General features: G+C 38.7%; 48 protein-coding genes (1 of these 48 running past the window's edge). 18 read left to right on the top strand and 30 right to left on the bottom strand.

The features are described 5' to 3' along the window. Positions 1-1,281, bottom strand: the 5' portion of a protein-coding gene (gene alaS / locus ACSQ6I_RS17290; protein ID WP_438891531.1) for an alanine--tRNA ligase. Its footprint begins 1,362 nt before the window's first position; the window shows 1,281 of its 2,643 coding nt (coding positions 1-1,281); it begins with the start codon at positions 1,279-1,281; its stop codon lies off the left edge, out of view. A 382-nt stretch (positions 1,282-1,663) separates the two neighbouring features. Between alaS and ACSQ6I_RS17285 the strand changes: the two genes are divergently transcribed. Both ACSQ6I_RS17285 and ACSQ6I_RS17280 read left to right on the top strand, forming a co-directional pair. After that, positions 1,664-1,879 carry a heavy-metal-associated domain-containing protein gene (locus ACSQ6I_RS17285; protein WP_438891530.1) on the top strand — a complete coding sequence of 72 codons (216 nt, stop codon included), beginning with the start codon at positions 1,664-1,666 and terminating at the stop codon, positions 1,877-1,879. Positions 1,880-2,208: 329 nt separating this feature from the next. Further along, positions 2,209-2,448, top strand: coding sequence for a hypothetical protein (locus tag ACSQ6I_RS17280; RefSeq protein ID WP_438891529.1), 240 nt, complete (start codon positions 2,209-2,211; stop codon positions 2,446-2,448). A gap of 24 nt (positions 2,449-2,472) precedes the next feature. Here the strand turns inward: ACSQ6I_RS17280 and ACSQ6I_RS17275 are convergent, their stop codons facing one another. The 3 genes from ACSQ6I_RS17275 to ACSQ6I_RS17265 all read right to left on the bottom strand — a co-directional run bounded on the left by ACSQ6I_RS17275 (position 2,473) and on the right by ACSQ6I_RS17265 (position 5,511). Further along, on the bottom strand, positions 2,473-3,285 hold the full coding sequence (locus tag ACSQ6I_RS17275) for a Uma2 family endonuclease (protein WP_438891528.1): 813 nt from the start codon (positions 3,283-3,285) through the stop codon (positions 2,473-2,475). 133 nt (positions 3,286-3,418) lie between these two features. Beyond that, positions 3,419-4,099 (bottom strand): ATP-dependent Zn protease, encoded by a 681-nt coding sequence (locus ACSQ6I_RS17270; protein ID WP_438891527.1) that lies wholly within the window; start codon positions 4,097-4,099, stop codon positions 3,419-3,421. Between the two features lie 149 nt (positions 4,100-4,248). Next, positions 4,249-5,511: a hypothetical protein gene (locus ACSQ6I_RS17265; protein WP_438891526.1), complete on the bottom strand. Its 1,263-nt coding sequence runs from the start codon at positions 5,509-5,511 to the stop codon at positions 4,249-4,251. A gap of 405 nt (positions 5,512-5,916) precedes the next feature. On the opposite strand from ACSQ6I_RS17265, the gene ACSQ6I_RS17260 reads away from it, so the two are divergent. Next, the gene (locus ACSQ6I_RS17260) at positions 5,917-6,699 is read left to right on the top strand and encodes an SDR family NAD(P)-dependent oxidoreductase (protein ID WP_438891525.1); all 783 of its coding nucleotides are present in this window, start codon (positions 5,917-5,919) and stop codon (positions 6,697-6,699) included. A gap of 78 nt (positions 6,700-6,777) precedes the next feature. On the opposite strand, the gene ACSQ6I_RS17255 is transcribed toward ACSQ6I_RS17260, so the two are convergent. The 7 genes from ACSQ6I_RS17255 to ACSQ6I_RS17225 all read right to left on the bottom strand — a co-directional run bounded on the left by ACSQ6I_RS17255 (position 6,778) and on the right by ACSQ6I_RS17225 (position 13,518). Continuing rightward, positions 6,778-7,557, bottom strand: a complete 780-nt coding sequence (locus tag ACSQ6I_RS17255) for a photosystem II S4 domain protein (RefSeq protein ID WP_438891788.1) — start codon at positions 7,555-7,557, stop codon at positions 6,778-6,780. A gap of 184 nt (positions 7,558-7,741) precedes the next feature. After that, positions 7,742-8,242 (bottom strand): hypothetical protein, encoded by a 501-nt coding sequence (locus tag ACSQ6I_RS17250; protein ID WP_438891524.1) that lies wholly within the window; start codon positions 8,240-8,242, stop codon positions 7,742-7,744. A 61-nt stretch (positions 8,243-8,303) separates the two neighbouring features. Next, the gene (locus ACSQ6I_RS17245) at positions 8,304-8,681 is read right to left on the bottom strand and encodes a hypothetical protein (protein WP_438891523.1); all 378 of its coding nucleotides are present in this window, start codon (positions 8,679-8,681) and stop codon (positions 8,304-8,306) included. A gap of 203 nt (positions 8,682-8,884) precedes the next feature. Continuing rightward, a complete protein-coding gene (locus ACSQ6I_RS17240; RefSeq protein WP_438891522.1) occupies positions 8,885-10,789 on the bottom strand; it encodes a TolC family protein in 1,905 nt (634 codons plus the stop codon). 118 nt (positions 10,790-10,907) lie between these two features. Continuing rightward, on the bottom strand, positions 10,908-12,452 hold the full coding sequence (kaiC, locus tag ACSQ6I_RS17235; protein ID WP_438891520.1) for a circadian clock protein KaiC: 1,545 nt from the start codon (positions 12,450-12,452) through the stop codon (positions 10,908-10,910). A gap of 74 nt (positions 12,453-12,526) precedes the next feature. Next, the gene (gene kaiB, locus ACSQ6I_RS17230; protein WP_323313817.1) at positions 12,527-12,841 is read right to left on the bottom strand and encodes a circadian clock protein KaiB; all 315 of its coding nucleotides are present in this window, start codon (positions 12,839-12,841) and stop codon (positions 12,527-12,529) included. A 92-nt stretch (positions 12,842-12,933) separates the two neighbouring features. Next, positions 12,934-13,518: a KaiA family protein gene (locus ACSQ6I_RS17225; RefSeq protein WP_438891519.1), complete on the bottom strand. Its 585-nt coding sequence runs from the start codon at positions 13,516-13,518 to the stop codon at positions 12,934-12,936. Positions 13,519-14,171: 653 nt separating this feature from the next. Here ACSQ6I_RS17225 and ACSQ6I_RS17220 point away from each other — a divergent pair. Further along, a complete protein-coding gene (locus tag ACSQ6I_RS17220) occupies positions 14,172-17,525 on the top strand; it encodes an ATP-binding protein (protein WP_438891518.1) in 3,354 nt (1,117 codons plus the stop codon). Between the two features lie 175 nt (positions 17,526-17,700). Here the strand turns inward: ACSQ6I_RS17220 and ACSQ6I_RS17215 are convergent, their stop codons facing one another. The 4 genes from ACSQ6I_RS17215 to ACSQ6I_RS17200 all read right to left on the bottom strand — a co-directional run bounded on the left by ACSQ6I_RS17215 (position 17,701) and on the right by ACSQ6I_RS17200 (position 21,035). Further along, a complete protein-coding gene (locus ACSQ6I_RS17215) occupies positions 17,701-19,518 on the bottom strand; it encodes an ArnT family glycosyltransferase (RefSeq protein ID WP_438891517.1) in 1,818 nt (605 codons plus the stop codon). Between the two features lie 101 nt (positions 19,519-19,619). Further along, a complete protein-coding gene (locus ACSQ6I_RS17210; protein ID WP_438891516.1) occupies positions 19,620-20,063 on the bottom strand; it encodes an HNH endonuclease in 444 nt (147 codons plus the stop codon). A gap of 12 nt (positions 20,064-20,075) precedes the next feature. Then, positions 20,076-20,330, bottom strand: a complete 255-nt coding sequence (locus ACSQ6I_RS17205; protein WP_438891515.1) for a hypothetical protein — start codon at positions 20,328-20,330, stop codon at positions 20,076-20,078. A 78-nt stretch (positions 20,331-20,408) separates the two neighbouring features. After that, on the bottom strand, positions 20,409-21,035 hold the full coding sequence (locus ACSQ6I_RS17200) for a hypothetical protein (protein ID WP_438891514.1): 627 nt from the start codon (positions 21,033-21,035) through the stop codon (positions 20,409-20,411). A gap of 254 nt (positions 21,036-21,289) precedes the next feature. Here ACSQ6I_RS17200 and ACSQ6I_RS17195 point away from each other — a divergent pair, with 254 nt between their 5' ends. From ACSQ6I_RS17195 to ACSQ6I_RS17180, 4 genes are all read left to right on the top strand, one after another. Further along, on the top strand, positions 21,290-21,622 hold the full coding sequence (locus tag ACSQ6I_RS17195; RefSeq protein ID WP_438891513.1) for a DUF565 domain-containing protein: 333 nt from the start codon (positions 21,290-21,292) through the stop codon (positions 21,620-21,622). A 22-nt stretch (positions 21,623-21,644) separates the two neighbouring features. Beyond that, entirely contained in the window at positions 21,645-22,691 is a 1,047-nt protein-coding gene (locus ACSQ6I_RS17190; protein ID WP_438891512.1) for a glycerate kinase, read from the top strand. A gap of 223 nt (positions 22,692-22,914) precedes the next feature. Next, the gene (locus ACSQ6I_RS17185; protein ID WP_438891511.1) at positions 22,915-25,917 is read left to right on the top strand and encodes an ATP-binding protein; all 3,003 of its coding nucleotides are present in this window, start codon (positions 22,915-22,917) and stop codon (positions 25,915-25,917) included. A gap of 9 nt (positions 25,918-25,926) precedes the next feature. Continuing rightward, positions 25,927-26,940, top strand: a complete 1,014-nt coding sequence (locus ACSQ6I_RS17180; protein ID WP_438891510.1) for a diguanylate cyclase domain-containing protein — start codon at positions 25,927-25,929, stop codon at positions 26,938-26,940. Between the two features lie 163 nt (positions 26,941-27,103). Here ACSQ6I_RS17180 and ACSQ6I_RS17175 read toward each other — a convergent pair whose 3' ends face one another. Together ACSQ6I_RS17175 and ACSQ6I_RS17170 are read right to left on the bottom strand one after the other, a co-directional pair. Continuing rightward, positions 27,104-28,555 carry a protein adenylyltransferase SelO gene (locus ACSQ6I_RS17175; RefSeq protein ID WP_438891509.1) on the bottom strand — a complete coding sequence of 484 codons (1,452 nt, stop codon included), beginning with the start codon at positions 28,553-28,555 and terminating at the stop codon, positions 27,104-27,106. Between the two features lie 98 nt (positions 28,556-28,653). Next, a complete protein-coding gene (locus tag ACSQ6I_RS17170; protein WP_438891508.1) occupies positions 28,654-29,220 on the bottom strand; it encodes a GNAT family N-acetyltransferase in 567 nt (188 codons plus the stop codon). 141 nt (positions 29,221-29,361) lie between these two features. Between ACSQ6I_RS17170 and bioB the strand changes: the two genes are divergently transcribed. Next, on the top strand, positions 29,362-30,372 hold the full coding sequence (gene bioB / locus ACSQ6I_RS17165) for a biotin synthase BioB (RefSeq protein WP_438891506.1): 1,011 nt from the start codon (positions 29,362-29,364) through the stop codon (positions 30,370-30,372). A 58-nt stretch (positions 30,373-30,430) separates the two neighbouring features. Here bioB and petL read toward each other — a convergent pair whose 3' ends face one another. After that, positions 30,431-30,523 carry a cytochrome b6-f complex subunit PetL gene (gene petL, locus ACSQ6I_RS17160; RefSeq protein WP_127055704.1) on the bottom strand — a complete coding sequence of 31 codons (93 nt, stop codon included), beginning with the start codon at positions 30,521-30,523 and terminating at the stop codon, positions 30,431-30,433. Positions 30,524-30,669: 146 nt separating this feature from the next. Between petL and aroB the strand changes: the two genes are divergently transcribed. Then, positions 30,670-31,767 carry a 3-dehydroquinate synthase gene (gene aroB / locus ACSQ6I_RS17155; protein WP_438891505.1) on the top strand — a complete coding sequence of 366 codons (1,098 nt, stop codon included), beginning with the start codon at positions 30,670-30,672 and terminating at the stop codon, positions 31,765-31,767. Between the two features lie 185 nt (positions 31,768-31,952). On the opposite strand, the gene ACSQ6I_RS17150 is transcribed toward aroB, so the two are convergent. From ACSQ6I_RS17150 to ACSQ6I_RS17140, 3 genes are all read right to left on the bottom strand, one after another. Further along, complete coding sequence (locus ACSQ6I_RS17150) at positions 31,953-33,209, bottom strand: cytochrome P450 (RefSeq protein WP_438891504.1); 1,257 nt, start codon at positions 33,207-33,209, stop codon at positions 31,953-31,955. Positions 33,210-33,241: 32 nt separating this feature from the next. Further along, a complete protein-coding gene (locus ACSQ6I_RS17145; protein WP_438891503.1) occupies positions 33,242-33,925 on the bottom strand; it encodes a hypothetical protein in 684 nt (227 codons plus the stop codon). 478 nt (positions 33,926-34,403) lie between these two features. Beyond that, positions 34,404-36,638 (bottom strand): ATP-binding protein, encoded by a 2,235-nt coding sequence (locus tag ACSQ6I_RS17140; RefSeq protein WP_438891502.1) that lies wholly within the window; start codon positions 36,636-36,638, stop codon positions 34,404-34,406. Between the two features lie 210 nt (positions 36,639-36,848). Here ACSQ6I_RS17140 and ACSQ6I_RS17135 point away from each other — a divergent pair, with 210 nt between their 5' ends. The 3 genes from ACSQ6I_RS17135 (at position 36,849) to ACSQ6I_RS17125 (ending at position 39,908) form a co-directional block, all read left to right on the top strand. Continuing rightward, complete coding sequence (locus ACSQ6I_RS17135; protein WP_438891501.1) at positions 36,849-37,634, top strand: HAD family hydrolase; 786 nt, start codon at positions 36,849-36,851, stop codon at positions 37,632-37,634. A 162-nt stretch (positions 37,635-37,796) separates the two neighbouring features. After that, on the top strand, positions 37,797-38,972 hold the full coding sequence (locus ACSQ6I_RS17130; protein WP_438891500.1) for a DNA double-strand break repair nuclease NurA: 1,176 nt from the start codon (positions 37,797-37,799) through the stop codon (positions 38,970-38,972). A 30-nt stretch (positions 38,973-39,002) separates the two neighbouring features. After that, the gene (locus ACSQ6I_RS17125) at positions 39,003-39,908 is read left to right on the top strand and encodes a hypothetical protein (protein ID WP_438891499.1); all 906 of its coding nucleotides are present in this window, start codon (positions 39,003-39,005) and stop codon (positions 39,906-39,908) included. A 292-nt stretch (positions 39,909-40,200) separates the two neighbouring features. Here ACSQ6I_RS17125 and ychF read toward each other — a convergent pair whose 3' ends face one another. Continuing rightward, positions 40,201-41,292 carry a redox-regulated ATPase YchF gene (gene ychF, locus ACSQ6I_RS17120; protein ID WP_438891498.1) on the bottom strand — a complete coding sequence of 364 codons (1,092 nt, stop codon included), beginning with the start codon at positions 41,290-41,292 and terminating at the stop codon, positions 40,201-40,203. A gap of 757 nt (positions 41,293-42,049) precedes the next feature. Here ychF and ACSQ6I_RS17115 point away from each other — a divergent pair. Beyond that, positions 42,050-43,741, top strand: a complete 1,692-nt coding sequence (locus ACSQ6I_RS17115) for an MBL fold metallo-hydrolase (RefSeq protein WP_438891497.1) — start codon at positions 42,050-42,052, stop codon at positions 43,739-43,741. 11 nt (positions 43,742-43,752) lie between these two features. On the opposite strand, the gene ACSQ6I_RS17110 is transcribed toward ACSQ6I_RS17115, so the two are convergent. From ACSQ6I_RS17110 to ACSQ6I_RS17075, 8 genes are all read right to left on the bottom strand, one after another. Further along, positions 43,753-44,079, bottom strand: coding sequence for a DUF6679 family protein (locus ACSQ6I_RS17110; protein ID WP_015215395.1), 327 nt, complete (start codon positions 44,077-44,079; stop codon positions 43,753-43,755). A 221-nt stretch (positions 44,080-44,300) separates the two neighbouring features. Beyond that, positions 44,301-44,453, bottom strand: a complete 153-nt coding sequence (locus ACSQ6I_RS17105; protein ID WP_438891802.1) for a hypothetical protein — start codon at positions 44,451-44,453, stop codon at positions 44,301-44,303. Between the two features lie 571 nt (positions 44,454-45,024). Then, on the bottom strand, positions 45,025-45,240 hold the full coding sequence (locus ACSQ6I_RS17100; RefSeq protein WP_438891496.1) for a hypothetical protein: 216 nt from the start codon (positions 45,238-45,240) through the stop codon (positions 45,025-45,027). 301 nt (positions 45,241-45,541) lie between these two features. Further along, positions 45,542-46,330 carry a Nif3-like dinuclear metal center hexameric protein gene (locus tag ACSQ6I_RS17095; protein ID WP_438891495.1) on the bottom strand — a complete coding sequence of 263 codons (789 nt, stop codon included), beginning with the start codon at positions 46,328-46,330 and terminating at the stop codon, positions 45,542-45,544. Between the two features lie 155 nt (positions 46,331-46,485). After that, a complete protein-coding gene (locus ACSQ6I_RS17090; RefSeq protein ID WP_438891494.1) occupies positions 46,486-47,829 on the bottom strand; it encodes a protein kinase domain-containing protein in 1,344 nt (447 codons plus the stop codon). Positions 47,830-48,024: 195 nt separating this feature from the next. After that, positions 48,025-48,438: a secondary thiamine-phosphate synthase enzyme YjbQ gene (locus ACSQ6I_RS17085; RefSeq protein ID WP_438891493.1), complete on the bottom strand. Its 414-nt coding sequence runs from the start codon at positions 48,436-48,438 to the stop codon at positions 48,025-48,027. A gap of 164 nt (positions 48,439-48,602) precedes the next feature. Then, positions 48,603-49,685, bottom strand: a complete 1,083-nt coding sequence (locus tag ACSQ6I_RS17080; RefSeq protein ID WP_438891492.1) for a glycosyl transferase — start codon at positions 49,683-49,685, stop codon at positions 48,603-48,605. A 190-nt stretch (positions 49,686-49,875) separates the two neighbouring features. Further along, positions 49,876-51,033: an aminotransferase class V-fold PLP-dependent enzyme gene (locus tag ACSQ6I_RS17075; protein ID WP_438891491.1), complete on the bottom strand. Its 1,158-nt coding sequence runs from the start codon at positions 51,031-51,033 to the stop codon at positions 49,876-49,878. A gap of 313 nt (positions 51,034-51,346) precedes the next feature. Here ACSQ6I_RS17075 and ACSQ6I_RS17070 point away from each other — a divergent pair, with 313 nt between their 5' ends. The 4 genes from ACSQ6I_RS17070 (at position 51,347) to ACSQ6I_RS17055 (ending at position 57,591) form a co-directional block, all read left to right on the top strand. Beyond that, the gene (locus ACSQ6I_RS17070; protein ID WP_438891490.1) at positions 51,347-52,807 is read left to right on the top strand and encodes a TM0106 family RecB-like putative nuclease; all 1,461 of its coding nucleotides are present in this window, start codon (positions 51,347-51,349) and stop codon (positions 52,805-52,807) included. Between the two features lie 62 nt (positions 52,808-52,869). Then, on the top strand, positions 52,870-54,054 hold the full coding sequence (locus tag ACSQ6I_RS17065; RefSeq protein ID WP_438891489.1) for an esterase-like activity of phytase family protein: 1,185 nt from the start codon (positions 52,870-52,872) through the stop codon (positions 54,052-54,054). Positions 54,055-54,441: 387 nt separating this feature from the next. Further along, positions 54,442-56,001: a serine/threonine-protein kinase gene (locus tag ACSQ6I_RS17060; protein ID WP_438891488.1), complete on the top strand. Its 1,560-nt coding sequence runs from the start codon at positions 54,442-54,444 to the stop codon at positions 55,999-56,001. A gap of 78 nt (positions 56,002-56,079) precedes the next feature. After that, positions 56,080-57,591 carry a protein kinase domain-containing protein gene (locus ACSQ6I_RS17055; protein WP_438891487.1) on the top strand — a complete coding sequence of 504 codons (1,512 nt, stop codon included), beginning with the start codon at positions 56,080-56,082 and terminating at the stop codon, positions 57,589-57,591. The last annotated feature ends 80 nt before the right edge of the window (positions 57,592-57,671 follow it).

The raw sequence follows: 57,671 nt of genomic DNA, 5'->3' as shown, positions 1-57,671 counted from the left end.
TTGCATTTCTGCATTGAAACCTTCAACGTCAACAGTCAGATTATTTTCTTCTGCAACTTCTTGGGTTAATTCTAATGGAAAACCGTAGGTATCATAGAGAGTAAAAGCACTTTCACCAGTAATAGATTTTTGTCCTTGCTGTTTTACGGTTGAGATAATTTCAGATAACAGCTTTTCTCCTCTATCTAAAGTTTTCAAGAAATTGACTTCTTCCCGTTGCAATTCCGCTTTAATCGCAGCTTCTCTTTTTCGCAAATTGGGGTAAACTGATTCAGAAAGAGAAATTGCTGTTTCTGCAACTTGGTTAATAAATTCTCCAGAAATACCAATTAATCTCCCATGTCTAACTACGCGACGAATCAAACGCCGTAAAACATAACCTCTACCAACATTAGAAGCACGAATTTCATCAGCGATCATGTGAACAACAGAACGGACATGATCACCAATTACTTTTAAAGAAATCTTGGTATTTTCATCACTTTGATGATAATCAATCTTGGCAATTTTTGCCGCAGTTTCGAGAATCGGGAAAATCAAATCTGTTTCATAATTATTTGGCACTTTTTGGAGGATTTGCGCCATTCTTTCCAAACCCATTCCTGTGTCAATATTCTGATTTTGCAGCGGCGTTAAATTTCCCGAAGCATCCCGATTATATTGCATGAATACCAAGTTATAAAACTCGATAAATCGGGTATCATCTTCTAAATCAATGTTATCATCACCTAATTCTGGGTGAAAATCGTAATAAATTTCCGAACAAGGGCCACAGGGTCCAGTGGGGCCAGATACCCAAAAGTTATCATCTGCACCCATGCGCTTGATGCGTTTTTCGGTGACACCAATATTATCGCGCCAAATTGCAAAAGCTTCGTCATCTTCCTCAAACACACTGACAACGAGATTTTGAGGAGAAATCCCAAAAACTTGAGTTGATATTTCCCAACCCCATGCGATCGCTTGTGCTTTAAAATAATCACCAAAGCTAAAATTTCCCAACATCTCAAAAAATGTATGATGGCGCTTTGTCCGTCCCACATTTTCGATATCATTGGTACGTATACATTTCTGAGAAGTCGTAGCGCGTTTAAATTCCGGTGTCCGCTGTCCCAGAAATATCGGTTTAAACGGTAACATCCCCGCAATAGTCAGCAGCACAGTAGGATCTTCTGGAACCAGGGAAGCACTCGGAAGCGCTTGGTGTCCCCGTTGGGTGTAGAAGTCAAGGAATAAAGCGCGAATATCGTTACCGCTAAGATACTGGGGAGTTGAAGACATGAGTAATTACAAAAATAGTTTTAATCAAAGGAACAGTTACACAGGCCAAAGACTTATATTCTACAAGTCTCTACATTCTCTATTACACAAAGCAAGTTAGGTTAATCAGAAACCGCTATATTTGCAAAAGCAGCATTATTCTATTTTTGCATTTTGTTTCAATTGCTTGCCAATGGAAGTATCTTAATTTGGCAAAAATATTCGGGAAAGTATCTTAAAAGCCACTGCTTCAGCGTTTAGAGTGGTCTTTGTTTACAAAAACTACCTATCTCCAATAGCTGATACCTTTCATGAAATTTATATAACTCTAGTAGGATGATTAAACTTGCTTAAATCAATGATACTTATTTAGTGAAGGATTATATTAAAAAAAAGGTCATGTATGGCTCTGAAAATGAAAGTATCGAATCTTGCTGGTGATAAATGTGCAAAAACTATTACTGAGTCTATCCACACGATGATGCCTGATGCCAAAGTTGATGTTGATGTCCAGGCTAAAACTGTTACTGTTGAACCCACAGCTTCTGAATCTATCGCTTCTGAAGAGTCAATCAAACAGGTAATTGTTGCAGCTGGATATCATATTGAAGATTATTGATAGTCTTGAAAATTCCCCACAGTTAGAATCAGGGGGATTTGTGAAGAATCCACACTCAGCAGAGTTGAAAACCAGATTTGTGAGATAATTGCTCTGCAATCCGCTTTCTTTTTTTTATGGCGGCAAAAGAATCTGATCTAAAAATCCGGCGTTGGTGAATGAAAGTATGAATTTGTCTCACGCAGAGGCGCAGTTCGCTGAAAGCGTTCCCGTTGGCGTAGCCTCTCGTAGAGAAGGGTGGCGCAAAGAGTAAGAGTTTGAGAAATGGAATTTTTGATTTTTATACCTCAATTCAGCAACGCCAAAAATCCAGGCTAAAGTAATATTAGATGCGATTTAAATACCAACCGAACAGTAAAGTTACGCAAGTAGAACCGTTGGAACAACTTTCTGCTTCTGATGCTGCAATCATCTTAGAACGCTTACCGGAAAAAATTAGAGCAGCTTTAATTGCCCGTGCAACTGAATCCGAGTATCCAGTTGAGGCCGTTATTGAAATGGCCATAGCCAGTTTCCTGGATACAGAAGCATTAGGTTTTGCAGATTGTAAACCAGGAAGAGGACAATAGCAGATAATAAATCAAAAAATCAGTCTAATCTAAATCAGGTTCAAGACCAAGCGATCGCAATTGTGCAATTAATTTTTCTGTTTTTTGTCTTTCTTGATCTGCACGTTGTCTTTCTTGATCCGCGCGTTGTTCTTCTTGATCTGCGCGTTGTCTCTCCTGTTCTGCACGTTGCCTTTCCTGTTCTGTGGGAGTTAACACCCAATTCCCATCTTTATCATACCAACGTAACCAAGGCATATTTACATTTTTATAACTACCTTGCCAAACTCCTAAACCTAATTCTATACTGGGTATCCAGAACCGGGAATTTGATAAAGTTGCTTCAGTATAGCGATCGCCATTTAATTGAAACATTCTAAATTCAGATTGATAACGATCAAAAATTGCGTAATAAGGTACTCTTAAAATCTGCTCATAAATTTCCCATTTACCAGGTGGTTTTTCCACATCTCGCAATGTTTGACCTAAATCTTCTTTTTCTGTTCCTGGTGATAATAATTCTACCACAATATAAGGATTAACTCCTTCTTGCCAAACTACATAACTTAATCTTAAATCTTGCTGATCACCATACAAATAAGGTACACCCAAAACCGCAAACCAATCAGGGCGTTTATACCACAATGGATGACGAGAATCATAATACAGATTCATGTCACTGGCTGTAAATATTTCCTCAGTCTTATAATTAGCAGGAGTAAATGTTGCTGATAACAATTGTGGTTGCAATAAATGAAATTGATCTGGCAAACCTTTCTCCTCTGGATCTTCACTGGGTAGATCATACATTGTGGGTAATGTTTCTTTCGGGGAAAGTGGCGGATCTGTTTGATACATTTTTCCCTGTCCTCAATAGATAAATTCTATAGTAACCCTAAATCATTTATGAATAACAAGATCCCTGAGTTCTGAGTTCAATTCACAATTTATTTACATGATATCAAAAGAAGTGGGGAATCTGATCACTCGATTATATACTCATTTCACCAATTACCTTTTTACATTCTTCAACATTAACCCCTTTTCTCATTGCTTCCACTAAATTTTGATAATTCTCCCAATTTTCCTGAATCAAATTTTTAGCTTGCAGCAAATAAAAACGTTGTTTCTGCTCAAAAACATTCTCTTCAAAACCCAAAGCTGCTAAAAATTGATTTAACTTAGCTTTATCATCACCACCACCCTCAGCAGATTTAAAAACCAACATTTCCGCAGCAATTCCTGCCATCCAAATATTACAATAGCGATCGCACATCGAGACTGTAATTTTCCCTTTTTCCAATTGTTTGGCAATTTCGCTATCTTCCAAAATCACCCCACCTTGTCCTGGTTGTCCTATTCTCCAAGCTTCCCACGCACTGAGAGTGTAGCCGGTGACAGGAATCCCCAACAGGTGAGCGACGAGAAAATGACCTGCTTCATGATGTAAAATGCGATCGCGGTATTCTGGAGAAAATCGCGCTAACCAATCTAATACTACTGTCCCTCCCTTCCCCTGAAAGCTGAAATTATCCAAAGTCGCAACACCCAAAAACGCCACAGTTACTAAAGCTGGTACTGTCGGTGACAGGTGTATCAAGGGGCCTAACAGAGTTGAGAGGGTGATGAAAAAGACAGATATCGCAATTAAATTGATCGCAGTTTGACTCATGGAATTTATTTAAAGTCCGGCTTAATTTTTTTTATTATGAAGCGTTTATTGACAGCAAATGCCAATACTACTTTTTCTATTATAAAGCTTATGCACACTTCATAATAACCCTCATTTACAAAAAGCAATTATCAGATCAACACCATCAATTACTTTATTTGCTGAATTTTTTGATTTGCCAATGTCAATAATCGCTGTGCTTCCGTGTAAGAAGTTGTCCCTGTTTTAATAGTATTTAAACGAGTTATTATTCCCTGGATTTCGGCTTTCATTTCATTTTTATCAGTTGGTGGAGAAGCAATCAATCTTTGAATTTCGCTATTAGCCTGGTTGAGAATTTCCTGAGAAGTATTTTCAATTTGGCGACGATTTTCGATAATTCCCAAGTTAGTTTGATACTGTGCTAATAACCTTTGTGCTTCCACATAACTTGGTTCTTCAACTCGAATTCTTTCCAATTGTGCGATCGCTTTTTCCCATAAATTACCAATTTGTTGCCACTCAAGCGCCGAATGGGGCGGATTTTGGGACGCTTTTGCAGCCGCTAAAGCAAACTGCTTTGCCCCTTCAATATATGTCCCACTACTCGTATCACTCACAACTTTTTGTTTAACTTGATATGCAGCAATTAATTTTTGTGCATCTAAATAGCGGGGATTATCATTGGGAACTTGTTCGAGTCGGTTAATTGCTTGTAGCCATAATTCTGATGCAGTTTGAGATTTTGTTGGTTGTATTTTTTGCGCTTCTAAATCAAATTCTTGGGCAGCAGCAATAAAATTACCAACCCGCGCATTTTGAAAATCGCGTTTATAGGCTATGAGTTGAGTTTGTGCCGTTCTCCCAGCTAGAGTTTGTCGAGAAATTTCCTCTAATTGATCTATAGCTGTTTGCCAGGATGCGATCGCTTTCTCTCTATCTTTTGTAGTTGTAGCTTGTTCATATTGCTGTTTTGCATCTGATAAAGCTTTTCTTGCATCATTCAAAGGAATCAAAGCATTTTTGTCTTGGAAAACTACAGCATCTAATCGCGCTATTCGTTGTCGTGCTTGTTCAAATTCATCAAAAGTAAACTGCCAACTACAACTGAACAGGCTACAATAACGTTGAGGATAGTAACCCAAAAACCATACTGGCAAATTCTCCAAGTGTTTTTTTGCAGCTTTGACCTTTTCCCCACCCAGTTCAATATCCGCAGTGCTAGTGGCTCGACTAATTAACTGATCTGCTTGTTCCAGAGAATCAATAGCACCTCGATAGTGATGATCCATACTCATAAAGCTAGGTAACAGCAGCAAGGGTGCTACCTGTGCCACCGGTTTGCGAATCATTGGGTATGGCAAGTTCACAACCCACAAAACCCCCGCTGTACCTGCGATAAAAACAGCCGCAAATTTGATTTTACCCAACATAAATCATACCTAATCTCTACTAAACCTAGTATTCCCATCTGTGGCTGAAAATAATACATAGATTGTAAGGATTCAGGAGTCAGAAGAATTTAGGACTTACGCAAAAAACCTCTCAAACTCTTATTTTTCTGCGTCCTCTGCGTCCTCTGCGGTATGTCTTCGACACGCTTCGCGAACGATTTTCCGTGACTGGTGCGTAAGTCCTAGAATTGTCAAATCAGGAATTAACAGATTCGAGATTCTCACACAAGCATAATAGTCAAAGTCTTATTTCTTCTAAATTCTCTATTCTGTATCCTGAATCCTTACCATAGATTTTCAAATCAACCTTTGTTGTTGACAACAAGTGGGAAAAAGAGTTGCTACTATAAATAAGGTGAGCGAATAAATCAGATAATATCTAAAATGTCAACAGCTTTAATTACCGGTGCATCTGGCGGAATTGGCAAAGCTTTTGCAGAAGAATTAGCCGCACGCAAAACTAATCTTGTTCTCGTTGCCCGTTCCGTAGAAAAACTGACCCAAATAGCCACACAATTACAACAGCAATACAAAATACAAGTAGAATTTATAGCTAAAGACTTGACCGAACCAAATGCCACTAATGAGGTATTTGATGCCATAAAAACCAAGGGATTAACAATTGATTTGTTAGTTAATAACGCTGGTTTTGGCGATTATGGCGATTTTGCCGAACGGGAAGGAGAACGGCAATTAAATATGATTCAATTGAATATTATGGCATTAGTAGATTTAACCCACAAATTTCTACCTTTAATGCGGCAAAGACGTTCTGGTAGCATAATTAATGTTTCCTCAATTGCCGGATTTCAACCAATGCCTTATCTTTCTGTTTATGCGGCAACTAAGGCTTTTGTTCTCAGTTTTAGTGAAGCATTGTGGGCAGAAAATCGTGATTATGGTGTCCACGTCTTGGTAGTTTGTCCAGGGCCAACAGAAACAGACTTTTTCACAGAAGCTCGTTTTCCTTCAAAGTTGGCAGGTGCAAACAATAAAATAGCGACTCCTGAAGCAGTTGTGCGTGATGCTTTGCAAGCTTTAGAAAAAGGCGATTCGACAGTGGTTAGCGGTGGTTGGGCAAATCAATTAATCGTCAATATGCACAGATTTTTACCAAGGGAATCTCTGGTAAGTGCGATCGCAAAACAGTTTAAAAATAATGGGTAATTCGTAATTCGTAATTCGTAATTCGTAATTGGAAAAATTATTACCTATTACCCATTCCCTGTTCTCTATTCCCCACTCCTACATATACCTAGTCAATTGCATACGGTAACGGTCTTTTTTGGTAACGGCGATTTCGCCAACTTCTAAACGTCCTTTACCGCGAATGGCAATTAAATCGCCTGATTTGAGTTGAAAACTGGCTTGGGTAACTTCTTTCCAATTGACACGAACATCATTAGAGTCAATTAAATCCACCATTTTGCTGCGGGACATTCCAAAACCGGCAGATGCGATCGCATCCAAACGTAAAGAAGCCTCCACAGTGGTTAATTCTTTTTTCTTCGGTTCGCGGATTTTTAACTCGTTGATATCAATTCGCTGGGTTTTCACAGGGACTGAACGCACCTGCTGGAGACTCATCTCCAAAAATTCTGTCAATTCGGGGACGACTATTACCTGAGACCCTCTTTCTCCTAAGACGATAATATCTCCCGTCTTTTCGCGGACAATTCCCGTCCCCAACATCGCCCCCAAAAAGTCGCGGTGAGTGGCCGTATCAAATAGGAAATTACCCGCAATTTCTAAAGCTGCGATCGCAACTTGAGATTGATCTAAAGGTAACTCAGAACGTGCGATCGCAATTCTTTGACGTTCAGCTTGGGGATATCCACCCCACGCCACTAAATGCACCTCTGTTAATCGGCTAAATACCCGTTGAATTTCTGCCAACTCTGGCGGAGACAAAAAATCAGTATAAACTACTTCCCAGGTCTTAATAGCTTGCTCTGCCTGGTCAATCACACGAGCTATACTATCGCGGTTTTCAACACTTTTTAAAAGTTCTTCTCTAGGTAACATGGGTATTGAGGAAGAGGGAAAAAAATTCATTACTCAGCACTCGGTTGAGTAACATAGGTATTGAGGAAGAGGAGAAAATTCATTACTCAGTACTCGGTACTCAGCACTCGGTTAGGTAACATGGGTATTGAGGAAGAGGAAAAAAAAATTCATTACTCAGCACTCGGTACTCAGTACTGACTAATTAGTTTGTTTCTGCATAACCTTGGAGATTTTCTGGCTCAAACTGGCGTAATATGCGAGTAGCTTGGCGAGTCAAAGTTTCTGAACCCTGAACTACAATTATGTATTTGCCAGCATTTAAGCGGTTGCGGTAGGGTAAAGCATCTCCACCACCTTCAACTAAACCAACTCCACCGCCAACAAATACGCTACCCATCCCACCAGCACCGGCACCCAATAAACCACCAACGACATGATTACCAATTTCTCCAGCCCAAGCGAAGGTATCTAGCCCGGTAATTAAACTGAAGGTAAAACCAGCAAAAAAGCCAAATGGTACTAACCAGAATGACATTAGTTTTGCTTGTTTTCGCGCTTGCTCTTTGGGGTCAATTAAGCCAAACTCGTCAGCGGTTTTGTATCCTCTACCGAGAATAGTACTATTTATGCCTTCTCTTTCTAAGCCTAAGTAAGCAGATTCAGCTTGGATGCGGTCTGCTAATACGGCAACAAGGTAATTCATTGATTTTAAAATGGTTATTTGACTGAGGTTTGCCTGAATTAACAGCGTATCAGCACCAATGTTATTTTAGCGAATCTAGTGGCGCACAAAAATTATTTACGCCTTGCTGAATAATATATATCAAAACTGGGGTTGCCAAAATTTTCGGAAATGAAGGGATTGTTTTTAAATGTGCCATCATTTCTACAATTGAGCCATTCAATAAGTCATTTCGATATTCTTGTTCACAAATGACAGCACGCCATTTTTTTGCTAAAGCTTCCAACCACTCAGCATTTGTTTGTTCTGGTTCTTGTCCAGCCCGAATTGCTAGGCTCATGGCTGCATCTTCTAAGTCCCCTTCACAGTCCTCAATCAAGTCTAGCGCTTCCATAGCCTGGGGATCATCTGCTAATTGAGAGCGAAACTGGGCGATTTCTTTTGATGTTACTTTAGTCATGGGAAGAAGGAGTTCAGGAATCAGGAGTCAGGAGTCAGGAGTCAGGAATTCAGCCCCCTATTACCCTGTACCAAATATAACCTTTTCAACTAAAAAGCCTCATTTTGCAGTTTATTTACTGTCAATGAGGCTTTTTGTTGCTTTTAACAGAAATTTAACCAATTACCTGTTACCAGCCTACACTAGATGACTAGCAACTTGAGTTACTGATTAAAAGCTCTGGAGGTAACAAAGCGTTGTAGCTCAGTCAGAGCGCGGTTGTAATCCAAAATTGCTCGAATACGATTACCTTCGGATCTTGTGAGGTCATTTTCTGAGTTAATGACATCAGTTTGAGTACCTACACCTGCTTGGAATCGCAAACGGGCTAATCTTAGAGCCTCTTTAGCTTGTTCTAGAGCCACATTAGCAGTCTGCACATTCTCTAGATTAGATCGCTGGGTAGAATAGGCTTGTTCTACTTGAAAGCGAATTTGATTGCGTTGTTCAGAAAATTGAGTTTCTGCGATCGCAATGTTAGATTTTGCCTGAGACGCTCTAGCTTTTGCTGCTCCCCCATCATATAAATTTAGGGTGGCTTGCACGCCCACTGAATAACCATCGCTAACGCTGGTACTATCATTGAACACATCTAGCAGATCATAGCTGGCAACTAAACTAATCTGTGGTCCCAAAGCAGCCAAAGCTTGTCTTCTTTGTTGCTCGCTAATTTGACGCTGTGCCAACTGCTGTTGTAGTTCAGGACGGTTTTGATAAGCCAGAACAATACTCTTTTCCAGAGTTTCGTTCCACAAACCAGCCAATTGTACAGGATCAGCCGCGCTGATATTTACTGACTGGGGAATATTTAAGCGAGTTGCTAATCGACGACGGGCAATTTGTTGCTGGGAAACAGCATTTGTCAGGTCTTGTTGAGCATTAGCTAAATTTACCTGCGATCGCAACACATCGAACCGAGTCCCTACACCAGCCCGCTCTAGAGCATTCGCATCTCGCAAACTAGCCTCAGCATTCTGCACAGCCGACTGAGAAATACGTACATTTTCATCTGCTTGTTGCAAATCGTAGTATTCTCTAGCCACATTCAAGCGAATGTCCTCAACTTGCCTTTCCACATCCAATTCCTGAATGCGTACCTGTTCCTCAGCCTCTCTAATCGCCGCATTCCGTCTGCCAGAGGTATAAAGGTCATATCTCAGTTGTGCTTGGCCACTGAAACTAGTATCAGCGCTGGCATCAGGGGCATTTGGATTCAACTTCTGTTGTTGAGTAGCTGCTAGTGTACTAGAAGCACTACGACTATTAGCGACACTGCCACTCAATCCCACAGTTGGCAACAAAGCAGCTTGTTGCTCCCTGACAGAGCCTTTACTGCGTTCCAGCTGCAATATTGACACCTGCAACTCATTATTATTGCGCTTTGCCAGTTCTAGAGCCTGTGACAAACTAATTGGCTGATTTGTCTGGAGTCTCACTTCCTCTGGTTCAGTCGGAAATAACAGAGGATTATGACTAGGATTGAGTTGTTCAGGAGTCTCTACAGAGCCTGTTGGTACAGGGGTGACAGTTTCTGTATTTTGATTAGGTGGCTCTGAAGTATTAGGCGTTCCCGATTCAGTGGGAACAGTCACCTGGGCTACCCGCTTAATAGTGGCCTTTTTTTGTGAACAGGCACTTAAGGCTAGGAGCAAAGCTGCTTGGCTTTTCTGCCCTGCCTGTAAACATTTATTTTTTGCTGGTAGCTGTGCTACCTTGCCACCAGTAGCCGTAACCGGTAAAACTGTTTTTGATATTTTTTCTATCGGTACTTTGGCATTGTTAACAACAGCCATTTCTGGAACACTATGGTTAACCAAAGGTTTCTCACTCAGGTTCCTGAAATCAAGGGCAGGTACTAAAACTGGAGAACTGTCAACCGCAGTATTAGGCAGTTGCCTATTGATATTGTCTGCGATCGAAGTTTTCACATCATTTGCAGTCAACACACTAGGAGAAGACACCAGCTTTACCTCACCTACTTTTACGGTACCAGCCCAAGCCGACTGAGTTGTTAATACCGCTGCTGTTACACCAGGTAAGAAACTATAAAATAATTGCTGTCCTTTCACCGCATCTCCTCACACGAAAATCTATACTAGCGGCAGAAAACTTGTCTCCACACAGAATATAGCACGATACTAAATGAAGCAAAAAATATAGTACTATACCGAAGTTAAGATCAGAACTCTATTTGTCTTCAAAACGTTTGACAATGCGAGAAAGTTCCGCCTTTTCGTCTATGCTAACGCGGGTAGGCGCTCCGCTGACAATTCGTTCATAATTACGGAAAGAGTCTTTAATATTAGGCCCGTCAGCAGTAATATTGTACTCGCGAATCCCCTTATCGTGCCATGAACCCCGCATTTTGAAAACGTTAATCGCCCGCGACATTTCTCCATGAATTTCTACGTACTGCAACATGATAATCGTATCAGTAATCGTGGAAATGTGAGAATCAGTAATTGAATGTGACCCCATAAATTGGTCACTTGTATTGGTAAAGAAGCCAGTAATTTCTTCTTGTTTAGCATACCCTGTTACCCCGATTACAAACTGCCGAAAAGCATTATTACTAACGCCTCTAGCCATCGCAGAAAGGGAATCAATAGCGATACGGGCTGGTTTAAAATCGGCAATCTCTGATTTAATAATTTGTAAGTGATCTTCTAATCCCGTTGATTCGGGATAGGTACAAATTATTTTTAGTAACCCTTGGTCTTCTAATTCTTCAAAGTCAATTCCCCAAGAATAAGCATTGCGAGACAGTTGAGCGCGGGATTCTTCGTAAGCAAATAATATGGCTCGCTCACCGCCAACACAACCATCTTGAATGAACTTGCTGACTAATAGGGTTTTACCAGTACCAGTAGCCCCTGTGGCTAAAATAATTGAATCTTTAAAGAAACCACCACCACACATTTCATCCAGGGTTTTGACTCCTGAAGATACGCGGACATTTGAAGATCGTTGTGTTAAACGCATTGCGCCTAACGGAAAAATGTTGACTCCTGCGTTGGTGATTGTAAATGGATATTCACCCTTCATGTGAGTCGTACCGCGCAATTTGAGAATTTCTAGTGTGCGTCGGCGACGTTCTCCTTCTAAGACGTTGCGAACAATTACTACATTGTCAGAGACAAATTCTTCTACACCAAAAGACGCTACAGGTCCATATTCTTCACCACGCTCAGTTGTAATTATAGTGGTGACACTTAGTTGTTTAAGACGTGCTACTAACCGAAATATTTCCCGTCGTACTACTCCCACAGCTTCATATTGCTGAAATACTGCTGTGATGGAGTCAATGGAAACACGGTTAGCTTTGTATTTGCGAATCGCATATTGTAAGCGCTCAATTAAAGCCGAAAGATCAAAATTACCGACGATATCTTGACCTTCAGGATCAGGTGATGCGTCGAGAATAAATAGTTTTCCTTCTTTAATTAGTCGTGGTAAATTCCACCCAAAGATATGGGCATTTTTTATGATATCGCTAGGTGATTCCTCAAAGGTTACAAATACTCCTGGTTCATCAAAGTAGGTGATACCATTATAGAGAAATTGGAGAGATAATAAAGTTTTTCCTGTACCAGAAGTGCCACTGACTAGGGTTGTTCTCCCAACTGGTAAGCCGCCATGACTAATGTCGTCAAAGCCCTCGATCATTGTGCGAATTTTCTCTACACCCCCAATTGGTGGATTTAGTTTCTCTTGTTGCTCTTTGTCACTCATTGCTGATCACATCAAGGTATTTATTTAAACTGTTTTTTAAAATTACTAAAGCTTTGACTATGTTCAGTAATATTTTACTCTTCCCAGTCTTCTTCACTCAATTCTTCATAGAGTAAGTCTAATCCTATCAATACTCTTTCTCTATCTGACAGATCACCAATAATTTTGCGGACAGGAGGAGGCAATATTTTAGATAATGTCGGTGTGGCTAGTATTTTGTCTTCTTCGGCTAGTTGTGGGTTTTTGAGGACATCTATGACTTTTAAAGCATACACACCTTGAAATTCTTGTTCTAATATATTTTTAAGTGTGTTTAAAGCTCGCACGGAGTTGGGTGTGTTCCCGGCTACATAAAGCTTGAGAACATAAGTTTTTCCGACTTTATTCATAAATTTATAGACTAGGTATGAGAATATGAATACAAAATAGGCTGAAGAGTTTGCCTGAATTGACCACAGATGCCAGTTATAATTCGCTCCATTCAGTTCGGTTTAGAAACCGAACATCTATATGCTTCACACAGATTTGCCAAAATATCGATCAATGTTAGTCGGTAATCTAGTAATGTTTCATCACTTCTGCCTTCTAACCTTAGTTGTTTGGAAAATTCGTCAATGAGTTCCATGTGCATTTCTATAATTCGTGGCACAGGAATATTAGCATAAAATAAGGCGTTGATAAATTTATCAATTATTATCTTTAGGTTTTTGTCTGTGGTAAAGTAATTTATCAAAATGAGGCGGTAATCTGATTTCAGTTGATCTAATATTTCCTGCTTCTCGGCTGGACTCATTTTCTGAAACCATTGCTGATTGCACGCTAATACATAACTAGATTTCTGACTGTAAGCTAATTGTTCATTTGTGTTTAACTGTCTAATTTTCTGTAAAGAGAGAATTTTTACAGGAGCAGTAACAGCTAGTGGCAATTCAAACAATTGAGTAATAATACTCTCTATGAAATTCCATAACTGCTCAATTAAACTTTGATGACTATACAGGACAGCATGATTATCTAAATATTTTTTAACATCAGCTCGCCAAATCAATAATATAGGTAATATCATTTATTGTTTATATATTTTTTTGAGATGATCGCTCAGACTATGGTGTCTGGGCTAATTTATTCGGGTAAAAGCTTTTAAGTAAAACCTGGTTAAAGAGCGCCTTGTGTCAACAAATATTGAAGAATTGCTACTTTATAACCTATCTAAATCAGGTGAATGGTATAACTTAACTAAGTAGTTGATGAAGGGTTGAGCAGAAAGGATGCAGTAGCTAATTTCCTGATCTGAGTATGTATATCTATCTGAATATAGATTTTTTCATTTCACTCCTTGATAAGATACATAAACGAACTTAAAGTATTGTCGCATTCTAAATCATTATAATTCCTCAAGGTTCTAAAGCGAATCTTTGGAGCGATAATTGTTTTAGCTGTAACTATAGATGAGGAGTTTAAATACCAGTATCTTACTGGTGAAGATGGCCGCTCTGGTAACAGGGTGAGCAGAGGGAAGTATGGAGGCTCTGGAAACTGTGGGAGGCAAGTAATTGTCTGTCAGAGCCAATTTAGTTGCTTCATTTAAATTTGAATTATAACCAAAGACGCTTATATGAGTCTTCTTGAAGGATATTGCTTCAGGTATGTAAACCATCAGCACTTTGGCAGATGTTGAAGCCAGAGGCGACGACAGGAAGAATGACCCCCCTAAGCCTTATGTTAATGCTACAGTACCCGCTTTATGACTTTCTAGCAACCGTACCCAGCTGCCCAGAAACGAGTACTCTGGCAGTGGTGCTGGAGATTTTGGAGAAAGAGCAGTGCGATCGCCTGGTAGTGGTGAATCAACAACAATGCCCAATCGGATTGTTGTACTCTGCCAGTTTAATCCCAAAATTATTGGCAGCAGCCAGTGGTGAAACGTTTTTAAATCTACAACAGCCGATTTCTACGTTGAGTTCTAGTCTGATTTCGCCAATACAGACAATACAAGCTTCTGAGCGGCTAGAAAAATTTAGTTTGTTTTTGCCATGCCAACAAAGCCAAAAAAATAGAAATTTAGATTGGGTGTTGATCGACTCGGAGGGGAAGTTTTTGGGGCTGCTAGATAGCCCCAGATTACTACGTTTTTTGGCTAAAGAGAAAGCAGTAATTGTTGCGGGTCTTCCTGCAACTGAAACCAAGAATCATGCTGGGTTAAAGACTCGTCGCTACAAGCAAAATCAATATCAGTCACGCAGACAAAATCCTTTAGTGCAGTTGCTGGAAAGACTACCTTGGCCTTTGATGTTACAAACAAGTAATGGCGAAGTGGTAACACAAAATCCAGCTTGGTGGCAACAATTGGGAGTTTTCAAAGATCTCGAAGGAATTAGGCAAGAAGTAGAAACTATCCTTGCTCCTGTTCATGTTAAAAAGCAAGAAAAAAATCAGGAATACCTCAACCAAAAAGCTGTGAAAGTTTACCCCAATGGTAGAGGGGGTGAAAATGAAGAGCCAAACACATTGATGAAACGGCATCTGAGAAGTGAAGGAATTAATTCAACAGATTCATCTTCAGTTTTGCCTATCATGCAGGAGCCACAAATACCTGTAAACACTACATCTAGTCACTGCTTTTTGGATACTCAACTGGGTACTTGTACTTGCGTTGTCGAAATTCAGAATGGTCAGGAGCGAATTTGGCAGTTTACTAAAATCCCTTTAGATAGTCCGGAGTTGAAGGTTTTGAGTGCTGATTCGGAAGTGACGCTCAGAAGTGAAAATTCAGAACTTGGTAATGATGAGTTGTGGTTAGTTTTAGCAACTGATGTAACTGAGCAACAACAACTTTTTAAAGAACTGGCAGCTAAGAATGCTGATTTGATTCAACTAAATCGGTTAAAGGATGAGTTTTTAGCTTGTATTAGTCATGAATTGAAAACACCACTAACAGCAGTTTTGGGTTTATCACGCTTACTAGTTGATCAACAATTAGGAGAATTGAACGAGCGACAAGCGCGTTATGCCAGCTTAATTCATCAAAGTGGACGACATTTGATGAGTGTGGTTAATGATATTTTAGATTTGACGCGGATGGAAACTGGACAGATGGAACTGAATCCGTCTCCAGTGCAAATTAGGGAAGTGTGCGATCGCGCTTTATCAGAAATAAAAACACTCCACAATCAACCAAGCAAAGTACCCCACTCCTCTCCATCTGAAAGTAAACATTCACCAGATCACCAATTCAGCTTGACTATTGAACCAGGTTTAGAGCAGATAGTCGCAGATGAATTGCGATTGCGGCAAATGCTGGTACACCTACTTTCCAACGCCTTTAAGTTCACCGAAACCTCTGGGGAAATTGGACTGCGGGTAAATCGCTGGGAAGGATGGATTGCATTTACCATCTGGGATACAGGCATTGGTATTCCCGAACACCAACAACATTTAATCTTTCAAAAATTCCAACAACTGGAAAATCCCCTCACTCGTCAGTTTGAAGGTACTGGTTTGGGATTGGTATTAACAAGGGCTTTAGCTCGCCTACATGGTGGAGATGTCAGCTTCTTATCTCGCGAAGGCAACGGTAGCCAGTTTACACTACTCTTACCACCATGCCCTCCCAAAACCAGCTTTGCCGAATCAGAAGGGGGAAATTCCGAATCACATCAACCAATCTCCTCCCAACGGTTAGTGCTGGTAGTCGAAGCAGTAGCTCGATATATTGAAGACCTAACCCAACATCTCAAAGGCTTAGGTTATCGGGTGGTAATTGCTCGGTCGGGGACAGAAGCGTTAGAAAAAGCTCGTCGCTTACAACCAATAACTATATTTTTGAATCCGTTGTTACCCCTGCTATCAGGTTGGGATGTGCTGACTTTACTAAAATCTGATAGTGCAACTCGCCATATTCCGGTGATTGTCACAGCTACGGGAGCAGAAAAGGAACAGGCATTTGCTCACCGAGCCGATAATTTCTTGAGCTTACCAGTAGAGCATCAAGCTTTAGTACCCATTTTAGAAAAATTATGTGCGGCACCAGAAGTTGAGCCGATAGGTTTAGAAAATCCCGAAATCACAACTACAAAAACTCCGCTGCGGATTCTCAGGTTGGTAAATCCAGAATTAGAATCGGTCAATCCCCAACCCTCCCTGCGAGAACATCGAGTTATTGAAGTAGATGACTTAGATCAGGCAGAACTTTTAGCACGGGTGTGGCAGTTTGATGTAATTTTACTAGATGTGGAAAGTTCCACAGCCCAAAATTATCTCCAACAGTTGACTAACCACCCCCGATTAGCCGCTATCCCCCTGGTAACTTGCGATGTTGCGACTACTTTGACAGCTTCCCAAATACCTGGATTATCGGTGTTCCCTTACTTAACTCCATTAGGTAAGGAAAGTGCCAGTCCCAAAACCAAACCAGATGCTTTATTGTCAGTACTACAAATTGCCTCTGCTATTGGCTGTCCTCCTAATATCTTGGTAGTTGATGTGACGATGTTGCGCGATTTGCCACAGGTAAGAGGTAAGCCGGTTAAGGGTTATCGGGGAGAAAAAAGTTCTGCACTGAGAGACAATAAGCGATCTGCTGAAAGCAGCAGCGCTTCGCTATCGCTCAAAAATGAGTATAGTCGTAATGATTCTTCCCTCAATACTGAAAGAGGATCTGAATGGTTCCAAGCTTTAATTCAGTACTTACAAACCGCTGGCTTGAAAGCAGCTATGGGTAACTGCTGGGCAGAAGTGCTACAACAACTCCGTCATCAAAGTGTTGATTTACTACTAATTTGTTTGGGTGAGTCTGCTATTCACAAAGAAGTACAAAAAGTATTAACAACTTTGTCAGATTTACCATTTAATTTGCCGCCAATTTTAGTACTGGACAAAACATTAAATCAAGTCAAATATCCAGAAATGGCAACACAAAAAAACAATGGATATCAGTCCAGAGAAAATCATGAAGTTAGTGAATTAGAACAGCTTTCCGGCAGTATTGCTACCCAGGTTTTACCTCGTTCTATCTCAATGGAAGATTTATTAAGTCAAATTAATCAGGCTTTAGTCAAAGGTAAAAATGGGTGATTGGTAATTGGTAATTAGGAAACCTTTCAATGTTAAATCCAAAATTCTTCAACCTCCTGACTCCTAACTCCCTGTACGGGCGTTCGCGTAGCGTGCTGGAAGCATCAGCATTCGGAAAATGGTCTTTGACAAAAACCGATCATTGATCGCCCGAATGCTTCGCCCCTACTCCTAATTATGAAATATTCAGGTTGCTTTTTTTAATCTTCTGCAAGGGAATACGAATGAGGTTATAAGCACCTTTGGTGGCTATATTCTTATAATCGTCTGGTTGAAAGTTCATTTCAATCAACTTTTTATGCTCAGTCAGAAGTAGTAGTGATGGTGGTTTGACTTTTGCGGAGGCTTGATTTTGAATATAGTCTAGAGCCTCTTTGGAAAACTTCAAGTAGTTAACCGTGGTTTGAGAGTAGAACGTCACTGTAGGCTTTTTGAAACCAACCATGACTAATTCTTCATTGGGTTGTTTTTCTTGGACAGCGATCGCAGATAATTCTCTTAAAGGTAACTGACGCTGTTGATCCATCACAAACAAAGTAGGCATTAACACCACTGATAAAAATGCCACGAACCCTATTAAATTAATCGCAATAATGGGACGTGGATGATAACTCAATATTAAAGCAGCAATAATAATCGCACCAACAAGCCAAATTATCCCTCCCAAATTTGTTAACCCCAAGTTTTGAATTTGTTGGTATAAGTCTGGTGCAGCCGGATCAGTTCCTACTATTTTTGATAAGTTAAATAGTCCTATTGATAATGTCGATAAAAATGCCACATTTACCCAGCTACTAATATTGAAAGATTTAAGAGGTTGGGGAATTTGGGGATTTGGGAAAAGGTCACTCCAAAACAATGCTACCAGAATAGCTGCTGCTGGCATTAAAGGTAAGAGGTAGCTAGGAAGTTTAGTGACAGCGATACTGAAAAAGCCGAAGACACCCAGAAACCAGAAACAAGCAAATAAACCCAATTGTTGAGAACGTTCTTGATCTAGCCAGTGCATTCTCTGCCAAAATTTTAACCTAGCTAGGGATGCAGGTATAAAAACTGAGTATGGTGCAAAGCCCAACAACACTACTAAAAAGTAAAAATACCAGGGGGCTGAGTGACCGTTAACGACTTCTGTAAAGCGTTCTATATTGTGATAACCAAAAAAAGCATTAATAAAATTCCAGCCATTGCGCCAAGTCACCAAGGCATACCAGGGCGCAGATAAAGCGAAGACTATGCCCATGCCCAAAATCGGTCGCATTTCTCGCCACAGTTCCCAAAATTTACCCAAATATAGGGCAAAGGCAATCATGATTAGTCCTGGTAAAACAATTCCCACTGGCCCCTTAGTCAAAATTGCCCCAGCAATCAGCACATAACAAGCTAGATACCATTTGTTGGGGAAGGGGGAAGGGGAAGAGTTTTGAGCGTATCCCAGAAAGAAGCATAACAGCGCTGAGGCTATACAACCGGTGAGTAACATATCAGAAACACCGACTCTAGCCCAAACAATCATTTCAGGGTTAAATGCCATTAAAGCCGATGCCACAGCGGCTGTTAAATAACGGCGAGTAGGATTTGCAACTTGTTCTAATTGATCTTTTTGAGCAAAATGCCACTGGACAACGTAAAATGCCAAAGCTGTTACAGCCGTTGCCGCTAGTGCTGAAGGGATACGGGCTGCCCATTCATTCACCCCCATCATAGAATATGCGATCGCTTGACACCAGTAAATTAACGCCGGTTTGTCAAAACGAGTTTCACCATTAAAAAATGGGGTAATCCAATCACCTGTTACTAGCATTTGTCGGGAAGCTTCTGCAAAAAGTGGCTCAGTTTCATCAATCAAGCCAATATTGCCCAAATTCCAGCCAAAAGCTATCCAGTTAATCAACAGCAACCACACAATTGAAATAGTCACAGCAAGGGCTGGACGCTGTTCTATCTTATTAAACCATTGGTCAACAGGGCTGGTAACGCTCAATTTTAGCCTCATAAATCCATACTTATAGACACGGTGAGTCGCATCTTTCTCATCCACAATAATTCAAAAGTCGTTCTTCAGTTCAATTTTGTTCTCTGGAGTGGCATTTTATTTTAGAAATTGATTCTTTTCAAGGCTAATGGAGAAGGATATCTTTTTTTGGAAATTAAGATTTGGCGTTCTAATAAACGAGGCTGATCATTAAAACCTAATATTCTTGCTGTTACTTCTCCTATATTTGTTGTGGATTCAATCCGAAAACCATTGATTTTAAAATGTTGACCCCAATTATCCCAACGAGGATGGTAAAACCTGATAAATTCCTTAGTTTCCCAAAGAATTGAACCAATATCGCTTCCTTTAAAACGATTACAAAATACACAACAATAAGCTAAATTATCTTCATTGGAAGAACCCCCATGTTTAATGCTGACAATATGATCTAAAGTACAACCTAAAACAGTATCTTTTTCTTGAATCAGACAATATTCACACAAAAAATCAGCCCGACTTGCTACTAAGCGACGTAGTTCTTTATTTAAATAAGGGCGATCCATATTCAGGTTTAATTACTCCTCTGTAACAAATTCATAAGCATGAGCTTTTGCTAGTCTAAGTAAATGTTCAAGTACCATATAATGATCAAGTTCTGATTTATCTTCAGCAGAAAGATTTTCGGTTTTCTCACGAAATATTAAATCAGCGACTCGTTCTTTTACTGATTCTGATGCTTGAAATGCAATTAGAGATTGAGGTGTAACTCCACCTGCGATGAACTTAATAATTTCGTCATAAGCTGGATTCAGAGGTATAGATGTATTCATAGTTCAATTATTTACTCCTTAATCTATTATTAAGCTATTTTTGCAACTTGTACATTTTTGTCGCTCATTGATTCCCCATTATGGAGTTAGTTCTAATTGCCACTCTTTAGTTTGGGAATTCCATTGTGGTGAGGGAGTTTCGCCAACAACATAAGGTCCCCAATAGCTGCGGGAACCATCTTGGGCAAAAGCTACTAAAATATCTCCCGTTTCTAGTTTTAAATTACCCTCTGGGAGAGATAAAATTAAACCCTTTTGACTACCTTCTTGGGGAGCAAAATCCCAATGAGCCGGAACATTATATTTAGTTTTGTTGTTGGAGGATTTTTTGTCTGTTGACTTGTGCGCCAATAGAGCTAGACGTACAGGTTGATTTGTTTGATTGCTCATTCGCAAACTGCCTAAGACTTTGCTTTTATTAGCGGAGCTTATCTGATAAGCTGATACATCAGGTGAATTTTCTGCACTGGGTTTTTCTGATTGCTGGCTGGGAGTAGTTGTGATCTTGTCTGCACCAGCAGATATAACTTTTTCGGAACCTAGAGGTGCGGGTATTGTTTGCTCTAATGTAGATGTTTCTTCTAGGGATAGATTTGGGTTGGCAGATTCAAAAGATACACTCATTCCCAAGCATCCAGCTAGGATTCCTACTAGCCCCAATGCACAACCCATAACAGTAAAGTTACGATACATGGAAGTTTTCATAATGATACTTTTTAGAGATAATATTTTTTAGGCTTGATCCTTGTCAGTTCTCAGTTGAGAGTTTCATCATTTGGGTTTAAGTGAATGTAGTTCAGAACCGCCTATTTTTCTAATTGCTTGAATAGATAAATTTTCTGAATGTAACTGTATTGATTTATAATGCTATAAAATTCATTTTAATTAAACCTAATCTGAAATTTATGCCTTCAGTATGGGAATATTTAAACATTTTTTGATTTTTCCTAGTCCCATCAATGCAAAATACTCGTCTTAACAACCTGTTAGATACTATTGCTAGGCTCGTGGGGCAATGGTTTGTAAATCCTTGGCGGCGATTATCACTACTACTAATTAATTTTTTATTTGGGTTCTTTTTGGGATCGGCAGTGTCTACTACCACTGGACAAAGAGGGGTATTGGACATGGTGATAGCTGCTGTTTTAGTCCTATTGACGGAGGTTACTAGTAGAATATTTTACAGTCGCAGCTTTTTGGCTAAACAGGCACTTTGGGTAGAAGCACTTAACTTTCTTAAAGTTGGTTTCATCTATAGTCTATTTGTGGAAGCCTTTAAGCTAGGTTCTTGATTTTTTAGAGCGGGTGCTAGTTATGGTCAGTGAGTGGCTGAATGAAATTTTGATCACAGGCAATATAGATGCATCTTGGCAAGTTTTAGCACAAAGGGCTGCCCTGGCGGATACTGAGAGGGCAAAGGTTTTTGATATCACTCCAGCAAATGTATCTCAAGTCATTCAAGAGCGATCGCACCTACTATCTCTAGTGTTACCTTCTTTTCGGCAATTTTGCCAAAATACCCTGCAAATTCCGCCGCAGCGAATGTTACAGGTATTGTGGGATTTGTGGCTACCTTTGGGGATCAAAATAGCATCAAGTCGTCAAGAGTTGGGTAGACCCTTCATACAGGGTATTTTAGGTGGACAAGGAACTGGTAAAACCACCATGTCCCAGATTCTCAGCTTGATTCTCCAGCAGTTGGGATATCGTACTTTGAGCTTATCTTTGGATGACTTGTACAAAACTTATAGCGATCGCCTGGCTTTAACGCAGGAGTATCCCCGTCTGATTTGGCGTGGTCCACCAGGAACCCACGATATCGACTTAGGTTTAAGTTTACTCGATCAGATTCGTCAAGGCAAGAATCCTGTCAGCGTTCCCCGTTTTGATAAATCAGCTTACTCTGGTGCAGGCGATCGCACCACCCCAGAAATTGTCGCCAATGTAGATATTGTCTTATTTGAAGGTTGGTTTGTCGGTGTACCACCAATTGACCCAGCAGCTTTTACCAATGCACCACCACCCATCATTACAGATGATAACCGGGCTTTTGCTACTGATATGAACCATCAACTCAGCAATTATCTCCCACTTTGGCAGCATTTAGATAGTTTAATAATGCTATATCCCACCGACTATCGCTATTCTTTAGAGTGGCGTAAACAAGCAGAAAAGCAAATGATCGCTGCTGGTAAATCCGGTATGACTGATTCACAAATAGAAGAATTTGTTAATTATTTTTGGATTTCATTGCACCCAGAATTATTTATCAAGCCATTGCTTAAATCTCATCTCGTTGATTTAGTTATCGAAATTTCCTCTAAACACTCAATTAAAGCAATATATAGGAATCATATTTAATTTTTAAATCTCCTATTTTCTTTGATGTTTTTTTGATTCAAGGTAAGTATTCAGGATAGAGAATACAAAAGTCAGGAGAATAAAGCTTTTTTAGTCAACTTTGATGATTTTGATAAAATCTCTCTTCTCTCTATTCTTCATTTCATAAGCATTCTGACTCCTGACTCCTGAATTCTTACAATTCAAGTAGCCATCATGAACTTAAAAATTAATTAATAAATATATGGAAAATTCAAATATTAACATACAACTAAACTTTGACATTACTAACTGTGATCAAGAACCAATCCATATCTCAGGACATATTCAGCCACATGGTGTTTTACTCACATTGCAAACACCCAATCTGAAGATTGTACAAGCTAGTGAAAACACAGATAAATTTTTCGGTATTCCCGCAGAATCTTTACTTGGTAAAGATTTAAGCTGTTTATTATCTGAAGAACAGTTCCAGTTAATGACTAACTTCTTAACTGATGAAAACGCCTTATCTCTTCATTTATTAGAAATCACATCACCTAATCAAGATATCTACCCTGTTTTTTTAGGAATTATTCATCGCTCTGATAATTTTATAATTCTAGAACTGGAATCTCATCCCACTCAATCAATTACACGTTCACTTGTATATATTAATCTGCTAGAAAGAACAGTATCTAACATCAGAAATACACAAAATTTGCCTCAACTATCGCAAACTATCGCCCAAGAAATTAGAAATATAACCCAGTTTGACAGGGTGATGATTTACCGATTTGAAACGGATTATAGTGGTGTCGTTATTGCTGAAGATAAGCAAAGTCATCTAGAAAGTTACTTAGGGCTACATTATCCAGCCTCTGATATCCCTACTCAAGCTAGAAAACTTTACTACGAAAATTTACTGCGAGTTATCCCAGATATTAAATATAAACCTGTCAAAATTATTCCCACAAATAATCCCCTCACAGATACACCCCTTGACTTAAGTGGAACCATATTGAGAAGCATATCACCGCTGCATATTGAGTACTTAAAGAACATGGGTGTTACTGCTTCTATGTCTATTTCTATAATTAACGAAAACAAACTTTGGGGTTTGATTTCTTGTCACCATTATTCTCCCAAATATATAGATTATGAAATTCGCAAAACTTGTGAAGTTATTGGACACTTTGCCTCCATTGAATTAATTAATCAACGGGAACGTTCATTAAATTTCTACCGTCAACAAGTAAAATTAATTCAGGAACAACTAAATCACAATCTAACCAATGAATTAGATTACATTGGCAATGTCTTTAAACGTAATGAATCAAGTTTATTAAATTTACTTAGAGCTACTGGTGCTGCTATTTTATTACAAGGACAATTAATTTTAATTGGTAATACTCCCTCAGCGCAAGATACTCAAGAGTTAGTAGACTGGATACTAAATCAAAAAAATCAACAAGAAATTTTTCACACAGATTTTCTATCACAAATATACCCAAATTATACTAATTTTCAAGATATAGCCAGCGGTATTTTAGCTATTTCTATTGTTCTCCATCATCGGTCTTATCACATCATTTGGTTCAGACCAGAGCAAGTTCAAACTGTTAATTGGGCAGGTAATCCGCACAAGGCTGTATCTATTAGCTCAGATGATAAACAGTACCTCACACCACGCAAGTCTTTTGAACTATGGAAACAAACAGTTAAAAACAAATCACTTCCTTGGCAAGCATTTGAAATTGAAGTAGCACAAGAGATGAGAAATAGTCTCATGCTTGCCGCACTAGAGTTTTCCCAACTAGCATTACAACAAGCAGCTGAACAGGCAGAAATTGCCAACCGAGCTAAAAGTCAATTCCTAGCCAAGATGAGTCATGAACTACGAACTCCTCTCAATGCTATCTTGGGTTTCACTCAAATATTAACCCGCAATAGCTCATTATCTGAAGAAGACCAAGAAAATTTAGACATCATTAGTCGGAGTGGTGAACATTTACTAGCTTTAATTAATGATGTTTTGGAAATGTCTAAAATTGAAGCTGGTCAACTTACCCTCAATGAGAGCCATTTTGACTTACATCGTCTAATTTACTCCATTCAAGAAATGTTTGCCCTCAAAGCCGCAGATAAGGGATTGAATATAATTACTGAATTTGGTACAGAGGTGAGTCAATATGTGTTTGGAGATGAAGGTAAGCTCAGACAAATACTGATTAATCTCATAGGTAATGCTATCAAATTTACCGTTTTTGGTCATGTTTCCATCAGAGTATGTTATCCTAAAAATTCTGCATATTTAGTAGTAGAAACAGGCAAGATAATTGTTGAATTTGAAGTTGAAGATACAGGAATAGGTATTGCTATTGAAGATCAGGAATTAATTTTTGAAGCCTTTTTACAAGCTAAAGGTGGAAGACAGTTTATGCAAGGTACTGGACTAGGACTAGCAATTAGTCGTCAATTCGCCAGACTCATGGGAGGTGATGTGAAAGTTGAGAGTATTTTGGGACAAGGTACAACTTTTACTTGTTGCGTTCAACTTAGTCTAGCTGATAACGTTGATGTTCTTTCTCCCGTCCAAAATATCAAGCAAGTAATTGGTCTAGAACCAGGACAGCCTCAATATAGAATCTTGATTGTTGAGGATATTCTAGAAAATCGACAGCTAATTGTTAAATTACTCAAATATGTTGGTTTTGATGTTTGTGCCGTAGAAAATGGCTTAGAAGCAATTGAGATATACAAAGAATGGGAACCCCATCTCATTTGGATGGATATACAAATGCCTGTGATGAATGGATATGAAGCAACTAAGCAAATTCGAGCCATGACTCAAGGCAAAAAATTGACGATGATTGCTCTGACTGCAAGTGCTTTTGAAGAAGACAAACAAGCTATTTTACAAGCAGGTTGTGATGATATTGTTGCCAAACCTTTTGAAGAAAATATTCTGTTTGATAAAATGGCATATTATCTTGATTTACAATATATTTATGCAGACAAAAATCATCCCAATAAAATTCGTAAAACTAATCTCAATTCAACACAATTGTCCACATCAAATTTACAATTTATGCCTAACAGTTGGATTACTCAAGTTCATGAAGCAGCCCTGATAATTGACGATTACAAACTCTATGAGTTATTTAAAGAAATTCCCCATGCTAATCAAGAAATAGCTGATATATTGAAAAATCTAGTTGATAATTTTCACATAGAAACAATTATTAATCTTACTTCTCCTGCATAGAATCAAATCATGTCTTTAACTAGATACTATAACGATTTTGGTCTAATTCTGATTGTTGATGATAACCCAGACAATCTCCGCTTGCTATCTAAAATGTTAGAGTCAAAAGGATTTAAAGTTAAAAAAACAGTTAGTGGTCAAGTTGCAATTCAGGCAGCGAAGATAGAACCTCCTAACTTGATTCTACTTGATATCAATATGCCTGATATTAATGGTTACGAAGTTTGTCGGCAATTAAAATCCCAAACAGAAACTGCAAATATTCCCATAATTTTCATTAGTGCTTTAGATCAAACAAGAGATAAAATTATGGCTTTTGAAATTGGTGGAGTAGACTACATTACAAAACCTTTTCAAGAGTTAGAAGTTTTAGCACGAGTTAAAAATCAATTAATTATTTACCAACAACATCAGCAACTTATTGAAAAAAATCAACAGTTACAGCAAGAAATCAAGGAACGTGAACGCGTTGAAGAAGCTTTACTTGCAGTCAATCAGCAGTTACAACTTTTTGCTCTTTTAGATGGATTAACGGGAGTTGCCAACCGGAGAAAATTTGATGAATATTTAAATCTCGAATGGCAACGACTCGCTCGTGAAAATCTGCCTCTATCTCTATTATTATGTGACGTGGATTTTTTTAAAAATTATAACGATACTTATGGTCATTTAACAGGAGATTATTGTTTACAGCAAATAGCTAAAGCGCTTAAGTTAGCGGTGAAGCGTCCGACTGATTTAGTAGCTCGTTATGGAGGAGAAGAATTTGCGGTAATTCTCTCAAATACAGATTTTCAAGGAGCTATATCTGTAGCTGAAGACATCCGACAAAAAGTATATAATCTTAAGATTCCCCACGCTCAATCTAGAGTTGATAAGTTTGTGACTGTAAGTATTGGAGTTACCACTATTTTTCCTAATATAAAAACTATACCAAATACTTTAATAGAGATTGTTGATAAAGCACTCTACACTGCAAAAGCGCAGGGAAGAAACAGAATTATAGCTAAAAGTATCAGTTAAGATCATGTTTGTTGGGGCTGGTAATTGGTAATTATCCGAACAAAGCACTTAATGAAGCCAAATTTCAGGGTAGAAACCTGATTGTAGCCCGAAAAATAATATGATGGAGACAGAAATAATCTCTAGTCTCCAGGCAATTTTAAATATGGACTAATGACTAATTTTATACTTGAAATTGCTCAACTAAATCATAAAAAGGTTGCCAATTATCTTCTTGCATAATTGGTTCCCAGATTGATTCAATTACAGGTCTTAGCAAGGTGGATGGTGGATTATATTTAGCTAGAGTTTTGGCAATATTTTCCATTTTATTAGGATCAAAGTGATTGAGAATTTGATGATAAAGTACGCACCAATTATCAAAAATTGGGGATGCTCCCAAAGCAGGGACAATTTCTGAAGTATTCATCACAAATGCAGGTTCATCTCGCCATTTGCTCGAAAAAGTAAAAGCCATATCTGAGAAAAACTGATGATAACTAATTTGACTTTCTTGTAAAAAGGTAATTGTTAATGCTAAGAGTTCGTCAGCTTGGGTAAATTTGCAATTTTCAAAACCCAATTTTTTCAACATTAAAGTCCGATATTCTGCCTGATAATATTCGGCAAATTTAGCTAAACTACTTTGCAAGTCACCGATATCAATTACTGCTTTTAAAGGTTCTTGCAGCATTTCTAAATTCAAGTGACAAATACTAGGTTGTTGTCCGTAACAATAGCGTCTATAATAATCGAAATATGCAGCGGTAAAGTGGAGATCATAAGTAGGAATAAAGGCATAAGGCCCATAGTCAAAACTCTCTCCCGTAATCGACATATTGTCAGTATTCAAAACTCCATGACAAAAGCCAGCAGCCATCCACTGTGCTACTAGTTCTGCTACTCGCTGCACTAGTTCAGCATAAAATAGGGCATATTTATCATTTTCAGCATTTAGATGTTGGTAATAAGTTTCTATTACATGATCTAGTAGTTTTTTAGTTAAGTCAGGACGCTTTAAATAGTGCAGTCGTTCAAAAGTTCCAAACCGGATATGAGATTTACTCATCCGTATCATTACAGATGAGCGAGTAGGAGAAGGTTCATCTCCACGCCAAAGACCTAAACCTGTTTCAATCATACTCAGACAGCGCGAGGTTCTCACACCCAAGCGTTGTAGTAATTCTGCTGCTAGAACTTCTCTGACTCCACCTTTGAGGGTGAGCATTCCGTCACCACCACGAGAGTAGGGTGTTGTCCCAGAGCCTTTTGTACCAAAGTCGTATAATTCGCCATCAGTGCCGCGTACTTGTCCATAAAGAAAGCCTCTACCGTCACCCAAGCGCGAGTTATATTCACCAAATTGATAACCGTGATAACGCAGTGCTAATAGGGGTTTGCGTTCTTGAAATTTACCAAAAGCGGTAATAAAGTCTTCGTCTGTGACTACTTGGGGATCAAGACCTAAACGGGGTAGTAGTGCATCATTGCGCCAACGCAAAATATGTTGAGGAAATTCTGCTGCTGCAACTTCGTCATAGTAGTCATCACCTAGAGATTGTAAGGCGCTTTCGTAGTTAAGGGTGAGAAAAGGATTACTAGAATTTGTGTGATTTGGAGTTTCAGCAGGTGTCATTATGAGTAAGTTTAAATTGATCTTATTTTAATATTACATCTGAGATAATTCGTAATTCGTAATTAATTATTTCTGCATTCTGCCTTTTGACTCCCTGCCTATGGTTTCCAGTTTTGATTAGTCAAGCTGGTGAGAATATGATCTTCCCATTTACCATTAATCAATAAATAGTCTCTAGCATATCCTTCTATGACAAAACCAAGTCTTTTTAGTACATTACCACTGCGGCGATTGTGTGGCATATAATTGGCCATGATGCGGTGAAAATTTAACTCTTGAAATACATATTCAGTTGCTGCTTTTAAAGCTTCTGCCATGTAGCCATGACCTTGGGCATTTTCCGCTAGATTATATCCAACATTACAAAAACTAGCGGCTCCGCGCACAAAACTGGTAAAGTTGACAAGACCAATAATTTCTTTGGGTTTTATTTGGGGATAAATAAATAGTTTTAATGAGTAATCATTAATAAATTCAAAATGATCTTTGTCTATCTGATCTTGCCAATATTCTGCTGTAAAAAAACCATCAATCCAAACTGGGGAGAATGGGGTAAGATAGGCTTTGTTAACGGTGAAATATTTAAGAATTTGAGGAATATCTTCCGGAATCGCTACTTGTAATAATAGGCGATCGCTGGTAATCAATGGCAGTTCTAAATTCATATACTATAAATTAGTAAATCTGTGTATTTTCAAATATGCTGAAGAAGTTGTAAATTTATTCTGTGCTGGCTGTACTTGACTGTAATGTTATGTTAATAATCACAAATACAGTTGTTGATAAATCCAATCTATAAAAGGATAGTGAAGGTGGGAATACGCTACGATTGGCAGCAAGCGGAGATTTTGGCAATATATAATACACCATTTCTAGAGCTTATTTATCAAGCTGCTAGTGTACATCGCCAATTTCATGACCCAAAACAAATACAAGTTTGTAAGCTTATCTCTATTAAAACAGGTGGTTGTCCAGAAGATTGTAGTTACTGCGCCCAATCTTCTCGCTATAAAACCGAGGTGAAGCCAGAAGCATTGTTAGAAAAAGAAACGGTGATTAACATTGCTAAAAAGGCGAAAGAAACAGGTGTGAGTCGCGTCTGTATGGGTGCTGCTTGGCGGGAGGTGCGGGATAATTCCCAATTTGAGGATGTTCTGGAGATGGTGCAGGATGTTACGGCTATGGGTTTAGAGGTATGCTGCACTTTGGGAATGTTGACAGAAAATCAGGCCAAGCGGTTAGAAGATGCAGGATTGTATGCTTATAACCATAATTTGGATACTTCTGAAGAATATTATAGTACGGTGATTACTAGTCGGACTTATAGCGATCGCTTGCATACTATTGAAAATGTCCGCCAAACTAATGTGACTGTCTGTTCTGGTGGCATTCTTGGCTTGGGTGAAAGTGTGGAGGATCGGGTAGGAATGTTGTATACGCTATCCAATTTACAACCACATCCAGAATCTGTACCCATTAATATCCTCTCACAAGTACCGGGTACACCTTTAGCAAATCAGCCGGAAGTTCCGATATGGGAAGTGGTACGGATGATTGCTACCACTCGAATTGTTATGCCTACTTCTGATGTGCGTTTAAGTGCAGGTAGGGCTAAACTTTCCCAAGTTGAACAAGCTTTATGCTTTATGGCTGGGGCTAATTCCATCTTTTCCAGCGATGATAACAAAATGTTAACGGTGACAACTCCCTGCCCTGATTATGATGCAGACCGGGAAATGCTGAATTTGCTGGGTTTAGAAATGCGTCCACCATTTCAGAAGCAGGAAAAACTACCTACTGCGGTGATGATTAAATAACAAGATAGGGAAACCTCCAAAAGGGCAGGGAGACCCTGCCCCTACAGGGCTTTTCAGCTTAAATGATCTTGGCAGAACGCAGACCAAACAGTAAACCGACAGCTATACCCATGAACACGCCTAAAAATACAACATATTCAACTACAGCCATTTGAGTTTCTCCACATTAGGTTAGTTACTTACTTTCTATTGAATCATTATTAATTCGTAATTCGTAATTCTCAAGAATTCTTTCCCAGTCCCCAGTTCCCATATTGCGATAAAATACGCGGAAGAATGCTTCAATAGGGTTAGAGAATGAGTTCTGCAATTAGCGTAAATCTACCGGAAAAGTCTTATGAAATAGCTGTTGCACCTGGGAGTTTAGATAAACTGGGTGAACAGATGGCGAGTTTGCAGCTAGGCAAGAAAGTTTTGCTAGTTTCTAACCCGATGATATTTAAACATTATGGCGAAAGAGCGATCGCATCTTTACAAAATGCTGGCTTTGAAGTCACAAGCTACAACCTCCCACCAGGTGAACGCTACAAAACCCTCAACTCCATCCAAAAAATCTATGATATCGCCCTCGAAAACCGCCTAGAACGTTCCTCCACAATGGTAGCTTTGGGGGGAGGTGTAGTTGGTGATATGACAGGGTTTGCAGCCGCTACATGGTTAAGAGGAATTAACGTCGTCCAAGTTCCTACCAGTCTCTTAGCAATGGTAGATTCAGCTATTGGTGGTAAAACCGGGGTAAATCATCCCCACGGTAAAAACTTAATTGGCGCATTCCATCAACCGCGCCTAGTCTTAATTGATCCAGAAGTCTTAAAAACCCTGCCAGCGAGGGAATTTCGAGCGGGAATGGCGGAAGTGATCAAGTATGGCGTAATTTGGGACGCTGAATTGTTTACCCAATTGGAAGCGAGTAAACACCTTGACCAACTCCGCTATGTAAAATCCGACCTGATAAATTACATATTAACCCATTCTTGTCAAGCGAAAGCAGATGTTGTGACCAAAGATGAAAAAGAATCTGGACTTCGCGCCATTCTTAACTATGGTCACACCATCGGTCATGCGGTAGAAAGCTTGACAGAGTATCGTTTACTTAAACATGGAGAAGCCGTGGGAATCGGCATGGTAGCCGCAGGAGAAATTGCTGTAAAATTGGCACTTTGGCAAAAAGCAGACACAGAACGTCAAAACGCTTTAATTAAAAAAGCTGGTTTACCAACACAATTACCAGCAGGTTTGGATACTGAAGCCATTATTGATGCTTTGCAATTAGATAAAAAAGTCAAATCCGGTAAAGTGCGGTTTGTGTTACCAACCCAAATTGGTGAAGTGAAAGTAACTGATGAAGTACCAGCGGATATTATTAGGCAAGTATTACAGGAAATGGCAGGTTAGAAGATATAGCAGGAGTCAGCCCTTCGACTTCGCTCAGGGCAAGGAGTCAGGAGTTTTTGATCTCGTTCCCAGTCCCCGACTGGGAATGCTATAACAGAGGCTCTGCCTCTACTAAGTACCCAAGCAGAGCCTTTTACCGAAAATTTGGGTTTAAAGCCCGGTTCTTTTAAGATGGCTTTCCCACGTTATTGACGAGAAAAAACAATAGGTAATTTTTCCAAACCCCGCATTGCCAAATTTGGTATCCAAGTCAACTGTTCAGTATCCAGGCGGATATTTTGCAAGCGTTGGAGGATAGTGTTGATAGCAATTTTTGTTTCCAGACGTGTCAAAGCTGCACCTAGACAAACATGAATACCCTGTCCTAAGCCAAGATGACGATTTTCTTTGCGAGTTATTTCAAATTTATCTGGGTTAGGGAACTTAGCGGGATCATGATTAGCAGCGTGTAAAACGCAATATATTTTCTCCCCATTAGTAATTAACTTACCATCTATTTCAATATCTGCGATTGCTCCGCTGACCGTAGGTATCGCTCGACGAACTACGCTAAACGCTGGACCGCAATATCGCAAGATTTCTTCCACTGTCGAATCAATCAACAGAGGATTCTCTTGTAACATCTGTAGCTGTTCAGGATTTTGTAGCAACGCCAACAATCCATTGCTAATCAAATAAGTTGTAGTTTCATATGCACCTGCCATAAAAGTAATGCAGGTTGCTGTCAGTTCTTCATCACTCAACACACTACCGTGATCTTCAGCAGCTATTAACTGATTAATTAAATTATCGCTAGGAGATTGACGGTACTTTGCAATCAGAGCATCAAAGTATTGAATACTATCCACTAAGCTTTGGTAAGTAGTTTCTACCACTTCCTCACTAGCCCAACCAGCCCCAAAGAGCATGAACATATTGCTACTCCAGCGTTTAAGTAGTGGAATATCCTCTTGAGGTACACCCAACAACTTCGCAGTCACAAGGGCTGGTAAAGGAACAGCAAAATCATGAATCACTTCCATTTTGCCGCTGCATTGAATAGCATTGATTAATTCATCGGCAAAGTTTTGAATCAAAGGATGTAAGCTTTCTATTAGCTGTGGAGTGAATGCCTTACCCACTAAATTACGGAGTCGTGTATGTCTAGGAGGATCAGAAAATACCATCCACTGACTAAAGTATTGATTGCAAAAGTCCAGCTTAGTTTTCACTGCTAAAGACTTGCTTTTGCCAATCTTGCCACCTCTGTCTACAGAAAATCTTTGATCACGGATTACATTGTAAATATCAACGTAACGAGTGAGAATCCATGACTCCAATTGAGAATGCCAATAAATCGGATCTTCAGTCCGCATTTGATGCAAAGTTGCATCAGGGTTGGCAAAAAATAAGGGGTTAAGTAAGTCATACTTTTCCCCTTGTTGCAAAATTTCAGTCAGCATTGATTACAAACTACTCCTACAGTGAATCGACTCTATTCCATATCTGCTTCTTTACCCGCAGTACCTCTTTTTTCTCGATAAGCTCTTGTTAAGTCTACCGTTTCAGGAACAATCTCTACTCTGGGAGCAATGACTATATATCTTGAACCTAAAAACTTGGCTTTGAAATTCTTCATCCAACCGTGATGATTTAAAACATTTCGGGAATCGAATCCTACAATAGATATTCCACTCCGGTCATAACTTCCCGACAAGAGAAATGTCCAATATGTTTGGTCTGGTAATACGCCAAACTTATACTTAAAAGTAGCAGCAAAGGCTAGATAACGCCTAAAGTCCATTCCGTGTAAACCTTCATCTTCATACATCCGTTTTGCAGCTACTCCAGTTTTGTACATAAGTTCTGGAGTTTTGGATGCAGATGTAACAAACCACTGATCTTCAGAAACCATTGTGTTCTTGATCATGGTTTCATGCTCGAAATCTACATTTGCTTTGATCCCAAATTGTTGGCAAAGTTGCTTCATTGACATCTTGGCAGGCAAGTAGACAAGCAATTCGTTGTGGCTTTCTAATTCTTCTATTTCTCTATTTGTAAACGGGCAAGGAGATATGGGAATATCACCGTACAAATGTTCCACATAATCGTTGATTTCCTGCACATAATCACGATGTTGAACTTGATTCGGTTGGATTCTGATGTCTTGCAGTAGCATCTTTAAGCTCGTTATTACAAAAGAACATTTTTTTAACACAGCCTATGTTCAATAGAACTTCATTTATATTGAATAGAAAAGCGTAAAAATACTTATAAATTCTAAATATCAAGTTTTTAACCCTCACCTGATTGCGCCATAAAAAATTCCATATTAGGAGTAAATTTACTTAGAATAAATAGTTTAATTTCATAGCAAAATAGCAGTTGCCAGGCAGGTTAGGACAGACCGTGATCATGAAAACCTGATACCAACACACTTTTAACCCTGTTACGTGTACTGTGTTCCCTCTTCACTACTTTTTTTGAAAAATTCTAATAATTGGGTATTTTTACTAAAAATTAACAGTATCTAATGAGGAATTTGCAATGAAAATAGCCACGTAATATTACGGGATTTTAGGTGGATTAACAAAAAATAATTTATCTATAGTTCATATCAGGATGAGGCTATGGGATGAAAATAACCAATGAGCAACTTATCCAGCACCAAGAGAACCACTCATAGGTAACTGAATGACAAACTCTGTTCCTTCACCAGGGGTTGAGTGAAAATAAAACTTGCCGCCGTGTTTTTGGGTAATAATTTGATAGCTAATGGATAAACCTAAGCCAGTTCCCTTACCTACAGGTTTGGTAGTGAAAAATGGATTAAAGACATTGGAACTATCTTCTTCTCTGATACCAGACCCATTATCTGTGATGTGAATACTAATCCAACCATCTTGATATACTGTAGAAATCTTGATTTTGCTAGGCTGAGTGTTAATTTTATCTAGCGATCGCATTTTATCCCTTTCGTCTAGAGCATCAATGGCATTGTTCAGTATATTCATAAACACTTGATTGAGTTGACCTGCGTAGCAATCAATCAGAGGTAACTTTCCGTACTCTTTAATCACCTCAATACCCATACGATCAGACTTGGCTTTGAGGCGGTTATTTAAAATCACCAGCGTACTATCAATACCTTCATGAATATCAACCTCTTTCACCTCTGCCTCATCTAAACGCGAAAAATTTCGTAATGACAACACAATTTCCTGAATCCGCGTCGTTCCCATTGCCATTGACTTGAGTACTTTGGCTAAGTCATCTTCCAAAAATTCAAAATCAATTTCATTCAGTTTCTCTATAATTTCTACAGGTGGTTCGGGTAAGTAATCTTGATACAGTTGTGCCAAAGCCAACAAATCCTGAGTGTACTGTTCAATGTGGGTGAGATTGCCATGAATGAAATTGACAGGATTATTGATTTCATGAGCTATACCCGCCACCATTTGACCGAGAGCAGACATTTTTTCACTCTGCACCATCTGAGTTTGAGTGTGGTGTAATTCTTGAATTGTTGCTTGCAGTTCAAGTGTTCGTGCTTCTACCCGCTGTTCTAGTTCAGTATTAGACCGTTCTAAGTTTTGGTTAGCAGTTTCTAACGCTGTAAAAGATTCTTGTAGTTGTCTAGCCATATGGTTAAAAGACTGACCAAGTATCTCTAATTCATTAATACCTTTTAGCTCTACGGATTTGTTGAAATTGCCATCAGCAATTACCCGACTTGCTTGACTCAAATCTAAAATGGGTTTAATAATCCAACGAGATGTATAAATACCAAGAAGAGATGCCACTACCAAAGTCGCCAGACACAAAAAGATTGTGTTACGTGTGTTGTCCTGAATTTGCGCCATGAAATCCGATTCGGGAACAGCCAAGACAACCAGCCAGTCCAAACCCAACTGGTCGCGCCAAGGAGTGACTTTGACAAATTGGTAATTACCCTGAAAATCAAATTTCAACTGTTGTGGGTCTTGAATCAGCTGCAAATTACCCGGTTTTTGCTGTAAATACTGTGCAGTTGCTTGAATTAGAGGGCTAGAACTGTCAGTTGCAGTAATCCGTTTAGGTTGAGCATTGACAATTTTGTAAGGCTTTGTATAACTAGAATCGGCAATTAATAGGCCATTACGCTCAATTATAAAAATAACGCCATTTTTACTGACTTGAATCTTTTCTAGAAAATTACTGATATTAGAAAGCAATAAATCAACCCCAAAGACAGCAAATAATTTACCTTTTTTGTCATAGATAGGATAATTTGCCGATGCAGCAATAGAGTCAGAGTTAAAAGCACCAGTCCAAGGATGGATACCGCTCCAAATTGGTTTACCAGCTTTTACAGTCTCTGTATACCAAGGTTGTTCTAAGCCGTTGTAATTATAAGTATTGAGTAGCGTAGTTTTATTACCTTGCTTATCCGTAGCATAGGAATAAATTTTAGATACTCCCTTAACCGCCTTCGGAAATATTTCTAATGTCTTCAGTTTTTTATCAGTATAGTTACCAGCACCAGCCCCTTGACCTGTAGCTAAAAGGTAGCCATTATAGCCCAAATTTTGATGAAGCTGCATCTGTTTCCAGAAATATCGTCCTCCAACTTCCAGGTTTTGTAAATTCAACATTCCTGTTTCGACAGCATCAGCATTCATCTGATTTAGTTGATTTGGAACTGCCAAGTAGCTATTTAAATGTTGATTGACTACGCTACTGGTTTTGTCCATAATTTGAGCTACTAACTCATTGACTGTTTTCTGCCCATTTTGGTAGGAGAGATACCCAACCAAACCCACAGTCACCGAAATTTGAATGAGAAAGGGAACAATTAACAGGAAACGTAATGAAATATTGACATGACTTGTAAATTTAAAATGTTTTACCATACTACAAAAATCTTTTATACGGAGCAAAGTAGCCAACAAGCTTAGTCTTCCCATATTTCTCGATCAGGTTACTAATATAAAGATAAATAAGCATAAATGCTTATTTGAACTAGCTTGTGTTTTTGGCAATACCCCCTATGTTAGCTTGCATACCTAATTTTGTATAAAGAGTACGATAAGCTAAAAAAAGCAGTTTTCGTCCTCAAAACAATGACAGCAAATAGTCCTACGATATTAGCCTTAGATTTTGATGGAGTGATTTGCGATGGACTAATTGAATATTTTGAGGTATCATGGCGTACCTACTGTCAAATTTGGTCATCTGCTAACGACACACCACCGGATGATTTAGCTTTAAGATTCTATCGCTTGCGTCCTGTAATTGAAACCGGTTGGGAAATGCCTGTTTTAATTAAAGCCTTAATTGAGGGTTTTTCTGATGATAAAATTTTGCAAGAATGGGCAAATATTACTCCTCAGATTTTAGGCGCAGATAACTTAGACGCAAAAGAAGTTGCCAAAAAACTCGACACCTTGCGAGATGAATGGATAGCCACAGATTTAGACGGTTGGTTAAGTTTGCATAAGTTCTATCCAGGGGTGATAGAAAGACTAAAAATGACTCTTGTTAGTGGAGTTAAATTATACATTGTCACCACTAAAGAAGGGCGTTTTGTCAAGCAATTATTACAAAGAGAAGGAGTTGATTTACCACCTATGTCTATTTTTGGGAAGGAAGTAAAACGCCCAAAATATGAAACTTTGCGGGAATTAATTGAGAAAGCAAATACCAAACCAGTGAGTTTGTGGTTTGTTGAGGATAGACTGAAAACATTACAATTAGTCCAAAAACAATCAGACTTAGATCATGTTCAACTTTTCTTAGCAGATTGGGGTTATAATACTCAACCAGAAAGGGAAGCAGGAGAAGATGATTCACGTATTCAGGTAATATCACTTTCTCAGTTTTCTCAAGATTTCTCTAAGTGGATTTGATAGATTCAATCTGTGGTGAAATATGCCCTCAGACTAGAAGTCTGGGGCTACATAAACCAAGCCAGCCTCCACAGACTGAAAATTAAATAATTAAAATCATTAGTTATTGTTATTTTTTTAAGGGTTAGAAGTACACATATTCAGGATTCAGTACTTATTTTTATGCTTGATTTAACAAAATTAGCGCGACAAATGCAAGGCTTAAGTCAGCATCTTTCCTCAGAAGTTGCTGAAAGCAATCGGCGGTTGGAATTGGCAAAACAAAATTTAAAACAAGCTTTTGAATGTCAACAAGAGTTAATTGAACGTCAAGAAAAATGGCGCGATCGCATTCTCTTTGCTAATGCTACACCAATTGAACCCCTAGAAACCTGTATTGATATCTCTATCCCCCCTAAAGTTCATACCGTCATCGCTACAGATGGTTCACAAATTGCCCCTAATCATCACGAAATTGCATATTGTTATTTACTAAATATCGGTAGAGTTGTTTTACATTATGGTCAAAATCGCCACCCCTTACTAGATAGTTTACCGGAGGTATTTTATCGCCCAGAAGATTTATATATCGCCCGTCAGTGGGGTTTAAGAACCGAAGAATGGATGAGTCATCGCCGTACTGCTTCAGAAACTACAGTATTAGCAGAACTAGCTTGTAGTGCAAAAACAGAAGCACCAGCTTTAGCAATGGTGGATGGTTCTTTAATTTACTGGTTTTTAGATCAATTACCGATAGATGCCCGCGATCGCATTTTGCCCCCCATCTTAGAAGCCTGGCAACAAATGCGTCAAGCCCAAATTCCCATCATGGGCTATCTTAGCTCCTCTCGCAATATCGACTCCATGAACTTTTTACGGTTATTAGCTTGCCCCCATCCAGTACCCGATTGCATCACCCATTGCCCTAACCAATTAGAATATGTACCTTGTAAAATATTTGACTCCTTACGCGATACATCTCTATGGGCAACCCAACTCCAACCAGGACAACGTGGCCCCCTCTGGCGTAGCAATAACCGAATTTTAGAATTATACGCAGACCAAACTATTTATTTTTGTCACGTTAATGTAGGTGCAGAAATTGCTCGGATAGAAGTTCCTGTTTGGGTAGCAGAAAATACTGCTATGCTCGATCAAGCACTAGGATTAATGTTGGCACAAGTACAGAAAGGATACGGTTATCCTGTCGCCATTGCAGAAGCACATAACCAGGCTGTAGTCAGAGGTGGTGATAGAAATCATTTCTTTGCCCTTTTGGAAAGAGAAATGATTAAAGCAGGCATCAAAAATGTTGGCACCTCCTACAAAGAAGCTAGGAAGAGAGGAAGTATTGCTTAATAAATGATAAATCTACTTAGATCAATCAATATGCCGAAATTTCTCAGATTAATGATCATGACAGTAGTTTTGTGTGGATTATTAATATCTCAACAGGTTTTTGCACAACATTGGATACCTGTGCGTGGTGGAATTCCCTTTGGTATTAGTGGCATGGCTTTGATCAATCAGAAAAATGATCAACTAGATTTTTTAATTGTCCATGACAACAAAAAGGCGAATCAAGGACGTTTAGCAATTATTAGTTTTCAGGGTAAAAATCAACCTAAATATTTACCATTAAATTGGCAAAAAAATCTTCAAATACCTATAGATTTAGAAGCATTAACATCTATTCCAGATACCAATAAATCTGATTTTATTGCTGTCAATAGTCAGGGTAAAGCTTATCATTTCCAGCTAGATACTAACAAAAAAAATATTTATATTTTTAAAGAATTTGATTTACCAGAAATTACCAAAAATAGTAACTTTGAATCTTTCTGTTTACAAAAAATTGATAATCAATTAATTGCAGTTTGGGGACATCGTGGAGAAGGTGAACAACCAGCAAAAATTTATTGGGGAAAGTTAAATTTAACTAAATATCAAATTAATAATGTAGGTTCAGCTAATTTTAAAGTACCTTTCCCTGGTGGTAATGTTCGCCATATTTCCGATCTAAAAATAGACTCAGGCGGTATTGTTTACATCACCTCAGCTAACGATTCTGGAGATGATGGGCCTTTTCAATCTGCTGTTTACATTGCTGGTTATTTAGCATTACGTGGTGATCAAATAGAATGGCGACAAAATCAGCAACTTTTCTCTATCTACCGCGATCATTATCACAAAATTGAAGGACTGGAATTTCTCCCAGGTGCAGTCGGTGGACTAATTGTAGGAACAGATGATGAAAATATGGGTTCCTCAGCCTATATTATAGGTGAATTATAAAAATAAATGATCACAAATTTGTAGGGTGTAATAGAACGATAGTCTATAACGCACCAGTTTGACTTAAGAATGATACCGCACTTTCCGATAAAGCATCCTACAAATGAGATATTTAAAAAATTAACATTCCCAAAATTGTGAAAATTCTTTTTTCAACCACAGAGACGCAGAGAAGCCAGTGCGTTGGGCGGGTTCCCCGACTTGTAGCAACTGGCGCAACGCAGAGAGAAGAATTGAACTTACTAGCGTTAACTATGAATTTTACCTTTGCGTCTTTGCGTGAGATTTTTATCTACACATTAAATCGGAATAATAACACATCTCCTTCTTGCACAATATACTCTTTACCTTCACTTCTCACTAAACCTTTTTCTTTCGCAGCATTCATAGAACCATGTGTTACTAAATCATTATAAGCAACAGTCTCAGCGCGAATAAATCCCCTCTCAAAATCAGAGTGAATAACACCTGCTGCTTGAGGTGCAGACATTCCAGCGTTAATTGTCCAAGCACGGGTTTCTTTGGGACCACAGGTAAAATAAGTCCGCAAACCTAACAGGGTGTAAGTTGCACGAATTAAAGATTTTAAACCGCCTTCTTTCACACCCAATGATTCCAAAAAATCAGCTTTATCTGCTTCTGGTAATTCCACAAGTTCTGCTTCCACCTGTGCAGAAACAATCACAACTTGGGCTTTTTCTTGAGCAGCAACTTCTCGTACTCTTTCAACAAAATCATTACCAGTTGCTAAATCATCTTCAGACACATTAGCAGCGTAGATAATTGGTTTATTGGTAAGAAGTCCTAAGCCTTTAATAATTTCAGCTTCTTCTTCATTTAAACTTACTTGACGAACAGATTTACCTTCATTTAAAGCCGCAGCTAATTTTTCCAAGATAGTGACTTCAAATTGTGCATCTTTGCTAGTGCGTGCTAGTTTGCGAGTTCTGTCAATACGGCGTTCAATTTGGAATAAATCAGATAAACCCAATTCTAAATTAATGATTTCAATATCTCTCGCTGGGTCAACAGAACCAGCAACGTGAATGATATCATCATTTTCAAAACAACGCACAACATGAACGATCGCATCAACTTCTCGAATGTGCGATAAAAATTGATTACCCAGTCCTTCACCCTGACTTGCACCTTTCACCAAACCAGCGATATCTACAAACTCCACCCGCGCAGGGACAGTTTGCACTGAAGTGGCAATTTTGGCGAGAACGTTTAACCGGTCATCTGGTACTGAGACAATGCCAACATTCGGTTCAATAGTGCAGAATGGGAAATTAGCTGCTTCGGCTTTAGCGTTAGCCACTACAGCGTTAAATAAGGTTGATTTTCCGACGTTGGGAAGTCCGACAATTCCGGCTCTTAGCATTTTAGATTTTGGATGTTGGTTTCAATTACCAAGATAATTCAAACAGGTTGAGGAATGGTTTGGGGAATTTTTCCGGGAACCGCTTGAGGAATCTTAGCAGGAACTGGTGCTGATTCTCTCAGAGCCTGCACTTTGGAGATGGAAATATAGGTCTCCTGCTCAAGCTACTGGATTTATGCAGAATTTTTTAAAAAGGTTTAGAATTTAAACTGCGGTAATTATACTTATTGCCCAATTTACCCTAGCATAGTAAAGATTTTCTAGTGATTCCACATCAAGACAGAATCATACTATTAATATAAAAAGGTCTTGAATCAAGGATGGTAAACAGATGGATGTCAAGCTGATTTTAGTAGGATTAACAGTTGTATTTACCTTTGCGTGCTTATTTTTCGGCACAAAAAATGGATATTATGATTCAGACAACTATCATGGCAATGGTTCTGCACATTGATAGCAGCGATGATCAGATCCAGGCAAACCCCGTAATAAAAAATTTAACTGTGGGTTAAGTCAAGCATTTTCCTGTGGAAATCAACACTCAATGCCGTTACTCAGATAGAGTGTAGAACTATCTTATTTGCGGTGCTAGTCTAGATAAAGACTTGAATGCCGCAATTAATCTATCAAAGGCGGCTGGCTTAGTCGTGTCTGCCTGTGGACGGGGTTAAATGCCGACAGTCCCGGAGGAAGCAGGAAATAAACCTCAATGTCTGGATAATTCCGGTGTTGGATTAGTTTTATGGAGCAGGAGAGCATGAGGAATGATCTGTCGGTATCCTCTCGCCCTGATGCTGGGGAAACAGCTAATGAATTAGAATGCTTACCCTATAGTGTTCAGCATCAAGATGAAGGTGTATGTCTACTAGTGCGAATGGGTCCACACCGCATATTGTTAGATTGTGGTTTGGCGGATATTTCCTCCCTGTCTAAGGGAATCACTAAATCAGCACAGAGGGGTAGTTCACCATTACCAGCAGATTTAGTATTGATTAGTCATGCTCATCCAGATCATGCTAGAGGTTTGTTGGCGCTAAATCAAGCTTTTCCGCTGTTACCTATCTATGCTAGTGAGGTGACTAGCAAGTTACTACCACTAAATTGGCCAGAACAAGATCCTCAAGAAATGCCTTCATTATGTCAGGCGCTGCCATTGCAATCGCCTCTAGAAATTCAAGAGAATCTTGTAGTAGAATTATTTCCCGCAGGTCATTTACCAGGGGCTGTAGCTATTCTCCTCACCTACCATACCCAAGACCGTGATTACAAATTACTTTATACAGGTGATTTCTTTTTATCCAACTCCAGATTAGTCGAGGGGTTACGTTTAGAGGAATTGCGGGGTTTAAATATAGATGTGCTGTTAATTGAAGGTAATTATGGCACATCCCGTCATCCCCACCGGCGCAACCAAGAAAATCAATTAGCAGAAAGAATTAATCGAGCAACCACTGATCATTGTTCTGTGATTTTACCCACACCCGCTTTAGGGTTAGGTCAAGAATTGTTGATGCTGTTACGCTCTCATCACCATTTTACAGGTAAAGATTTAGACATTTGGGTTGATGGCGCTGTTGCTACTGGTTGTGATGCATATTTAGAACTTTTATCCCATCTTCCCGCATCAGTCCAGAACTTTGCTCGTCATCAACCTTTATTTTGGGATGAACGTGTGCGTCCCCGTGTACGACGGTTAAAAGCAGAAAATTTGGCTACTTTAGGTAGTTCCCCTTGTATTGTTCTTACTGACTCAACAGCGGATTTGAGTAAATATTGTCAACCTAATACTGGCCCTTGGCTAATTCTCTTACCAGAAAAAATTGATATAAAAGTTAATCAAGAATATTTAGCAAAAACTACTGTTGACAGTTACCTTTTAGCTCAACATAGTGATGGACCTGGAACAACTCAGCTAATTCACAATTTACGACCCCAGCACGTCGTTTTTGTCCACGGTTCACCCGCTTACTTAGCTGACCTAACTAGTTTAGAAGAGTTACAAAATCGTTATCATGTCCATTCTCCCGCAGCTGGCATTTTGGTAGAATTACCAATTGGGGATACATTTTTACAACCTTCTGCACCTGAAACTAATTATGAAGGTGAGTTGACGGAGCTAGAGGCTGTCATTACAATTACCCTCCCGGATACGATTACAGATGATCCTCGTTGGCAGCAATTTGCTGATACTGGTTTAATAGAAGCCCGTTGGCAGGGGGAAGAAATAGTATTGCGGGGTTTGTCACAACGAGAACTACTCAACCAAAATAGTGTTGATGCAGACCGTCGTAGGCATGGCTATGCCTGGTCTGATCTAGAATGTTGTGGAACTTGCCGATACCAAAGAGGGCAACGGTGTTGGAATCCCGCCGCCCCGTTATATAACTTCAAAGTCACCCTTGAAGGTTACTGCCCTGCCTTTGAGAGCCTATCTAATCATGAATCCTGAATCAATCTGAATTATTGATATTCCCCTGACTCTGGATTTAAGTCAGTGTAATGGTTGCGGATACGTTCCGCTTCAGGACAATCTTCTGTTGTGAGAGGTTCCACATTACCCCGTGGTACGGAAGCTAATTTTTGCGTTACAGCGCCAATGCTTTCTAGGCGAACCATCTCTTCCCAAGAACAAACTTCGTCTTCTTCGTCTGTTTCATAGCGTAGAGTCACTAAATCACCCTCTATATCGATGATGCGGGCCCGCTCTATCCAGCGTTGCTGATCCCGCAAAAAAACACATACCTCCCGCCCGTCGCAACACAGTTGATAAATCTTGCGGTGTAGCATGTACTGCTTCTGCCTTTTTAAACAACGTAGTTAAACTTTTCAAAATCTGGGTCTTACCCCAGTTACAATACACCCTCAAGAGGTCAATTTCACGGTTCAGAATTATTGTGTTTATTAACCCAATCCAACGACTCGGTTGTAGTAGTTTGGATATAGGGAAATCTTGGGTCATAAACCAATGGTTACTGCATTAGTTGAACTCAATCTCTTTTGGGCTTATTCTAGACAATGTCTACTTCATAGAAGTCAAACATTTCTGGATTTGTCCTAACCAGGTGAATATGTGGTGGTGATTCCTTACTACCATCATGTAATAAATAGTACTGCAAAACAAGCGATGATTGCGGTTGTTTGAGTTGCCTACTTGTAGTCATTGGCATTTCTAGGAAGTCTGGGGACTTGGCTTTAGTTTTAACCCTAATGTACTTGATCTTAACTCATTCTCAGGCTGACCTTCATGGTTTTAAACAACAATCACCGAATAGTTTTAAGTTTTTATTTGTAACCTGAAATAATACAGGTGTATTTTGCTTGATAATAACCACTTACAGGGATGAAAAGCGATAAATTATTCTGTAGGATAGGCAACCTGTTGGGGGCAAAAATATTGGAAGTTGGGAGATTTTTTTATTTGGAGGTACTGGGCAGTAATTTTTAGACGGGTTAACCAGTAAAAAGTTTTGCTCATCATGCTCGGCAGGAAGTTTCTCGCTTTTACAAATATCCCTACTGTATAATTATGCCTACACGTAACTAAGTGGCAGTATTGTCACTGCTTCAATATATATTTTTATATTTAGTTGCTCTCTACAAGTAAAATTTTAGAGCAGGCAATATCTACGTTTACCCTACCAGAAGGGTATTGTCAAATTTTCTATCTGACTAAATAAAAGCCCAAATTTGAGCTTACCCTGGCTTTATGTCCAGTTTGATTCAGACATTTACTTAGTTAGATTTGTTGAGAGCGGGTAATTCCATCAGGTTCTTAGAGGAAGCTTCTCGTTTTATTTGACCTGTGTGGATTGCTTCGTATAGGGCGGCAAGAGCTTTTAAATCATCTGACTGATAGCATCTAGTCACCAGCACTTGATGAAGTAAACCCTCTGATTCAACACTAAGATATCCAGTTTGGAAGGCAGATGCGATAAGTGTACGAATCATAAATAGGACATAACAAATAATTTGTCATTTATAGTCTGTGACACTTGCTCCCTAAAAGCATTGATATAGGACAGGTTTATTAGTGATTGTAATTACACTTGTATTGTGATTCAGATCACAAATAAAAAAACCAAATCTTGTTATGTATGCGTTTGAACACTAAGCACTTAAGGTAAATAAGTGGTATTAGATACTAATTTACACAAATGATTTTAATATGGCTTTGTATTTAATAATACTTTACTTTGATTGTGGTTTCAAGAAGCTAGTCTTTAAAAGCACAAAGCGCTAGAATATCTAATCAAGGTAAAAACTGGCGGAAATCTTCATCCTTTTGACTCAATTGCACCCAATCTAAGTTGAGTAACTGGAATTTTTGTACCAAGCGATCGCACGCTGGGCGTTCAGTGGCATAATGCCCAGCATCAATTAAAATCAGTTCCCTATCTCTACTTTCTTGGAATTGATGGAATTTACAATCAGCGGTGAGATATGCCTGGGCCTTGGTTTTCACAACTGCGGAAATAAAACCAGCCCCCGAACCACCCAAAACAGCAACTCGTGAAATCTGCTGTTGCAAATCAGCAGTAGGCGAAAAAATCAACTTTGGCGGGTTAAGTTGAGCTTGAATAGTGCTGAGTAATGCCTGCAATGTTAAAGATGGTTCTAGCATTCCCACACGTCCATATCCTAATCCTGCTTGGGTGGGAACTATGGGAGATACTGCGTGCAGATGTAATAATTGCGCTAGAACATCCGCTGTGCCATCATTTACCTGGTCAAAATTTGTATGGGCGCTGTAGATACCGATATTGTGAATAAAAGCTAACCGTGCCATTTCCGTCAACCCTTCCCCACTGCGTAGAGATTTAGGGGGATTAAAAATGAGGGGATGATGGGCAAAAATCAGATTCGCATTGCTAGATATTGCCTCTTGCATTACTGCTAAAGTTGGAGTCAAACACACCAACACTCTTGCTTCTTCCCTTAACACACCAGGCTCAATCTGCCAACCGCAATTATCCCAATTTTCACACCAAGAGGGATTTGCCCATTCTTCAAACCAGGTGATTAAATCAGCAATTTTCATAGATGTTCTAGGTATATTTATACGTAATAATACATAATTTTGTTTATATAGTAATTGTAACCTAATTCCTGCCCTTGGAAATACGATGATCAGTTCCCGTCCTTAAGTAGGGGAGATTATTTTTAATCTTGCGTTGAGAGACATAAAAAAAGTAACTATTTAATACTTTTAATCAACTCCTGCTTAAACTCATCCGCTGTTTGAAAAGTAATTTGCGGCTTCTCCACCAAAGCTAAATCTATTACTTCCGCTAACTTTTTAGGGATACTGTTATTACGCTTATGAATAGGTACAGGATCATTTTGCAATACTGCCAACCAAGGATCACCAGTAAAATCCCTTGGAAAATAACCTGTCAACATATTATATAAACAAGCTGCTGTTGCCCAAACATCAACTTCAGGTAAGGCGTGCTTAAAATCTAATACCTGCTGACGTGGTATAAATGCGGGTGTACCCATTTGAGATCCTGTCAAAGTTTGACCGCTTAACCCAGCTAAGTCAAAAGCTTTAGCTAAACCATAATCCCCTATTTTTGCTACTATTTTATCATTGATATTGGTAATCAAAATATTGTTGGGGTTTAAATCACGGTGAATCAAACCTTTCCCTTTTACTAATTTTCCATCAGCTGATTCAACATAAGGGATTTCCGCTTGATGAGCATATATCAAACCATCAAGAACTTGGAGAATTATGTCTACAGCAATATTAACAGGTAAACGCCATCCTAACTTTTGCATGAAATCCCAAATATTCCCACTTTCACAATACTCCATTGTAAAAAAGAAAGTTTGTTCAGCAAAGCCATAATCTAACAATTGTACTACATGGGAATTTTTTAAACATTTGGTATTTTCTACTTCCTGTAGAAACTTTTGTACACCTCGTTCCTGACTATTAACCGCAGGTAACATTACCTTTAGCGCCACAAATTTTCTAGCCTGGCTATGTTGTGCTAAAAATACTTCACCAAACCGACCTTTACCAAGAGACCTAACTAACTGATAACCGGATATTGCTTGCAGGTTTTGATCACCACTTGCGGCTAATCCTAGTAAGCGTTGAACAATATTTAAATAATTAGGTTTTACTTCTTCTTCAAGTATCTTGGGTGTTTTCGTGATTTCTGATGCTTCTACTTCTACACCGACTTTAAAAAGAGTATCACCCAATTTAATTTCATCACCATCTTGTAAATCATATTCTGGAAAATTTAATGTTAAACCTTCTTGTGCAGTTTGATTACGTTTTCTTTGACCGATTTTTTCATTATTAACAAAAGTGCCATTTAAACTACCCAAGTCTCGCAACCTAATATCTGGAGGGTTAATATCTAGTAAGCAGTGATAACGGGAAATAGTCATATCAATTTCATTGGCTAATTGCAGGTTGCAATCATGATTTCTGCCAATGATACAAGTACTGCGAGATTCAAAAATATATTGCTTTCCAGAAAATTTACCTTGGGTGATAGTGAGAGTAACTTTAGGTGACATGGGAAAGATTAAAAATTATGGTTAAATAAATGTGAAGTAACAGTTTTGTTGGTAGTCATTTGTTGGTAGTCAGCCATTTATTGCTCTACTGGTATAATCATTGTACAATATGTAGCCATAAATAAGAATTTATTAAGTTTCATTAATTAACATAAGTAAGTAAATATTATGATTTTATGAGTTTTCAAACGGCCTCTAGCCAGAAATGTGTACTACCAATTCTCTGGTATGATTATGCTGTCGGTGTTCCCAAATATAAATACCTTGCCATGTTCCCAATACTAAATAACCATTATTAATAGGAATGCTTTCAGAAGTATGAGTTAACACTGTGCGGATATGTCCTGGCATATCATCTGTACCTTCGGCATCATGGATATAATGATTGTCTTCTGGTACTAATTTAGTCATGAAATTTGCTAAGTCTATTAGTACATCAGGATCAGCATTTTCTTGAATGACTAAACTGGCTGAAGTGTGACGCAAAAATAATGTGCAGAGTCCAATTTTTACCCCAGATTCTGCAACTATGGCAGCAATTTTTGAGGTAATATTTTGAAAAGATTTGCCAGTTGTGGAAATTCTTAGTAATTTTTGGTGATGTGTCATTGGTAATTGGGTGAGAACATATAGTATACTGCAAAGTGGTAAAATCTGGATTTATTTGATACTGGGCATAACGTCAGCACCGCACCGCGCTAAAGCCAATTTTAGCATAATCATCAAACCCAGACACCAAAATATTTTCAAATGTATTCCCTGTTCCCTGCTATTTAAATTGACTGAAAATAATTTAGCACGGCTTTGGCTATAGTTTCATTGCCATCTTTGGCTATTGGTTGGGATTGGTTTGGTGGTTGGGGTGAGTCATGAAAAAAGTCCCAATTTCCTTTAAAAAACTCTGTTGGTGTGAGAATTTGATGATGGTTGTAATTCTTTATTCCTGCTAATAACAAAGCAGCTTCTGCAAAGTCATCACGGAGTATGGTAACTATAGGTATTTCTAGACGGGTAGCTTCTGCAAAAGTGCTATAACCAGGTTTAGAAACAACTCGTCCACAAATTGGCATAAAATCTACAGGACGGTATTGACGGTTTTGAATTTTAATTAAGTTGGGTAACTCTGGTGCTGAGGCATCAAAGGTGATAAATTGCCAATCAGGAAATAGACTGACGTTATGATAAGGAATTGCCTGTAAACCCAAACCACCAAATGTTAGTAATATGGTTTTTTCTGGTGGTGCAGTTATTCCCCAAGTGGTGCGTATTTCATTGGTAGAGAAGTGGGGAGAATCACCTGTTAAACCCACATCTATTATATTGGGGAATGCCGACATGGGTTCATGGAAGGGAAGACGAAATAAACGATCGCTTTTAGTATACCAATCGCTAATCCAATCAGCAATTTCTATAAATTCTCCTCCCCAGTCTCGATAAATAAAATCCCAACTAAAGTTACTTGTCATCCAACAGGGGATATTTGCAGCTTTAGCAAATCCAGCAGCGAGAAAGGGAATATCTGCCAAGATGAGATTAACACGATTTTGACGGAGAAAATTAACTTCGGATGCAATTAAAGAATTTTGATTTTTTTTAATCTCCTGTAATTTTGCTAAGGTTGCTGGTTTATCCATTGTCAAACTATCAGTTTGCACTACACCTAAATCAAATGCACGTTGACGGAGGATAAAATCACCTTTTATATAAGATTCTAGCAGCCATCGAGGTGCAGTTGTGACGAGAATCAACAGCACTTCTGGACATAATTTTTGAATTGTTGCGGCTATTGATGCGGTGCGTGTAGTATGACCAAAGCCGTGATTTGTGATGGCTATATATAAAATTGGGCGTTTCATGGTTATTGAGATTTCGTTTACCTCGGAGGATGTTTTAAAATTTGGAAAAGGTATAGTTTGTCATTTACTCGCTTCTCAAAAAAAGAATATGGATTAAATGAACCGCGAAGGACGCAAAGGGCGCGAAGAAAGAAGAAGGAAGAAGGAAGAAGATTTGTAATCTTACACTTACTTGTATAGGATTGGAAATCTACAGACGGGAAAACATCTCGATGACTTTGATTAATTGGTCAATTTCTGATTCTAAGGTTAAGTAATGAACGCTAACGCGGATACAATTAGGGTTGGCAATTACCCTTGTTAATATTTTTTGTGATTCTAAAAATTGAACTAAATTTGAATGCGGCTGATTATTAGTAAGTTGAAAAGACACTAAACCACTTTCAGGTGGAGTATTTTTTAAACATTTGATATCAGGTAATGCTGTTAAACGTTGCCAAAGATATTCACTATTTCTACAAATTTGGTGATATCGTTCTTCTGCTGTTCCCCATTGTTGATGAATAGCGATCGCACTCCTTAAACCCACATACAATGGAGTGGCTAGGGTTGACACTTCATATCTTCTCCCATCTGGTTGCCAATTTAGCGGTTGTGCTTGATTATTGGTAATTACCCCATTTAAACCAATAAAGGTCGGTTGTAACCTTTCCCTGGCTTCCTCTCTTACATATAAACCACCCACACCCGCAGGGCCGCATAACCACTTATGACCAGTGAATGCATAGAAATCTACGCCTAATTCTGTTAAATTTAAAGGGAGTACGCCCACTGATTGAGCCGCATCTACCAATAGCAGAGAATTGTTATTTCTACATATTTCTGTGATTTTGTCAATAGGTAAAACTTGACCTGTATTCCACAAAACATGACTTAAAACTACAAGCTTTGTCTTGGGGCGCAGGTTTTGGGCAATAATACTGACAGGATCGCCCTCATTTAAAGTTGCCATGAGGGGACAGGTGCTGACTTCTACCGCAAATCTACGGCTAATTTCTTGAGCAGTGGCAATAACTCCAGGGTGTTCGCAGTCTGAAAGCAGCAAATGATCGCCAGCTTGCCAGTCAATTCCCCACATTCCGATATTACAACCAATTGTGACATTACCTGTGAGGGTTATTGTGTGGTTTGGTACATTTAATAGGGATGCGATCGCTTCTTTGGTAGCATCCATTTGGGGAGAAATCCAGCGATAAGCCTCAGTTCCAAAAGGTCCGATATCCTGAATGTGAGCTTGAGTTTGGGTGATAGCATCCATTGCCCCTTGAGGCATTGGCCCTTGTCCGCCATAATTAAAATAAACCTTATTTGCTAAAGCAGGAAATTGTGCGCGATGGTGATGCAACATATCAATTTTAGATTTTGGATTTTGTAGCAGAAGTCAGCCCTTCGACTTCGCTCAGGGCAAGGAGTCAGGAGTAAAACTGGCTTGGTGTCTAACGTTGAATTTAGATTCAATACCTCATGTATCTGCAATCTGCTGTAAATTCACCATTTAACTTAAAACCTCATATTAATTCTATTCTCCTCTGCACCCCACTCCAAGAACCTATTTTCTTCCTTCGCGTTCTTCGCGTCTTTGCGGTTCATTTAATCCATATTCTTCTCAAAAGCGAGTAACTTTTGTCCTAAAATCCCCTAATTATTGTTAATTTAAAAGGATGTTAATTAATGCTGAACTACTATTACAATATCAACGCTGTAAACGGCGACCATATTTAGACACTCATGGGGACTATAACCAGCGAGACGTTCCCCATGAATTGCTGGTGAAAGTACAACAAGACAAAATCAGTCATCAGCAAAGTGTGCTAGAAAACGTGCCATATCACCAACCAGAGTATCCTTCCAGAGACTGGCAAGCAGGTGCAGCCGCTACTTTAGAATTGATGCAGCAAGGGGTGGATTCCATTTATCGCGGAGTTTTATTAGCTACTTACGCTGACAAATATACCTTACTGAGTCGTCCAGATTTACTAATCAAACAGCGAGGAAAATCTTGCTTTGGAGACTGGTTTTATGTGCCGGTGGATATTCAATTAGGTAAACGTCCTAAACAAGAATATCAAGTTGTTGCTGCCTTTCATGCTGAAATTGCGGGGACAGTACAGGAAGTCCTACTCGAAGAAGCTTGGTTGATATTGCGGAATAAGGACTCAAATTATGTGGTGGACTTAGATAAATGGACACCGCAAATGTTGGAGATTTTGGCGGAATATATTCAAGTAATTGAGTCACCAGCAGCACCAGAAGTATTTATTGCTCGGCAAAAATGCAATCTCTGTCACTGGTATAATCATTGTTATGCGATCGCTCAATCTCAGCAACACCTCTCACTCTTACCAGGTGTCACACCCATCCGCTACACTCAACTGCAAGCACTATCTACCACCACTTTAGAAGCACTTGTTAACACCAGTCCCAGCACTTTAGAAAACCTGGTGGGATTTGATGCCGAAGTAGCAGCTAAACTGATAGTCCAAGCGCAATCAGTATTCACAAAACAGCCTTTAATCTTACCCTACACCCTACCCCAAGAAAACCTCACACTTACAGCCCCCATCGAGCTATATTTTGATATTGAGGCACAACCAGACTTAAACTTAAATTACCTGTTAGGGGTTTTGGTAGTCGATAGAGAAACTAATACACAACAGTTTTATTCATTTTTAGCAGAAACACCAGCCCAAGAAGCGCAGATTTGGCAGCAATTTTTGGATTTAGTTTGGCAATATCCCCAAGCCCCAATTTATCATTTTTGTGCTTACGAATTTGATACAGTGAAAAAACTAGGGCGACTTTACCGTACACCCTACTCTTCAGTCGGTCCGGTACTAGATCGCTTTGTTGATATTTATGAACAACTCACCCAAAATGTGGCATTACCAATAGAGAGTTATGCTTTAAAAGCGATCGCACGTTGGCTAGGATTTGAGTGGCGTGATCAAGATGCCAGCGGGGCAAAATGTATTTACTGGTATGATCAATGGTTAGAAACGAGCGATCGTACCTTACTAGAACTAATCCAACGCTACAACGAAGACGACTGTCGCGCCACCCACAAAGTTAAAGATTGGCTAGTCAACTTTGTCCAGAACGAATATATCAGACTCTTAGCGTAAATCATTTAACTGCTCTTCCCCGTGCTATCTTAATTTTGTGATTTTTACACCGTAGTTAATTCATGCAACTTATTAAAAAACTTTGCAAACCATCACAAATCATTTACTTTATCATTCCCATCATTATTATCACTCTAGTTTTCAGTAATTTTGCCACCGCAGCCGTAAAAATAACAAGCATCGACTTTATAGGTGAAGCCATCTTACCCACAGGATTTTCTTTCCAAAACACTGAATTGGGAGGATTATCAGGAATTACTTACGACGCTAAAAACGACCTCTATTATGCCATCTCTGATGATAGAGGACAAAAAGCTCCTACTCGTTTTTATACACTAAAAATCGACCTCAGCCAAGGTAAGTTAACAAAAAACGGCGTAGTTCCCGTAAAGATTACCACCCTATTAAATACAAATAATCAAACATTTAAACCAAATACAACTGACACAGAAGGTATCGCTTTAACTAATCAAGCGAATGTATTCATCTCTTCAGAAGGTGATGTTCAGCGATTAATTAATCCCTTTATTCAAAAATTCTCCCTAGCTTCTGGCCAGATTATTAGCACCCTACCCATACCAAATAAATTTTTACCAAATCAAAAAAGTCTGCGAGGTATACGTAATAACTTAGCTTTTGAAAGCCTCACCATAACACCCGACAACAAAACCCTATTTACAGCCACCGAAAACGCTTTAATTCAAGATGGTGCAGCAGCCAAACCTAGCCTTGGTACTAATTGCCGGATTTTGCAGTACAATCTTGCCAACAACCAACCAGAACAAGAATTCCTCTACCAGACCGAACCAGTCACACCCCTATTCAATTTTACAGGCAGGTTCGACAGCGGATTACCTGATTTACTCTCCCTAGATAATCAAGGACACTTCCTGAGTTTAGAAAGGTCTTTTACCGGCTTGGGACTAGCTATTTCTCTGTTTCAAGTTTCCTTAGAAAATGCTGACGACATCCACAAAATTGATAGTTTGTCAACCGTTGACATAACCAAAATAAAACCAGTAGAGAAAAAACTGCTCCTAGATTTGCAAAGCCTAGATGTAGCGTTAGACAACATTGAAGGTTTAACCCTTGGTGCTAAATTACCTGACGGACAAACCTCATTAATTCTCGTCAGTGATAATAATTTCAATAAACTGCAACGCACCCAAATCCTAGCCTTTAAACTCAAACTCGAATCACCACTGAACAGGTTATTGCACCTACTGCGAATTCCCAGAAATCAATAACTGTCCATAAGTATAATTACTGAAAATATTGATAGCCATTTCCTGCAATTTAAGTACTATTTAAGTAGCACGATTATTGCTAAAATATGTTACATAAGATTAGTTAGCTAACAAAATTTAAGAAAAGTGAAGTTACAGCCTTTTTAGGTAAATGGAGTACACCGGTAGGAAGCGAACTTACATTCGCCGCCAAGATAATTTGTACCTCACTCAGTTACAATCTGTTGTATGTTAATTTCACTACATCGAAATAAATACCCTCATCACAGGATTGAGGCTATTATTGAGATTTATATAGATACAGAAAAACAATAGCTGTAACAATTTTGATAAAGTATCCTGTAGTAAATACCCGTATGATTTTGTGTGTAACATAATAGCCAGGATATGAATGAATACAAAATACCATCAGACATCTATATTGGCAAATTATTAAACAATCGTTATTTAATTAGAGACTTACTTGGTAAAGGAGGAATGGGTAGAGTTTATCTAGCCGAAGATGTTACCAAAGGCTGTATGTTAGTTGCAGTTAAAATGCTCTCCTTGAATATAGTCAATCAGGAGTTAGCTGACCGTTTTGGCCGAGAAATTTTTATTGGCGCTCAATTAGGTAAAAAAAGTCCACATATCAGCCGTGTATTGACTTATGGCATTACTAATGAAAGAGTGCCATTTTACGTTATGGAATATCTGCGTGGAAGAACCATTAAACAAATTCTTAAAGTCGAAAGTTTAAATATCTCAAGATTTATAGAAATCTGTCAGCAAATTTGTTTAGGATTACATTGCGCTCACCAAGGTGTCACCCTCCAAGGCAAAATTTATCCAATTATTCATAGAGATATTAAACCAGAAAATATATTCATTCATAACTATGACAACAAACAAGAAATAGTCAAAATTCTTGACTTTGGTATTGCCAAATTTCTGAGTGAAACAGGTGGGATGACAATGACTGAATCATTTATAGGTAGTTTACCTTACTCATCTCCAGAACATATGCAAGGATATAAAATCTTGGATGTGCGCTCTGATATTTATAGTTTAGGTCTTTTAATGTATGAAATGTTGACAGGTAGACATCCATTTTATACAAAAAGTCACTCCTTTAGCACTTGGTGTAAACTTCATTGTATCCAAGCACCACCTAAATTTGAAGAAGTTAATCCCAATGTAAAAATTCCCCAAGAATTACAGCAATTAGTAATGCATTGTTTAGCAAAAGATGTGAATGATAGACCCGATAGTGCCAGTAAAATATTAGAAGATTTAGCTAAAATTAAGGCACAACTTAACAAGACTGTTGTATCTTCTACAGATGTAAAACTAGTACCTTTCACATCATTTTCTGAGCAAATATGTTGGCAGAAACAGTGGCCCAATAATAAACCAGTTGCATTAATTTGTTTCCCACATCTTTTAGCTACTCCACAAGGTAATATACCAACTTTTTGGGCTATGTTACCTCAAGCAGAAATTCTGAAATTTAAAGAAAAAACATATACTATTGACTTTATTAGTAAAATGGATGAGTATCCTATGGTATTGTGGTTGACAATGCTACATGATGAAGCATATTCTGTGCTTAGATGGCTATCTTATTACTTGGATATAAAAAATTCTAAAGAAGAAAAAATATTGCGTAGCTTAACAGACATGGGCTATTATCATCTACTATTTTTTGCCCGTGAAGATCCTCACAACTGTGCCAATGTTATAACTTTCTTACTGACAGCTAAACAGCGTCAATATCTGACTGATGTTATAAATTCAAGTCAAACTTTGGAAACAGTTATCTCTCCCCAAGAAGCCAAGAATTTGTTAAAATTCGAGTATGAAAAAATCAAAGAAGAAGTTAGCAAAAAGCTAAATACGAATTCTAAAACTTCTACATTTTTTTTCAAATATTGGCTAGATAAATTTTTAGAATTATTTAAATCTTAATCATATATCTGCCTATCTGCCAATTTCCACCATCTAACCAAAATTTATTTACCCCGTTTTAACTTAGAGGTTATTAAAGTGAACACCAGGCCATTTGCGTCTCCAGAAAATCAGGAGTTGCTTGTCAACCGTTATCAACTTAAGCAGTTAATCGGTAAAGGTGGCATGGGTGAAGTTTTTTTAGCACACGATATTTTGCTAGGAGGCACACCAGTTGCGATAAAATTTTTATCCCAGACTGTAGTTAACCCAAAAATTCAAGCCAGCTTTAACCGTGAAGCTCTTTTAAGTGCTGCATTAAGTCAAAAAAGTATACATATTGTGCGGGCTTATGATTATGGTGTCAGTCAAAGTGGTAAGGCATTTTATGTGATGGAATATCTATCTGGAAAGATTTTGAAGGAATTAATCCCCATATCTTTGCCAATGTTTTTCACTTTATTACGCCAGATTTGTATAGGCTTGCAGTGCGCTCATCAAGGAACCAAAATTGATGGCATCAATTATCAACTAGTTCACAGAGATATTAAGCCAGCTAATATAATTGTGATTCCTGATCCAATATTGGGACAATTGGTCAAAATTTTAGACTTTGGGATTGCAAAATTTTTAAATTCTTCAACTGCAATTCACACTAAAGGATTTCATGGGACTTTACCTTACTGTTCACCAGAACAATTAGATGGGGAAGAATTAGATGCTCGATCTGATATTTATAGCTTAGGTGTGATGATGTTTGAGATGCTGACAGGACAAAAACCTTGGCATCCAGAAACTAACTATTTTGGTGCTTGGTATAAAGCGCATCGTTTTGAAGCTCCAAAAGCGATCGCTGAAGCAAATCCCTATATTAAAGTGCCTCAGCAGTTAAATGATTTAATTATGACCTGTCTGGCCAAGAAACCGGAAAACCGTCCCCAAAATATAGCCCAAATTTTGCAGGTATTGGGTGATGTAGAAAAATCTAGTCAACAAATAGCAAACAAAAGTTTAGCGCATACATCCACTTCTCATCATTCCTTGCTTTCTAAATCTTCCGGAAAAATTACCAATCCCTATCAGCATCTTGTTTGGCCTGAGAATAAACCCATTCAGGAAATTGTTTTTCCTCAAATGATAGATACTAGCAAAGGATCGGTAGTCGCTCTGTGGCTAATGTTACCTGAACAAGAAATTAACAATCGCCTCCATACCAACCCCCATAACCAGTTTATCTTTATCACCTCTCCCCACCCGATGCTGCTGTGGTTAACAGTACTTTACAATCGGGATCTAGGCCCCAAGTGGTTGCCCTGTTACTTGGATATGCAAAATACCCAGAATCTCCAAATGGTATCAGCATTAGCAGCAAATAAATCTTACCCTTTGATTCTCTTCACTTTAGAACCATCTCATAAATGTGTTAGCGTTATTAGGAGTAGCATTTCTCCACTACAACGCCAAAAGTTGACGACTTGGCTGCAACAAAGTCAGCAACTACCATCCTCTTCTCGACCCCAAGTCAGCAAAAAGCTGTTAAAGCAACAGTATAAGTTAATGCAATCTCAGATATTGCAAAATATAGAATCGAAAACCAAGGTTGTTGGATAATTCGTTAGTGTATAGTATCAAGCCTAAGCCATTTTCTAGGTCGTTTTAGACGTGCTAATTAATCGTTGCTAATTCTAATT

This window comes from Anabaena sp. WFMT, from assembly GCF_051781005.1.
Taxonomy (GTDB): Bacteria; Cyanobacteriota; Cyanobacteriia; order Cyanobacteriales; family Nostocaceae; genus Anabaena.
The sequence above is the reverse complement of the archived record's forward strand: the minus strand, read 5'-3'. Positions and strand labels throughout refer to the sequence as shown.

Coding starts and splice junctions, on each gene's coding strand:
- ACSQ6I_RS17285 (WP_438891530.1), top strand. CDS start 1,664: ATGGCTCTGAAAATGAAAGTATCGAATCTTGCTGGTGATAAATGTGCA.
- ACSQ6I_RS17280 (WP_438891529.1), top strand. CDS start 2,209: ATGCGATTTAAATACCAACCGAACAGTAAAGTTACGCAAGTAGAACCG.
- ACSQ6I_RS17275 (WP_438891528.1), bottom strand. CDS start 3,285: ATGTATCAAACAGATCCGCCACTTTCCCCGAAAGAAACATTACCCACA.
- ACSQ6I_RS17270 (WP_438891527.1), bottom strand. CDS start 4,099: ATGAGTCAAACTGCGATCAATTTAATTGCGATATCTGTCTTTTTCATC.
- ACSQ6I_RS17265 (WP_438891526.1), bottom strand. CDS start 5,511: ATGTTGGGTAAAATCAAATTTGCGGCTGTTTTTATCGCAGGTACAGCG.
- ACSQ6I_RS17260 (WP_438891525.1), top strand. CDS start 5,917: ATGTCAACAGCTTTAATTACCGGTGCATCTGGCGGAATTGGCAAAGCT.
- ACSQ6I_RS17255 (WP_438891788.1), bottom strand. CDS start 7,557: ATGTTACCTAGAGAAGAACTTTTAAAAAGTGTTGAAAACCGCGATAGT.
- ACSQ6I_RS17250 (WP_438891524.1), bottom strand. CDS start 8,242: ATGAATTACCTTGTTGCCGTATTAGCAGACCGCATCCAAGCTGAATCT.
- ACSQ6I_RS17245 (WP_438891523.1), bottom strand. CDS start 8,681: ATGACTAAAGTAACATCAAAAGAAATCGCCCAGTTTCGCTCTCAATTA.
- kaiC (WP_438891520.1), bottom strand. CDS start 12,452: ATGAGTGACAAAGAGCAACAAGAGAAACTAAATCCACCAATTGGGGGT.
- kaiB (WP_323313817.1), bottom strand. CDS start 12,841: ATGAATAAAGTCGGAAAAACTTATGTTCTCAAGCTTTATGTAGCCGGG.
- ACSQ6I_RS17225 (WP_438891519.1), bottom strand. CDS start 13,518: ATGATATTACCTATATTATTGATTTGGCGAGCTGATGTTAAAAAATAT.
- ACSQ6I_RS17220 (WP_438891518.1), top strand. CDS start 14,172: ATGTTAATGCTACAGTACCCGCTTTATGACTTTCTAGCAACCGTACCC.
- ACSQ6I_RS17215 (WP_438891517.1), bottom strand. CDS start 19,518: ATGAGGCTAAAATTGAGCGTTACCAGCCCTGTTGACCAATGGTTTAAT.
- ACSQ6I_RS17210 (WP_438891516.1), bottom strand. CDS start 20,063: ATGGATCGCCCTTATTTAAATAAAGAACTACGTCGCTTAGTAGCAAGT.
- ACSQ6I_RS17205 (WP_438891515.1), bottom strand. CDS start 20,330: ATGAATACATCTATACCTCTGAATCCAGCTTATGACGAAATTATTAAG.
- ACSQ6I_RS17200 (WP_438891514.1), bottom strand. CDS start 21,035: ATGAAAACTTCCATGTATCGTAACTTTACTGTTATGGGTTGTGCATTG.
- ACSQ6I_RS17195 (WP_438891513.1), top strand. CDS start 21,290: ATGCAAAATACTCGTCTTAACAACCTGTTAGATACTATTGCTAGGCTC.
- ACSQ6I_RS17190 (WP_438891512.1), top strand. CDS start 21,645: ATGGTCAGTGAGTGGCTGAATGAAATTTTGATCACAGGCAATATAGAT.
- ACSQ6I_RS17185 (WP_438891511.1), top strand. CDS start 22,915: ATGGAAAATTCAAATATTAACATACAACTAAACTTTGACATTACTAAC.
- ACSQ6I_RS17180 (WP_438891510.1), top strand. CDS start 25,927: ATGTCTTTAACTAGATACTATAACGATTTTGGTCTAATTCTGATTGTT.
- ACSQ6I_RS17175 (WP_438891509.1), bottom strand. CDS start 28,555: ATGACACCTGCTGAAACTCCAAATCACACAAATTCTAGTAATCCTTTT.
- ACSQ6I_RS17170 (WP_438891508.1), bottom strand. CDS start 29,220: ATGAATTTAGAACTGCCATTGATTACCAGCGATCGCCTATTATTACAA.
- petL (WP_127055704.1), bottom strand. CDS start 30,523: ATGGCTGTAGTTGAATATGTTGTATTTTTAGGCGTGTTCATGGGTATA.
- aroB (WP_438891505.1), top strand. CDS start 30,670: ATGAGTTCTGCAATTAGCGTAAATCTACCGGAAAAGTCTTATGAAATA.
- ACSQ6I_RS17150 (WP_438891504.1), bottom strand. CDS start 33,209: ATGCTGACTGAAATTTTGCAACAAGGGGAAAAGTATGACTTACTTAAC.
- ACSQ6I_RS17145 (WP_438891503.1), bottom strand. CDS start 33,925: ATGCTACTGCAAGACATCAGAATCCAACCGAATCAAGTTCAACATCGT.
- ACSQ6I_RS17140 (WP_438891502.1), bottom strand. CDS start 36,638: ATGGTAAAACATTTTAAATTTACAAGTCATGTCAATATTTCATTACGT.
- ACSQ6I_RS17135 (WP_438891501.1), top strand. CDS start 36,849: ATGACAGCAAATAGTCCTACGATATTAGCCTTAGATTTTGATGGAGTG.
- ACSQ6I_RS17130 (WP_438891500.1), top strand. CDS start 37,797: ATGCTTGATTTAACAAAATTAGCGCGACAAATGCAAGGCTTAAGTCAG.
- ACSQ6I_RS17125 (WP_438891499.1), top strand. CDS start 39,003: ATGCCGAAATTTCTCAGATTAATGATCATGACAGTAGTTTTGTGTGGA.
- ychF (WP_438891498.1), bottom strand. CDS start 41,292: ATGCTAAGAGCCGGAATTGTCGGACTTCCCAACGTCGGAAAATCAACC.
- ACSQ6I_RS17115 (WP_438891497.1), top strand. CDS start 42,050: ATGAGGAATGATCTGTCGGTATCCTCTCGCCCTGATGCTGGGGAAACA.
- ACSQ6I_RS17110 (WP_015215395.1), bottom strand. CDS start 44,079: ATGCTACACCGCAAGATTTATCAACTGTGTTGCGACGGGCGGGAGGTA.
- ACSQ6I_RS17105 (WP_438891802.1), bottom strand. CDS start 44,453: ATGACTACAAGTAGGCAACTCAAACAACCGCAATCATCGCTTGTTTTG.
- ACSQ6I_RS17100 (WP_438891496.1), bottom strand. CDS start 45,240: ATGATTCGTACACTTATCGCATCTGCCTTCCAAACTGGATATCTTAGT.
- ACSQ6I_RS17095 (WP_438891495.1), bottom strand. CDS start 46,330: ATGAAAATTGCTGATTTAATCACCTGGTTTGAAGAATGGGCAAATCCC.
- ACSQ6I_RS17090 (WP_438891494.1), bottom strand. CDS start 47,829: ATGTCACCTAAAGTTACTCTCACTATCACCCAAGGTAAATTTTCTGGA.
- ACSQ6I_RS17085 (WP_438891493.1), bottom strand. CDS start 48,438: ATGACACATCACCAAAAATTACTAAGAATTTCCACAACTGGCAAATCT.
- ACSQ6I_RS17080 (WP_438891492.1), bottom strand. CDS start 49,685: ATGAAACGCCCAATTTTATATATAGCCATCACAAATCACGGCTTTGGT.
- ACSQ6I_RS17075 (WP_438891491.1), bottom strand. CDS start 51,033: ATGTTGCATCACCATCGCGCACAATTTCCTGCTTTAGCAAATAAGGTT.
- ACSQ6I_RS17070 (WP_438891490.1), top strand. CDS start 51,347: ATGTTAATTAATGCTGAACTACTATTACAATATCAACGCTGTAAACGG.
- ACSQ6I_RS17065 (WP_438891489.1), top strand. CDS start 52,870: ATGCAACTTATTAAAAAACTTTGCAAACCATCACAAATCATTTACTTT.
- ACSQ6I_RS17060 (WP_438891488.1), top strand. CDS start 54,442: ATGAATGAATACAAAATACCATCAGACATCTATATTGGCAAATTATTA.